Annotated in this window: 47 protein-coding genes and 1 riboswitch (1 of these 48 only partly in view); of the genes, 18 read left to right on the top strand and 29 right to left on the bottom strand. The window is 68.2% G+C overall.

The window, feature by feature from the left end; translation table 11 throughout:
- Together ACGTNF_RS14755 and uxuA are read left to right on the top strand one after the other, a co-directional pair.
- On the top strand, window positions 1–1,457 hold the 3' portion of the coding sequence (locus ACGTNF_RS14755) for a mannitol dehydrogenase family protein (protein ID WP_394602325.1). It extends 16 nt beyond the left edge of the window; the window shows 1,457 of its 1,473 coding nt (coding positions 17–1,473); the start codon falls outside the window, past its left edge; its stop codon occupies window positions 1,455–1,457.
- 16 nt (window positions 1,458–1,473) lie between these two features.
- Complete coding sequence (gene uxuA / locus ACGTNF_RS14750; RefSeq protein ID WP_394602324.1) at window positions 1,474–2,652, top strand: mannonate dehydratase; 1,179 nt, start codon at window positions 1,474–1,476, stop codon at window positions 2,650–2,652.
- Between the two features lie 95 nt (window positions 2,653–2,747).
- Here the strand turns inward: uxuA and ACGTNF_RS14745 are convergent, their stop codons facing one another.
- The 11 genes from ACGTNF_RS14745 to ACGTNF_RS14695 all read right to left on the bottom strand — a co-directional run bounded on the left by ACGTNF_RS14745 (window position 2,748) and on the right by ACGTNF_RS14695 (window position 13,573).
- Window positions 2,748–3,407: an HAD family hydrolase gene (locus tag ACGTNF_RS14745; protein ID WP_394602323.1), complete on the bottom strand. Its 660-nt coding sequence runs from the start codon at window positions 3,405–3,407 to the stop codon at window positions 2,748–2,750.
- 85 nt (window positions 3,408–3,492) lie between these two features.
- Window positions 3,493–4,800: a TRAP transporter large permease gene (locus ACGTNF_RS14740; protein WP_394602322.1), complete on the bottom strand. Its 1,308-nt coding sequence runs from the start codon at window positions 4,798–4,800 to the stop codon at window positions 3,493–3,495.
- Window positions 4,797–5,408 carry a TRAP transporter small permease gene (locus ACGTNF_RS14735; protein ID WP_394602321.1) on the bottom strand — a complete coding sequence of 204 codons (612 nt, stop codon included), beginning with the start codon at window positions 5,406–5,408 and terminating at the stop codon, window positions 4,797–4,799. Before ACGTNF_RS14735 ends, ACGTNF_RS14740 begins: the two co-directional genes overlap by 4 nt.
- 54 nt (window positions 5,409–5,462) lie before the next feature.
- On the bottom strand, window positions 5,463–6,473 hold the full coding sequence (locus ACGTNF_RS14730; RefSeq protein WP_394602320.1) for a TRAP transporter substrate-binding protein: 1,011 nt from the start codon (window positions 6,471–6,473) through the stop codon (window positions 5,463–5,465).
- 57 nt (window positions 6,474–6,530) lie between these two features.
- Window positions 6,531–7,616 (bottom strand): LacI family DNA-binding transcriptional regulator, encoded by a 1,086-nt coding sequence (locus ACGTNF_RS14725; RefSeq protein WP_394602319.1) that lies wholly within the window; start codon window positions 7,614–7,616, stop codon window positions 6,531–6,533.
- Between the two features lie 107 nt (window positions 7,617–7,723).
- Complete coding sequence (locus tag ACGTNF_RS14720; RefSeq protein ID WP_394602318.1) at window positions 7,724–8,701, bottom strand: 2-hydroxyacid dehydrogenase; 978 nt, start codon at window positions 8,699–8,701, stop codon at window positions 7,724–7,726.
- Between the two features lie 10 nt (window positions 8,702–8,711).
- Window positions 8,712–9,695: a sugar kinase gene (locus ACGTNF_RS14715; protein ID WP_394602317.1), complete on the bottom strand. Its 984-nt coding sequence runs from the start codon at window positions 9,693–9,695 to the stop codon at window positions 8,712–8,714.
- A gap of 42 nt (window positions 9,696–9,737) precedes the next feature.
- On the bottom strand, window positions 9,738–10,490 hold the full coding sequence (locus tag ACGTNF_RS14710) for a sugar phosphate isomerase/epimerase family protein (protein ID WP_394602316.1): 753 nt from the start codon (window positions 10,488–10,490) through the stop codon (window positions 9,738–9,740).
- 94 nt (window positions 10,491–10,584) lie between these two features.
- A complete protein-coding gene (locus ACGTNF_RS14705; protein WP_394602315.1) occupies window positions 10,585–11,604 on the bottom strand; it encodes a LacI family DNA-binding transcriptional regulator in 1,020 nt (339 codons plus the stop codon).
- Between the two features lie 99 nt (window positions 11,605–11,703).
- Window positions 11,704–12,390 carry an HAD family hydrolase gene (locus ACGTNF_RS14700; RefSeq protein WP_394602314.1) on the bottom strand — a complete coding sequence of 229 codons (687 nt, stop codon included), beginning with the start codon at window positions 12,388–12,390 and terminating at the stop codon, window positions 11,704–11,706.
- Window positions 12,391–12,541: 151 nt separating this feature from the next.
- Window positions 12,542–13,573 (bottom strand): sodium:calcium antiporter, encoded by a 1,032-nt coding sequence (locus ACGTNF_RS14695; RefSeq protein ID WP_394602313.1) that lies wholly within the window; start codon window positions 13,571–13,573, stop codon window positions 12,542–12,544.
- Window positions 13,574–13,775: 202 nt separating this feature from the next.
- Between ACGTNF_RS14695 and ACGTNF_RS14690 the strand changes: the two genes are divergently transcribed.
- Window positions 13,776–14,063, top strand: a complete 288-nt coding sequence (locus ACGTNF_RS14690; RefSeq protein ID WP_394602312.1) for a DUF4235 domain-containing protein — start codon at window positions 13,776–13,778, stop codon at window positions 14,061–14,063.
- A gap of 253 nt (window positions 14,064–14,316) precedes the next feature.
- Here the strand turns inward: ACGTNF_RS14690 and ACGTNF_RS14685 are convergent, their stop codons facing one another.
- Entirely contained in the window at window positions 14,317–15,789 is a 1,473-nt protein-coding gene (locus ACGTNF_RS14685) for an alanine/glycine:cation symporter family protein (RefSeq protein ID WP_394602311.1), read from the bottom strand.
- Between the two features lie 162 nt (window positions 15,790–15,951).
- On the opposite strand from ACGTNF_RS14685, the gene ACGTNF_RS14680 reads away from it, so the two are divergent.
- The gene (locus ACGTNF_RS14680) at window positions 15,952–16,767 is read left to right on the top strand and encodes a helix-turn-helix transcriptional regulator (RefSeq protein WP_394602310.1); all 816 of its coding nucleotides are present in this window, start codon (window positions 15,952–15,954) and stop codon (window positions 16,765–16,767) included.
- 311 nt (window positions 16,768–17,078) lie between these two features.
- On the opposite strand, the gene ACGTNF_RS14675 is transcribed toward ACGTNF_RS14680, so the two are convergent.
- Entirely contained in the window at window positions 17,079–17,390 is a 312-nt protein-coding gene (locus ACGTNF_RS14675; RefSeq protein WP_152477865.1) for a hypothetical protein, read from the bottom strand.
- 266 nt (window positions 17,391–17,656) lie between these two features.
- Between ACGTNF_RS14675 and ACGTNF_RS14670 the strand changes: the two genes are divergently transcribed.
- Window positions 17,657–18,652 carry a ParA family protein gene (locus ACGTNF_RS14670; RefSeq protein WP_394602309.1) on the top strand — a complete coding sequence of 332 codons (996 nt, stop codon included), beginning with the start codon at window positions 17,657–17,659 and terminating at the stop codon, window positions 18,650–18,652.
- Window positions 18,649–19,515 carry an SIR2 family protein gene (locus tag ACGTNF_RS14665; RefSeq protein WP_394602308.1) on the top strand — a complete coding sequence of 289 codons (867 nt, stop codon included), beginning with the start codon at window positions 18,649–18,651 and terminating at the stop codon, window positions 19,513–19,515. Before ACGTNF_RS14670 ends, ACGTNF_RS14665 begins: the two co-directional genes overlap by 4 nt.
- Before the next feature lie 134 nt (window positions 19,516–19,649).
- Here the strand turns inward: ACGTNF_RS14665 and fba are convergent, their stop codons facing one another.
- The 6 genes from fba to ACGTNF_RS14635 form a co-directional block, all read right to left on the bottom strand.
- Window positions 19,650–20,714, bottom strand: a complete 1,065-nt coding sequence (gene fba / locus ACGTNF_RS14660) for a class II fructose-bisphosphate aldolase (protein ID WP_016856269.1) — start codon at window positions 20,712–20,714, stop codon at window positions 19,650–19,652.
- A gap of 60 nt (window positions 20,715–20,774) precedes the next feature.
- Window positions 20,775–21,938 carry a phosphoglycerate kinase gene (locus ACGTNF_RS14655; protein ID WP_394602307.1) on the bottom strand — a complete coding sequence of 388 codons (1,164 nt, stop codon included), beginning with the start codon at window positions 21,936–21,938 and terminating at the stop codon, window positions 20,775–20,777.
- 37 nt (window positions 21,939–21,975) lie between these two features.
- Window positions 21,976–23,010, bottom strand: a complete 1,035-nt coding sequence (locus tag ACGTNF_RS14650; protein WP_394602306.1) for a type I glyceraldehyde-3-phosphate dehydrogenase — start codon at window positions 23,008–23,010, stop codon at window positions 21,976–21,978.
- A gap of 152 nt (window positions 23,011–23,162) precedes the next feature.
- Window positions 23,163–23,885, bottom strand: a complete 723-nt coding sequence (locus ACGTNF_RS14645) for an LrgB family protein (protein ID WP_394602305.1) — start codon at window positions 23,883–23,885, stop codon at window positions 23,163–23,165.
- Complete coding sequence (locus ACGTNF_RS14640) at window positions 23,882–24,259, bottom strand: CidA/LrgA family protein (RefSeq protein WP_172977739.1); 378 nt, start codon at window positions 24,257–24,259, stop codon at window positions 23,882–23,884. The genes ACGTNF_RS14645 and ACGTNF_RS14640 overlap by 4 nt, the downstream gene beginning before the upstream one ends.
- 30 nt (window positions 24,260–24,289) lie before the next feature.
- The gene (locus ACGTNF_RS14635; RefSeq protein ID WP_394602304.1) at window positions 24,290–25,249 is read right to left on the bottom strand and encodes a LysR family transcriptional regulator; all 960 of its coding nucleotides are present in this window, start codon (window positions 25,247–25,249) and stop codon (window positions 24,290–24,292) included.
- A 96-nt stretch (window positions 25,250–25,345) separates the two neighbouring features.
- Between ACGTNF_RS14635 and ACGTNF_RS14630 the strand changes: the two genes are divergently transcribed.
- The gene (locus ACGTNF_RS14630) at window positions 25,346–26,491 is read left to right on the top strand and encodes an alkene reductase (RefSeq protein ID WP_394602303.1); all 1,146 of its coding nucleotides are present in this window, start codon (window positions 25,346–25,348) and stop codon (window positions 26,489–26,491) included.
- Window positions 26,492–26,670: 179 nt separating this feature from the next.
- A complete protein-coding gene (locus tag ACGTNF_RS14625; protein ID WP_394602302.1) occupies window positions 26,671–27,723 on the top strand; it encodes a class I fructose-bisphosphate aldolase in 1,053 nt (350 codons plus the stop codon).
- Between the two features lie 87 nt (window positions 27,724–27,810).
- On the opposite strand, the gene ACGTNF_RS14620 is transcribed toward ACGTNF_RS14625, so the two are convergent.
- Window positions 27,811–28,293: a 6,7-dimethyl-8-ribityllumazine synthase gene (locus ACGTNF_RS14620; protein ID WP_394602301.1), complete on the bottom strand. Its 483-nt coding sequence runs from the start codon at window positions 28,291–28,293 to the stop codon at window positions 27,811–27,813.
- Between the two features lie 102 nt (window positions 28,294–28,395).
- Window positions 28,396–28,578: riboswitch (FMN riboswitch) on the bottom strand.
- A 136-nt stretch (window positions 28,579–28,714) separates the two neighbouring features.
- Window positions 28,715–30,721 (bottom strand): transketolase, encoded by a 2,007-nt coding sequence (tkt, locus tag ACGTNF_RS14615; protein ID WP_394602300.1) that lies wholly within the window; start codon window positions 30,719–30,721, stop codon window positions 28,715–28,717.
- Between the two features lie 328 nt (window positions 30,722–31,049).
- Between tkt and metK the strand changes: the two genes are divergently transcribed.
- From metK to ACGTNF_RS14595, 4 genes are all read left to right on the top strand, one after another.
- Window positions 31,050–32,270: a methionine adenosyltransferase gene (metK, locus tag ACGTNF_RS14610; RefSeq protein ID WP_016856279.1), complete on the top strand. Its 1,221-nt coding sequence runs from the start codon at window positions 31,050–31,052 to the stop codon at window positions 32,268–32,270.
- Between the two features lie 133 nt (window positions 32,271–32,403).
- The gene (gene ligB / locus ACGTNF_RS14605) at window positions 32,404–34,113 is read left to right on the top strand and encodes an NAD-dependent DNA ligase LigB (protein WP_394602299.1); all 1,710 of its coding nucleotides are present in this window, start codon (window positions 32,404–32,406) and stop codon (window positions 34,111–34,113) included.
- A 64-nt stretch (window positions 34,114–34,177) separates the two neighbouring features.
- A complete protein-coding gene (gene ahcY, locus ACGTNF_RS14600; RefSeq protein ID WP_152477874.1) occupies window positions 34,178–35,587 on the top strand; it encodes an adenosylhomocysteinase in 1,410 nt (469 codons plus the stop codon).
- A gap of 231 nt (window positions 35,588–35,818) precedes the next feature.
- Window positions 35,819–36,640 (top strand): UDP-2,3-diacylglucosamine diphosphatase, encoded by an 822-nt coding sequence (locus tag ACGTNF_RS14595; RefSeq protein ID WP_394602298.1) that lies wholly within the window; start codon window positions 35,819–35,821, stop codon window positions 36,638–36,640.
- A gap of 22 nt (window positions 36,641–36,662) precedes the next feature.
- On the opposite strand, the gene ACGTNF_RS14590 is transcribed toward ACGTNF_RS14595, so the two are convergent.
- On the bottom strand, window positions 36,663–37,595 hold the full coding sequence (locus ACGTNF_RS14590; RefSeq protein ID WP_394602297.1) for an AEC family transporter: 933 nt from the start codon (window positions 37,593–37,595) through the stop codon (window positions 36,663–36,665).
- 246 nt (window positions 37,596–37,841) lie between these two features.
- Here ACGTNF_RS14590 and metF point away from each other — a divergent pair, with 246 nt between their 5' ends.
- The gene (metF, locus tag ACGTNF_RS14585; RefSeq protein WP_152477877.1) at window positions 37,842–38,684 is read left to right on the top strand and encodes a methylenetetrahydrofolate reductase [NAD(P)H]; all 843 of its coding nucleotides are present in this window, start codon (window positions 37,842–37,844) and stop codon (window positions 38,682–38,684) included.
- Window positions 38,685–39,191: 507 nt separating this feature from the next.
- On the opposite strand, the gene ACGTNF_RS14580 is transcribed toward metF, so the two are convergent.
- From ACGTNF_RS14580 to prlC, 4 genes are all read right to left on the bottom strand, one after another.
- Entirely contained in the window at window positions 39,192–41,381 is a 2,190-nt protein-coding gene (locus tag ACGTNF_RS14580) for a TRAP transporter permease (protein WP_394602296.1), read from the bottom strand.
- Between the two features lie 68 nt (window positions 41,382–41,449).
- Window positions 41,450–42,427, bottom strand: a complete 978-nt coding sequence (locus ACGTNF_RS14575) for a TAXI family TRAP transporter solute-binding subunit (protein ID WP_152477879.1) — start codon at window positions 42,425–42,427, stop codon at window positions 41,450–41,452.
- 425 nt (window positions 42,428–42,852) lie between these two features.
- Complete coding sequence (locus tag ACGTNF_RS14570) at window positions 42,853–43,095, bottom strand: YheV family putative zinc ribbon protein (RefSeq protein ID WP_035597144.1); 243 nt, start codon at window positions 43,093–43,095, stop codon at window positions 42,853–42,855.
- A 135-nt stretch (window positions 43,096–43,230) separates the two neighbouring features.
- Window positions 43,231–45,279 (bottom strand): oligopeptidase A, encoded by a 2,049-nt coding sequence (gene prlC, locus ACGTNF_RS14565; protein WP_394602295.1) that lies wholly within the window; start codon window positions 45,277–45,279, stop codon window positions 43,231–43,233.
- A 108-nt stretch (window positions 45,280–45,387) separates the two neighbouring features.
- Between prlC and ACGTNF_RS14560 the strand changes: the two genes are divergently transcribed.
- The 3 genes from ACGTNF_RS14560 (at window position 45,388) to ACGTNF_RS14550 (ending at window position 48,353) form a co-directional block, all read left to right on the top strand.
- The gene (locus ACGTNF_RS14560; RefSeq protein WP_394602294.1) at window positions 45,388–46,728 is read left to right on the top strand and encodes a sodium-dependent transporter; all 1,341 of its coding nucleotides are present in this window, start codon (window positions 45,388–45,390) and stop codon (window positions 46,726–46,728) included.
- A 16-nt stretch (window positions 46,729–46,744) separates the two neighbouring features.
- Window positions 46,745–47,290, top strand: a complete 546-nt coding sequence (locus tag ACGTNF_RS14555; protein ID WP_394602293.1) for a gamma carbonic anhydrase family protein — start codon at window positions 46,745–46,747, stop codon at window positions 47,288–47,290.
- A 391-nt stretch (window positions 47,291–47,681) separates the two neighbouring features.
- Window positions 47,682–48,353 carry a metal-dependent hydrolase gene (locus tag ACGTNF_RS14550; RefSeq protein WP_152477883.1) on the top strand — a complete coding sequence of 224 codons (672 nt, stop codon included), beginning with the start codon at window positions 47,682–47,684 and terminating at the stop codon, window positions 48,351–48,353.
- On the opposite strand, the gene ACGTNF_RS14545 is transcribed toward ACGTNF_RS14550, so the two are convergent.
- The 3 genes from ACGTNF_RS14545 to ACGTNF_RS14535 are packed head-to-tail and all read right to left on the bottom strand — an operon-like array spanning window position 48,329 to window position 52,401.
- Complete coding sequence (locus tag ACGTNF_RS14545) at window positions 48,329–49,711, bottom strand: sigma-54-dependent transcriptional regulator (protein ID WP_394602292.1); 1,383 nt, start codon at window positions 49,709–49,711, stop codon at window positions 48,329–48,331. The genes ACGTNF_RS14550 and ACGTNF_RS14545 overlap by 25 nt on opposite strands.
- Window positions 49,704–51,620 (bottom strand): sensor histidine kinase, encoded by a 1,917-nt coding sequence (locus ACGTNF_RS14540; RefSeq protein ID WP_394602291.1) that lies wholly within the window; start codon window positions 51,618–51,620, stop codon window positions 49,704–49,706. The genes ACGTNF_RS14545 and ACGTNF_RS14540 overlap by 8 nt, the downstream gene beginning before the upstream one ends.
- Window positions 51,621–51,627: 7 nt before the next feature.
- On the bottom strand, window positions 51,628–52,401 hold the full coding sequence (locus tag ACGTNF_RS14535) for a GntR family transcriptional regulator (RefSeq protein ID WP_152477886.1): 774 nt from the start codon (window positions 52,399–52,401) through the stop codon (window positions 51,628–51,630).
- 395 nt (window positions 52,402–52,796) lie between these two features.
- On the opposite strand from ACGTNF_RS14535, the gene lldD reads away from it, so the two are divergent.
- Window positions 52,797–53,957 (top strand): FMN-dependent L-lactate dehydrogenase LldD, encoded by a 1,161-nt coding sequence (gene lldD / locus ACGTNF_RS14530; RefSeq protein WP_394602290.1) that lies wholly within the window; start codon window positions 52,797–52,799, stop codon window positions 53,955–53,957.
- 83 nt (window positions 53,958–54,040) lie between these two features.
- Window positions 54,041–55,771 carry a PPC domain-containing protein gene (locus ACGTNF_RS14525; RefSeq protein ID WP_394602289.1) on the top strand — a complete coding sequence of 577 codons (1,731 nt, stop codon included), beginning with the start codon at window positions 54,041–54,043 and terminating at the stop codon, window positions 55,769–55,771.
- Window positions 55,772–56,289 lie beyond the last annotated feature (518 nt).

Genomic DNA, 56,289 nt, shown 5'->3' with positions numbered 1-56,289 from the left:
GGCTGCCGGCCAGCGCCGGCGGCGGTCGAATCGGCATGGTCCATCTGGGGCTGGGTGCCTTCCATCGAGCTCATCAGGCGGTCTACCTGGAGCGCTATCGACAGCGTACCGGCGATAAAGCGTGGGGCGTGAGCAGTGCCAACCTGCGCGCCAGCGTGGCGCTGGTCGATGCCCTGTGTGACGCCGGTTACCGCTATCACGTGGCCGAATACGCCGACAGCGAGCATGTCACTGTGCGCGAGATCGGCGTGATCGAGGAAACCCTGTTTTCCGGGAAGGGTGAGGACGGTGGCTGGGGGCGCGACGTTCAGTCACTGCTCGAGCGCATGGCGTCACCCGACACTCGCATCGTCACCCTGACAGTGACCGAGAAGGGCTATTTTCTGAGCCCGGCCAGCGGCGAGCTGCTGGCCGATGATCCGCTGGTAGCCGCCGATATCGCCCATCCCGAGACGCCGCGTACCGCAGTGGGACTGCTGGTCGAAGCGCTGGCTCGGTGTCATGCGGCAGGGCAGGCACCGTTCACGGTGCTCAGCTGTGACAACATGCCCGACAACGGCAAGCGCACCCAGGCCGCCGTGATGGCGCTGGCGGCGCGGCGCGATGCCGAGTTGGCCGCCTGGATCGCGGATGAGGTTGCCTTTCCGTGCAGCATGGTCGACCGCATCGTGCCGGCCATGACCGAGGCCGATTTCGCGCGCTTGGTTGAGCTCGGCATCGAGGATCCTAATGCCGTGATCGGTGAGTCGTTCAGTCAGTGGGTGGTGGAGGACGACTTCCCGCAGGGGCGCCCCGATTGGACTGCGGACGGCGTAGAGATGGTGGCCGACGTTGGGCCCTTCGAGACCATGAAGCTGCGTATGCTCAACGGCAGCCACTCGCTGCTCGCCTACCTGGGCGCCCTGGGCGGCATCGAGACGGTGGCCGATGCCGTGGACCGCGAGGATCTGACGGCGCTGCTGCGACGGTACATGCTCGACGAGGCCGCCCCGACCCTCGCCATGCCCAAAGGTACGGACCTCGAGGCCTACGCCGAGCAGCTGCTGGCCCGCTTCGCCAATGACAGCCTGCATCACCGTCTGCAGCAGATCGCCATGGACGGTTCCCAGAAACTGCCGCAGCGCTGGTTGAACGGCGCCGAGATCAATCTTGCCGCCGGGCGAGACGTGGCCTGCACGGCCCTAGGCGTGGCCGCCTGGATCCGCTATGCCGGTGGCACCGACCTGGCCGGAAGGCCCCACGTCGTGGACGATCCGCTGGCCGACCGGCTGGGCACACTGCACGCACGCCACGGTGAGGATGTCGCTGGTCTCGTTTCCGCCTTCATGACCATGGAGGACGTTTTTCCGCCGGCGCTGGCGGCCGAGCCGCGCTTCGTCGCCGCGGTCACCGCTGCCTACATCGATCTGACGCAACTGGGGCTTGCCGGGGCACTGGACGCTCTCGGACGGGCCTGATCAAGAGGACAACCCCATGGAACATACCTGGCGCTGGTTCGGCCCAGCCGATCCCATCACCTTGGACGAGATCCGGCAGACCGGAGCCACGGGCATCGTGACTGCCCTGCACGAGATTCCCAACGGCGAGGTCTGGCCGGCCGAGGCCATTGCCGAGCGCAAGCGGATGATCGAGGCCGCCGGCCTTTCCTGGTCGGTGGTCGAGAGTGTGCCGGTGCACGAGGACATCAAGAAAGGGCTGCCGCAGCGTGACGCCCATATCGCCGCCTACCAGCAGACGCTGCGCAACCTGGCAGCCTGTGGTATCGACACCGTCTGCTACAACTTCATGCCGGTGCTCGACTGGACGCGCACCGACCTGAGCTGGCGCCTGCCGGACGGTGGACTGGCGCTGCGCTTCGACCAGGTTGCCTTCGCCGCCTTCGATCTCTACCTGTTGGCGCGCCCTGGCGCCGAGGACGAATACTCCGATGCCGAGAAGGACGAGGCGTGGGCGTATTTCGACGTTCTCGACGAGGCCGGGCGGGCGAGCCTGAAGGACACCATCATCGCCGGGCTGCCCGGTGCCGAGGAACACTACACGCTCGAGCAGTTCCGCGGCGTGCTGGCGGAGTATGCCGAGATTGATGCCGGCCGGCTGCGCGAGCATCTGGGGGACTTCCTGGCGGCCGTTGTGCCGGTAGCCGAGGAAGTTGGCTTGCGACTGGCGATCCATCCCGACGACCCGCCCCGGCCGCTGTTCGGCCTCCCTCGGGTGGTGTCCGGTCCCGAGGACGCCCAATGGCTGCTCGAGCGGGTGCCGAGTCCGGCCAATGGGCTGACGCTTTGCACCGGTTCCTACGGTGTCAGCGCCGATATCGATCTGGTGGCCATGGCCGAACGCTTCGCGCCGAATATCTACTTCGCTCACCTGCGCTCCACGCAGCGCGAGGCAGCGGATGCTCGCTCCTTCCACGAGGCCCAGCACCTGGGCGGCGACGTGGACATGGTCGGGGTGGTCCAGGCGCTCGTCGCCGAGGAGCGTCGTCGCGAACGCGAAGGCGGGCCACGCCTGCCGCTGCGTCCCGATCACGGCCATCACCTGCTCGATGATCAGCACCGGGATACCGCGCCGGGCTACCCGCTCTACGGGCGCCTGAAGGGGCTGGCCGAACTGCGCGGAGTGGAACTGGCAGTGCGTTCGTTGACCATCTGAGGGAGGTTGGCTCGATAGGTGACGCCCTCACCGGTGTGCCGGTGGGGGCGTCGTCGTCTTACGTATAGTGGGCGTCTCAGGGCGCTCGCATGGTGTCAGCGGCTCAGCCGGGCGATTGCCGCCGGCAGCTCGCTGGCATGGCCGATGGACACGGCGCCTTCGGGCGTCGTTTCCCCCTCGGGAAAGCGGTTCAGGTGCACCACCCGCATGCCGGCTTCCAGGCCGGCCGCCACGCCCACCGCCGCATCATCGATCACCACGCAGTGCTCGGGCGCATGGCCCATGGCCTCGGCGGCCTTGAGGTAGAGAGCCGGGTCGGGCTTCCACACGCCCAGGGTGTAGGCGCTGAACAGGCGGTCGCCGAAATGGTGGCCGAGCCCGGTGCTTTCCATGGCGCAGCGGATCTTGCGCTCCGGGCCGTTGGAGACCACCGCGCGGGGATGGTCGGCGAGGGCCTCAAGCGCCGCGGGCATGCCGTCGATCGCGGTCAGCTCCGCGCGCATGCGTGCCTCCATGCGTGCGCGCATCTCGTCCTCCACCGCCTGTCGGCGAGCGTCATCGAGGGCGCCGTGGCGGGCCTCCATCGCCTGCACGATGGACAGGAAGCGCACGCCGCGGAAGTCGTCCATGTACTGGCGGGCGGTGAAGGGCAGGCCATGGCGGGACAGGATCTCCGCCATCACCTCGGCCAGCAGGATCTCGCTGTCGACCAGGGTGCCATCGGAGTCGAAGAGCAGGCAGAGCGGAGCGGTCATGGTGTCCTCATGGTGGCGTCGGAGCGTGGAAGACTGGGAGTCTATCAGGGACAGGGAAGCGGCTCCTCGGGGAGCCGCGACGTGCTCATACGAAGTCCGGCGTGATCAGGCGGGGAATCGCCAGGATCAGCTCGGGGTAGAGGATCAGCAGGACGATCACCCCGAGCATGATGGCCAGATAGAGCAGGGTGGTGGCCAGGGCCTTGAGCAGCGGGATGCCACCGATCTTGGCCGAGATCATCAGGCACAGGCCGTAGGGCGGTGTGATCAGTCCCAGCCCCAGGGCCATGACACCGATCACGCCGAACTGCACCGGATGTACGCCGGCCTGCATGGCCAGGGGCTGGAAGATCGGTGCCATGATGGCCATCGCCGGCAGTGAGTCCATGAAGGTGCCGATGATCAGCATCACGGCGGTCATGATCAGCAGCAGGGTCACCGGATCGGTGATCTCGACCCCGGCCATCAGCTTGGGAGGGATCTGATAGAAGCTGATCAGATAGCCGAAGATGGCCGCGCCGACCAGGCTGAACAGCGATAGCGAGCACAGCCGTACGGTGTCGGTCGAGGCATTGATCACCTGGCGCAGATCGAGCTCACGGTACACCAGGACGCCCAGCGCCAGGGCGTAGAGCACGGCAATGACGGCGGCTTCGGTCGGCGTCACCAGGCCCAGGGTGATGCCGCCGATGATCACCACCGGAATGCCGGCCGCCAGCAGGCCGTCCTTGCCGGAGCTCATCAGTTCCGACAGCGAGGCGCGTTTCCTGACCGGCACCTTGTAGCGGCGCACGTAGCCCATGTTGAGGGCCAGCTGGGCCACGCCGATGATCACCCCGGGCAGGATGCCGCCGAGGAACAGGCCGGCGATGGAGGTGTTGGTCAGGGCGCCCCAGACGATCATGTTGATCGACGGCGGGATGATGATGCCCATCACCGAAGAGGCGGCGGTCACCGCCACGGCGAAGTTGACCGGATAGCCCTCGCGCTTCATCGCTGGAATCAGCACGGTGCCGACGCCGGCGCTGTCGGCGGTGGATGAGCCGGAGACGCCGGCGAACAGCATGCTGACCATCACGTTGACGTGTGCCAGGGCACCCTGCACATGGCCGACGAGGCGCATGCACAGGGTGATCAGTCGGTCGGTGATGCGGGCGGCATTCATCAGGTTGCCGGCCAGCAGGAACAGCGGCACGGCCAGCAGCACGAAGGAATCCATGCCGTTGTACATGCGCTGGAACATCACCCAGTAGGTGAGGCGTGGGTCGAGCAGGATCATGCCGACCGCCGTCAGCACCAGGGCCATGGCGATGGGCACTCCGGCCACGATCAGGACCCCGAGCAGCGTAAACAGCAGCCAGGGAAGGAGATCGATCCATTCCATGGGCATCATGAGGTGGTCCTCCTGTCGGCCGGTTGGGCGGGCGACAGCTCGCCCAGGGAAACGTCCTGGTGGTCGCCGGCCTGCAGGGCTTCCTCCACTTCGTTGGGCGTGTTGAGCGCGGCCTCCATGCGGGGCATGCCATGCAGGATGGCGTGCAGCAGGCGCTGGGCGCTGAACAGCACGATCAGGGCGCCGCAGACGGTGAATGCCGAATAGACGTAGATCATCGACAGCCCCGAGGCGGTGGCGCTGCGACGCAGCCCGGAGAGGGCGAAGTCCTTGCCGTGAACGACGAAGATCACGCCGACGGTGAGGCAGGCCAAGTCGCGGAGCCAGCGCGTCACCCGGTCGAGTCTGGAGCCGCGCGGGAAGGCCTCGAGCACGAAGTGGTCGGCGTGCAGGACGCCGATGGCAGTTCCCAGCATGATCATCCACTGGAAGGCGAAGCGGCTGAATTCCTCTGTCCAGTAGAGGCGCGGCAGCAGGGGCAGGTTGCGGCTGACGATCTGATAGATGATCAGCGTGATGAAGCCGAACAGCAGGGCCAGCAACACCAGGTGTAACAGGCGTTCCAGCAGACGGTTCATCCGAGAGAGGCCGTGCAGGAGAGTCGTCATGAGGCTGTCCTCGAGGTCCCGGAGAGACGGGGACCCGTCGGGTCCCCGAGCGGCTTAGCTGGCGTCGATGATCTTCCGATACAGGTCCGTCAGGCCCATGTCGTCGATCACGTCTTCCAGCGGCTCCTTGACGATGGCCTGCATGTGCTCGCGATCGAGCTCGTGCAGGGTAGCGCCTTCCTCGACCAGCTGGTCCAGCGCTTCGGCGTCCTGGTCCAGCTGGATCTGTCGGGCGTAGCCGGCGGCCTCATGGGCGGCGGCCATCACGGCCTGCTGCTGGTCGTCATCCAGGCGTTCCCAGGTCATCTCGGACATGGTGAGCAGGCGCACGGTGATGTCGTGCTGCGAGAGGCCGATATGCGGTGCGACCTCGTGGAAGTTCATGCGGTGGATCCATTCGGCCTCGTTGAGCAGGCCGTCGATCGCGCCCAGCTGGAGGCCGGTGTAGATTTCCTTCCAGGCCATCACCGTGGGTTCTGCGCCCAGGGCCGACCAGGCGGCGATCAGCGGCTTGGTCGGATTGGTGCGCAGCTTCATGCCTTCCAGGTCGTCGAGGCTCTCGAGGGGGCGGCTGCTGACGATCTGGCGCTTGCCGCCGCCGAAGAAGGCCAGCACCTTCACGCCGGTCTCGTCGGTGATGCGGTCGGCGATCTCGCGACCCACCTCGCCGTCGAGCACCGTTTGCCAGTGCTGCACGTCGCGATACAGGAAGGGGATCGAGAACACGTTGGCGGTGGAGGAAAAGTCGGTGATCAGGCCGGGGTTGATGATCGACATGTCCAGCGCGCCGGCCATCTGCTGCTCGAACATCTCGGTCTCGTGACCGAGGACCGAGTTCCCCATGATCTGCACGCCGAGATCGCCGTCGCTCTTCTCGGCGAGCAGCTCCTGAAACTTCTCTGCGCCCCGCTGGTAGGCAGTGTCCTCGGTGCCCCCATGGCCGAAGCGCAGGTCATAGGCCTGGGCGGTGCTCGCCAGCCCCATCGTGGCCGCCAGCGCGACGCCGGTCATCAGGTGGCGAGTCGTGCGGCAGAGTGCTTTTGGATCGATCCATTTTTGACGCATGTGAAGACCTCATTGTTGTTGTCGCCGCCTGAGTGCGGCAGAAATGAGTGGCGTGGGTTATGGCATCTGGCCTGAAGCGGCCGGTGCCGAGGCGGTGTGAGGCTGTGGCCGGGCGCCACAGGATCCTCGCACCTGAAGCCGCGGCGACAGGACCGCCTGTTCCGGGGCTCCCTTGGGATCGTGGATGCGGCGAAGCGCGAGTCGCGTGGCTTGCTCGCCGATGGCATAGGGATGGGTCGCTACACTTGTCAGCGCCGGGTCGACCAGTTCGGCTTCCTCGACGTCGTCGATGCCGATCACGGCACAGTCGGCGCCCGGCGTCAGGCCGAGACGCTTGAGGCCCAGCATGGCGCCGAAGGCCACCAGGTCGTTGTGGCAGATCACGGCCGTCGGCGGTGTCGGCTCGCTCATCAACTGCTGGATCAGCTCGAAGCCGTCGCGGCGAGTGACCTTGGACCGCAGCAGGCGCTGATAGTCGAGGCGGTGGCGGTCGAGCGCCTCCCGGTAGCCCTGCCAGCGCTCCCGCGTTGCGGAATGCTCGGCATGGCCGCCGAGGAAGGCAATGCGTTCATGGCCCAGTGCCGCGAGATGGTCCACGGCCTGGCAGACCCCTTCGCGGAAGTCGGTGCCGGCATAGTCGAACGGCGGGTTGCCGATGTGCCTCAGGACCTGGATACAGGGCATGCCCCACGCGTTCAGAGTGTCGATCAGCGAAGGATCGGTTCCCTCGGCCGGGCACAGCAGGATGCCGTCGACGGCATGCTCCCGCATGCGTTCGAGGAAGCGTTCCTGACGCCTCGGCGAATCCTCGCTGTTGGCCAGGAAGGAGACGTATCCCTCGCGGCTGAGCGCGTTGTCGATGCCGGCGACCATGGCGCCGAAGAAGGGGTTGGCGATGTCATAGACCACGACGCCCAGCGTGGAGGTGCGGCGGCCGCGCAGCGCCGCGGCGCCGCGGTTGTAGACGTATCCCAGCCCCTTGATCGAGGCCTGCACCTTGAGCCGGGTCGGCTCGGCCACCAGCGAGCTGCCGCGCAGCACCAGCGACACCGTGGAGCGCGACACGCCGGCGTGGGCGGCAATGTCCTGCAGCGTCACGCTGGATTCACGGTGAGTGGCGGATGAGCGGCGCTTCGATGTCATGGTGACCCTGGAGTGCTGTTTTTGGATTGGTCTAAATCTAGAGGATGAAGCGTCCGTCACCAACTCGTCTTTCGTCGAAGAGCGGCCGGCGACGGAGCTATGACGCGTCAGACTGGCCGGGCGTCTTCATTGACGGGGCTGAGGGGGCGCTCGCCGGAGAGGGCCAGGCGGATGTTGTCCACCGCGCGCCGGGCCATGGCGTGGCGCGTCTCATGGGTGGCCGAGCCGATGTGCGGCAGCGCCACCACATTGGCCATATGGGGCAACGGCGAGTCCGCCGGCAGCGGCTCCCGTTCGAAGACGTCCAGCCCGGCGGCGCGGATCTGGCCGGCGTCCAGCGCCTCGATCAGGGCCGTCTCGTCGACCACCCCGCCGCGGGCGATGTTGACGAAGATGGCCGAATCGCGCATCAGACCGAGCTCGCGCTGGCCGATCAGCCGCTCGGTCTCGGGGCTAAGGGGGACGGTGACGCAGACGAAATCGGCCTCGCCGAGCAGCTCGTCCAGCTCGCGGCGCCGGGCCCCCAGTTCTTCTTCCAGCGCCGGCTTCGGTGAGGCGTTGGAATAGAGGATACGCATGCCGAAGCCCAGGGCGCCGCGCCGGGCGATGGCGGCGCCGATACGGCCCATGCCGACCATGCCCAGCGTCTTGCCGTGAACGTCGCTGCCGAAGTGCGATGCGCCGAGGCTGGCCTGCCACTCGCCGCGGCGCACGAAGTCGGCCAGCTCCACGGCGCGGCGTGCCGTCGCCATGATCAGCAGGAAACCGGTGTCGGCGGTGGTCTCGGTCAGCACGTCCGGCGTGTTGCACAGCAGGATGCCCCGCCGGGTCAGCTCGTCCACCGGATACTTGTCGACGCCCACCGAAACGCTGGCGATGGCCTCTAGGTGAGGCGCGGCGTCGAGGATCTCGGGGGTGATCTTCTGGCTGGCGCCGACCAGGCCGTGCGCTTCCTTCAGGGCGGCGCGAAAGGCCGGATCCTCGAAGTTCTCGAGATGGCCGAAGTCATCCACCTGGAAGTCGCGCTTCAGTTCGGCCAGCAGCGCCTCGGGCAGGCGGCGGTAGACGACGATACGTTTCTGCATGGGAATCTCCTCAGGTCGTGGTAAGCGATGCGGTTTCGAGCGTGGACAGGCGCTCGCGATGGGGAAGCCCCTCCATGTCGCCGGGCACCTGTACGGCGAGGGCGCCGATCAGGTTGCCGCGCTGCAGTGCCTCGCGGGGGGAACGTCCATCGAGAAGGGCGCTGATCACCCCGACGGCGAAACCATCGCCGGCGCCCACGGTGTCGATGACCTCGCGCACGTCGACGCCGGGGACGCTGAACTGTTCGTCGGCGCCGTCCAAGCTGCCGCGATAGTAGCTGCCTTCAGGCCCCAGCTTGATGATGACCGCCCGGGCGCCGCGATCGAGGTAGAAGCCGGCGATGTCGTGGGGCGTCTCCAGTCCGGTCAGCCGCTGCCCCTCGGCCAGGCCGGGCAGCACCCAGTCGGCCTGGCCGGCCATGGCGTTCAGGGTGTCGCGCATCTCGGCCTCGCTGGCCCACAGCGAGGGGCGCAGGTTGGGGTCGAAGGAGATGCTGGCACCGGCCTGTCGCGCCTGTTCGAGCATGTGCCAAGACAGCTCGCGACAGCTCGACGAGAGGGCGGGCGGTATGCCGGTGGCGTGCAGGTGGCGGGCGGCGGCGAAGTCGACTGCGTTTGCGTCGTCCGGGCCCAGGCGGCTGGCGGCGCTGCCGCGGCGGAAGTACTCGACGTGGGGATCCGCGCCGCCTTCGGCGCGTTCCTTGAACACCAGGCCGGTGGCGGCGTCCGGCGTGGGTGTCAGGTGGCGGCAGTCCAGGCCTTCGGCCTCCAGGGTGCGGCGGATGTAGTGGCCGAAGGCGTCGTCGCCGACCCGGCTCAGCCAGCCGACGTGAAACCCGAGGCGGGCGAGGCCGATGGCGACGTTGGTGTCCGCGCCGGCGATGCGGCGCTGGAAGCGTTCGATCTCGGCCAGCTCGCCGGCGGCCTCGGCGACGAAGAGTGTCATGGCCTCGCCGAAGGCGAGGATCTCGGGAGCGGCTTGGGGTGTCGGCATGCGAGGCTCTCCAGTCATGTGGCAGGAAATGTCCAGTGAAGGTCAGAGGGCGCGCAGGCGTTCCAGCTGCTCGCGCACGAAGCCCGTGAGCTCGGGGGCTTGCAGTGGGTACTCGATGGCCCGGGGCACGCCACGAGGGAAATGCGACATCAGCTGCTGCCAGGTCTGCATCTCGGCAAGATCCGGCACGCTGGCATGGGGACGTCCCTGCCCGAAGATGATGCCCTTGCAGTGGACGTAGGCGACGAAGCGTCCCAGCCGGTCGGCGGCCAGGACAGGGTCGTCGCCGGTCCAGTGCCAGTTGCCGATGTCGAAGGTCATGTGGAGCGGGCAGCCGGCGCCTGTGGCATCTTCCAGGCAGGCCAGCAGCGGGGCGACGGTGCCGCCATCGCGGGTCTGGTCGTTCTCCACCATGACCCAGGCAACCGGGCTGGCGGCGATCAGCGCCGACAGGCGCTGCCAGGTGTCGGTGCTGGTGCCGGTATAGCGGCCCAGCGATAGCTTGATCGCCACGGCGCCAAGGGCCGCGGCCTCGTCCAGCCGTGCCGGCAGGCTCGGCGAGAGCATATCGCCCGACCAGAGCTCGTCGGCGGCGGAATAGACCACGGTCAGCCCATGTTCGTCGCAGGCGCGCCCCAGCGCGTCGAAGTCATCGAAGTCTTCCGGAAGCAGCTCTCGCCGGATCTCGACGCCGTCGGCACCGGCGTTACTCAGGCAGGGCAGCATGGCGGCCTGCCCCTGTTCGGCGATCATGCGATGGCCGAAGGCCGAGGTGGCTACCAGCACGGATGGCATGTCGGGAGATGCCCGAAAGGCGGATGGTAACGTTCCCATTCTCGGGTGAGCAGTGGGCGTGGGGGAGTCGGTCACGTGGAAGGTCTCCTTGGTGTCAGCGGCGGGTCGAGCCGCGGGCGATCAGGGTCGGCGAGAAACGCACCTGCCGAGGCGGGCGCCGGGTATCGGTCAGGCGCTCCAGCAGGCTGTCCATGGCGGCCCGGCCGATCGCCTCGGTGGGCTGGGCGAGGGTGGTGATGCCGGGGCCGACCAGGCCGCACCAGTCGAGTTCGTCGATGCCCATCAGGCCGGTGGTGCCGAGGGCGTCGCCACGGGCCTGCAGCACGCGCGTGACCGCCAGGGTGACGTTGCCGTTGGCGCACAGCAGGGCCCTGGGGGCGGCGGCCGGGCGGTCGAGGAAGTCGGCGATGGCGCGCTCCAGGGCCGGGGTGTCGTCGAGCGGCAGGCAGCAGGCATCACCCGCCAGCCCCTCGGCGTCGAGCCGCGCGCGGAAGCGCTCCAGGCGGCGCTGGCGCGAGCTGGCCCGTTCCGGCGGCTCGCTGACGTACAGCAGCTCGCCGTAGCCCTGGCCGTGCAGGTGGTCCAGGGCCGCGTCGATGGCACGGTCGTTGTCGAGCCCGACCATGTCGGCCTCGAGGTCGCCCAGCGAGCGGTCGAGCAGCACCAGCGGCGTGTCCCGATCGGCCAGGGCCGCGAGCTCCTCGCCGGGGTGGCCGGCGACGTTGAGCACCAGCCCTTCGACGCGGTATGACGCCAGCAGCGCCAGATGATCGCGCTCCTGAACGGGGTCGTTGTCGGTATTGCAGACCATCAGCGAGAAGCCGTGGGCGCGACAGGCCTGCTCGACGCCGTGCATCACCGCCACCGAGAAGGGGTTGCGGATGTCGGCGACCAGCATGCCGATCAGCCCCGACTGCCCGCCCTTGAGCCCGCGCGCGATCCGGTTGGGCCGGTAGCCGAGCCGGCCGGCGCTGGCGGCGATGCGCTGCTGCAGGTCGGGCGACAGCCGGCTGCGCTCATCGCCGAAATAGCGGGAGACGCTGGTCTTGGAGACGCCGGCGTCGCGGGCGACTTCCAGGATGGTGGCGCCGGCTCGGCGAGTTGGAGCGGTCATGAAGAGGCATCACGAAAAATGGGAACGTTCCCAACGTTAGTGGCAGGCCCCATGACATGACAAGTCCGACGCGGTTAGACCATGGTAGAGAGGCGCGTCTCAGGCCCGCGACAGCGAGCGCAGGCGGTCGTGTTCCAGGCGGGCGATCACGGTGGGCAGCTGGAACATGCTGGTGATCATGATGGCGCCCTCCGGCGTCTCTTCGGCGTCGGGGAAGCGGTTGAGATGGATCACCGTCATGCCGGCGTTCAGCGCCGCCTGGACGCCGACCAGGGCGTCATCGATGGCCACGCAGTCCTCGGGGGCGTAGCCCAGCATGGCCCCGGCGTGGCGATACAGGCAGGGGTCGGGCTTCCAGCACTGCGCCTCGTAGGCGCTGAACAGGTGATCGCCGAACACCGGCTCGAGATTGGTGGCCAGCAGCGAGGTGCGGATCTTGTTGATCGGCCCGTTGGAGACGACGCCCATGGGGTGGCCGGATAGGGCGACCAGCGCCTCGGCGGCGCCGGTGATCGGCACCAGGTCGGTGGCCAGGCGGCGGTTGAGGTTGGCGCGCATGTCGCGCTCCAGCACCTCGAGGCGGTCCGGGTCGACGGCGCCGTGGCGGCTCTCCAGCTCGGCGACGATATGACGGAAGCGGGCGCCGCGGAACTCGCCGACGTAGTCGCTGGCCTGGAAGGGCAGGCCGGCGGCGGTCAGGCTGGTTTCCATCTCGGCAGCGAGCAGGGGCTCGCTGTCGACCAGGGTGCCATCGCAATCGAAGAGTAGGCAGAGGGGGCGGGCCATCACCGGTAACCTCGCGGGCGTGTCATTCGGCTTTAACGCTATTGTGTCATATCGGCAGCGTACACCTTTAGTTTAAGACCATTTCCGCGATTTTGTGAACAGTGTTTTTCAATTCAATCTTTGCTGCACATTCGTCCTGTGGCGGGCGGGCTCAGCCCGGCGCCATCACCAGCATCGCCGCCCCGGCCAGATAGCAGCCGGCGATGGCCAGGCTCTCGAAGCCGATGCGGCCGGGCCCCAGGCGCTCGCGATGGATCATGCCGACCATCAGGATGGCGGTCATCAGCAGCGAGATCGCCACCCACAGCGCCACGCCGTCGGGCATGGCGTGATAGATCGAGCCGCCGCGATAGGCCACGTCCGAGGCGGCCACGAACAGGGTGTCGAAGGCGTTGCCGCCGATGATGCCGGCCACAGCCAGGGTCAGCGCGCCGCGGCGCACCGCCGCCACCGAGGTGACCAGTTCGGGCAGCGAGGTGACCACCGCGGTCATCAACACGCCCACCACCGACTGGCCGAGGCCGGTGCCCTCGGCGATCACCGAGGCCACGCCCTCCAGCAGCCAGCCGCTGGCGCCGAGCACCAGCGCCAGCCCCGCGAAGCTCAGCCATAGCCGCCGCGCCGAGCGGGTCTGCGCCTGATCGTCCGGCACGTCCGGCGTGGTCTCCCGGGTCTGGGCCGGCTGCCACATGGGGCGAGTCCGGGTGCGATCGGCCAGCCGCAGCCCGAACAGGTAGCCGATCACGATCAGCGGCGTGATCGGATGCACCTGCCACAGCGTCCACTCCGGGGCGAAGCGGCCCACCAGTACCAGCGCCAGCAGGCACAGCAGCAGGCCGCCCTGCATCAGGTTGCCGATGGAGGCGGCGGCATGCTCCAGGTTGGCGCGGCGGTGGGTCAGGTCGGCGATGGTCAGGAACAGCGTCTGCACGGCGATGCCGCCCAGGGCGTTGCTCATCGCCAGGGTGGGGCGGTCGGCCAGCGCCGCCGAGACCGACAGCACCAGCCCCGACAGCGAGGTGGCCATGCCCAGCAGCACGGCGCCGGCGATGGCCTCGCCGAGGCCGGTACGGTCGGCCAGGTCGTCGACGATGTGCGTCAGCCGCGTGCCGGCCACGCCGATCACCAGGGTGCAGCCGAGAAACAGGGCGGCGGCGCTGCCGAGGGTCAGATCTGCCAGCAAGGAAAGGCCCTCGTCGTGGGGGATGGTGTCCGGGGCCGTCGCGACGCCAGTCGCCGAGTGCCTGGCGGCGGGCTGAGGATGTCGGGCATGTCGGCTCCTGCCGAGAAGGGGGTAGGCTATGCTGGCGGCGCCCTGCCGTGATACTCAGGAGGGGCGGCACGGGACCGCTAGTCCACAGCGTACCACCGGAGGCAGTCAAGTCATGAAACGGAAAATGTTCTGGTCGATGGCCGGCTACACGGCCGTCATCGGCGCCAGCCTGTTGACCCGGCACACCGCCAGGGAGGCCTACCGCAAGACGGCCGGGTCCGCCCCGCCGGAGAACCCCGGGCGTCGCGACACGCGCTGGCGGGAGGCCCTGGCCTGGGGCATGGCGAGCGGCGCCCTGGTCGGGATGGCCCGGGTGGTCGGCAAACGCCTGGGCGATGAGGCGCACCGCCGTGGCGAGCGTCGTCGTCCCCGGCGCGCCCTGGAGCACCTGAAGGACTAGCCTTCGGGGGCCCCGGTGAGTCGGGGCCCGGCGACGGGCAGGCGCGACGCCGTTGATCTCGACGTTGTCCTCGCCCCGCTGGGCCGGGATGCCGGCTCCGGCCTCGCCGGGCAGCGCCCTGTCGGCGAGCCGCGTGTCGAAGGATGTCGCTCGCTCGAGCCGCGCCGTTCACGGGGCGGAAACGAGCCGGCCCCGCCTGGTCGGGCGGGGCCGGAGGGCTACCGGGAGGCCGGCAGGCGGGTGCCGCGGGGCATTACTCCCTGGCGCCGGCCGGGGTATTGCCGAGCGCCCGGTGGGCGCGCTCGAGGTCTTCGGGTTCGAGCTCCCAGGACTTGGGATCCAGGTCCATTTCCGGGTGATCCTTGGCGTTGAACACCGGCTGCTCGATGCCATTGCGCATCTGGCCGTCGAAGTCGCGCAGGATGCGCAGGCCCGGCTTGAACAGCATGATCAGGGCGATCAGGTTGGCCACCGCCAGCAGGCCCATGGTCACGTCGGCGAAGCCGAACGCGGTGCCCAGGTCGGTGGTGGCGCCCCAGCAGACCAGCAGCACGATGGTCACGCGGAAGGCATTGAACAGGCCCTGATTGCGGCGGCTGAAGAAGTTCAGGCTGTTCTCGCCCAGATAGTAGTTGTAGAGGATGGTGCTGAAGGCGAACAGCAGCAGCGCGATGCTGACGAAGGTGCGGCCCCATTCGCCGACGTGATCGGCCAGGGCGGCCTGGGTCAGGGCGATGCCCGCCACGTCGACGCCGGCGCCCGTTTCATAGACGCCGCTCAGCAGGATCACGAAGGCGGTGGCGGAGCAGATGATCACGGTGTCGATGAACACCGAGAAGGCCTGCACGATGCCCTGGTTGGCCGGGTGCGGCACGTAGGCCACGGCCGCCACGTTGGGGGCGCTGCCGAGGCCGGCCTCATTGGAGAACAGGCCGCGCTTCAGGCCCATCATGATGGCCGCGCCGATGCCGCCGCCGACGGCCGGTTCGAGGCCGAAGGCGCTCTTCATGATCAGCGCGATGACGTCGGGGATCTGGGTGACGTTCAGGGCCAGCACCACCAGCGCGATCAGCAGATAGCCGCCGGCCATGATCGGCACCAGAAATTCCGAGATGCGGGCGATGCGCTTGATGCCGCCGAAGATGATCAAACCCACCAGCAGCGCCAGGCCGAGGCCGCTGTAGAGCACCGGCACGCCGAAGGCATCGCCGAAGGAGGTGGCCACGGAATAGGACTGCAGGGCGGTGAAGGCGAAGCCGAAGGTCAACAGCAGCAGCACCGAGTAGACGCCGGCCAGCCAGTTCCACCGGCGGCCGAGGCCGCGGGAGATGTAGTAGGCCGGGCCGCCGCGATAGGTGCCGTCGCCCTCGGCGGTCTTGTAGGTCTGCGCCAGGGTGCACTCGAGGAAGCTGGTGGCCATCCCCATCAGGCCGACGACCCACATCCAGAAGACGGCGCCGGGGCCGCCCAGGGTGATGGCCACGGCGACGCCGGCGATGTTACCGCCGCCGACCCGGCCGGCCACCGACAGCACCAGCGCCTGGAAGGAGCTCAGGTGCCCGTGCTTGTCGCGCTTGAAGGCCTGGCTGGCGCCCAGGATGCGGAACATGCGGCCGAAGTAGCGGAACTGCACGAAGCGCGAGGCCACGGTGAAGCCGATGCCCACGGCGATCAGCAGCACGATCAGGACCTTGCCCCAGAGCAGGTCATTGAGGAAAGCCAACATCGAGAAGTCTCCTTTTTGGCATTATTCGCGGTGCGTGGGATTTAAGCAGGCTCAAAGCGCGATGGGATTTGACGCTATGGTGCGCCCTGGCGCACCATCCGCCGCACCCAGTGCACCAGGCTGCACCATTTCGGCGCGAGCGCCTCAGAGGAACCCACCGACATGCATGACGACTTCGCGGCCAACCTCCGGCTGCTGTGCAGCTACTACCGCTCCATCGCCGAAGTGTGCCGTCGGCTCGACATCAACCGGGCGCAGTTCAACCGTTACCTCAGCGGCCGCTACAAGCCCGCCAACAACACCATGCGCCGCATCTGCGACTTCTTCGGCGTCGAGGTGCACGAGATCCTGCTGCCCCACGACGAGTTCCGCTCGCTGGTACGGCTGCAGTCGACGCCGGACGGCGAGGCGCCCGAGCGAGCGCCGTCGCTGGGGCTGCCCGCTGCGCTGCTCGAGCAGGGGCGTCAGGGCATGTCGCGCTATCTCGGCTGCTACCACGAGTATTACCTGGCCATGTCGCGGCCCGGACAGGTGCTGTGCACCCTGGTCTGCCTCGAGCGGCGTGGCGAGGACGTGCTCTACCAGCGCACCGAACGCATGCCGCCCCGTGCCGGCGGTCGCCACTGGCACAACCGCTACCAGGGCGTGGCGCTGCTGCTGACCGATCGCCTGTTCCTGGCCGACCACGAGTCGCTCAACGGCCACGAGATGACCCAGACCATCCTCTTCCCCAGCTTCAAGAGTCACGTCTCGCGTCTCAGCGGGCTCAAGCTGGGCGTGGCCGACAGCAGCGAGCGCATGCCCTGCGGCGTGCGGGTGGTCTACGAGCGCATCGCCGACACGGTCAGCCCGCGCCAGGCGCTGGCGCAGTGCGGCCTCTATGACCTGGACGACCCGGCCCTCGATCCCGATATCGTGGCGGCGATCCACAACGATATCGGCCCCGGAGAGTGGCACTTCCGGGCGCGCTACCTCTAGGCGAAGTCGGAAAAGTGTCTGCGCTCGGCTATACGGCGTTAAAAATCCGCTCGTGCGCGAGCCCGGTCAAAGTCCTCATTTACAGCTCGTAAACTCCGGCTTTTGACTCGTGACATCCTGTCACTCGCGCTTCGAGCAGCAGAACTGCCTAAATCGGCAATCCCTGCCGATTTGTCGCTGATTTTTGCCTTGCGACCCACAGGGATGTGGGAAGTGCGTTGGCCCGTCGGGAACGGGTCTAGCCCTAGCCTTCGCTCGCCGACTTTTCATACCTTGCCTAAGCCAACTGGAGCACAGGAAGGCTGCGCGTCTCAGGGCGCGGCGTGGCGGCCGCAGTTCTCGCGGTAGGCCGGGGCGTCGGCGCCCAGTGCCAGCTGCTCGGTGACGGTGTGGTAGTAGAACGGCAGGGCGGGGCGCTCGGCGCGCACGGCGTCGCCACACAGGCCGTAGCCCTTGTTCACCTCGAGCAGGCGCTCGATCCCGACGTCGTCCTGGGCCTCGAGGCGCTCGGCGATACGCTCGGCGATCCGGTCGTCGCGGTCGTTGTCGGCCATCCACTGGCCGCCGAAGATCAGGCCGGCGACGAGCAGGATGGCGGCCACGGGAATCCACAGGTTGTGCATGGCGGGGCTCGCATGGTAGCGCCGGCTTTAAGGCTCGGCACTTGTTTTCCAATAATAGTGCTAGTCACTACAGTTTTAGCCGAGCATATAGGTCGTTAAATGCTAGGCTTTACTAGCCTGCTCGGACCAAGGTTTACACTCTGACATGTTCTATTGTAAGGCTTTTTTTTACGTTTCGGCAATGATGGGAAGCTGAAAGCAGTGGGGGTTGTGTAGTTTTTTTGGAAAGTGTAGTTTTAGTGACGTTTATTGGTGGAGGTGGATGTATGAAAAGTGTCGGATTTTTTAATAACAAGGGCGGCGTTGGGAAGACAACCCTTATCTGTAACCTGGCTGCTTTTCTTTCTATAAAAAGAGACAAGAGGGTGCTCGTGATAGATTGTGACCCTCAGTGCAATGCGTCTGCATACTTGCTTCCTGATGATCAGCTTGAAGAAGAGCTTCTGCGTGATGGGCGGCGTAGTATCGACTCGATATTTGAGCCTGTGAGAAGAGGTCAAGGGTATTCTAGGAAGCTTCCAAGGATAACTAGAAGTGAGCGGTTTTCTGTAGATTTGATTGTTGGGGATCCCAAGCTTTCACTCAGAGAAGATCTGCTGGCGACAGATTGGGCTGATACTAGAAATGGCGAGCCCAGAGGGTTTCAGACGACTTTTACTATAAAGGATCTTGTGGGGAGATTTGAGGGTGAGTACGATTACGTGCTTGTGGATATGGGGCCTTCTCTAGGCGCTCTAAATCGTTCTATTTTGTTGGGGGTTGACTGTTTTGTAATGCCTCTTTCAGTAGACATCTTTAGTTTGATGGCTATTAAGAATGTTATTGGTTCGTTTGAGAGGTGGAAGTCTGATCTTGAGCAAGCAATTGGTAAGTACTACGAGGAAGAAGGCGAAGGATTTGAAGTAGGTGATGAAGAGGTCTCTTGGAGCTTGACCTTTTCTGGCTATGTTATGCAGCAATATACTGCAAAAAGAAAGCAGGGGGAGCGGCAGCCCGTCAAGGCGTTTGAGAGGATAAGAGACAAACAGCAAGAAGAAATGGTTTCTCTTTGTGAGTTTTTTGATGTTGATCCGTCGAGTGCCTCTTTGGGTGAGATACCTATTCTTCACAGTATTATCCCTTTGTCGCAGCAAGTGAAAGCGCCAGTTTTTGAGCTTGGTGCTAAAGATGGAATCGTTGGTTCGCACTACACTAAGGTTAATGATTCATTCTATATTTATGAAAAAATAGCGGATAACTTTGTTAGGCAGGTAGGCGCATGATTTCTTGGCCGGATGAATTGGTAGATGCCATTGCACGTAGGAGGTGCGTGGTGTTCTTTGGTTCAGGCGTCTCTCGTAATTCGGTGAATGGTGATGGCGAAAGGCCTTGTACATGGCAAGAGTTCTTAGAAAAAGCAGCTGAAACAGCTGGCTATTCGGAAGGAATCCGAAAATACTTGGATGTGTGTGACTATTTGACTGCTTGTGAAGTTTTAAAGAGGCGGCTCGGGGTTAATAGGTTTTCTCGGTTAGTGCTAAATGAATTTCAGCAAAAAGGGTTCTCTCCGGCGCCCATACATGAGCATATATACAATTTGGATTGCTCGGTAGTCGCTACTCCGAATTTCGATAATATTTACGAGCAGTATGCCAGCGGTGTTTCGTGTGGCACCGTGGTGGTAAAGGATCATACTAGCAATGACTTGGTCAATTATATTGGCGGCGGTGACTATAGGGTTGTTATTAAAACCCATGGTCAAGCAAGTAACCCTAATGACATTATATTTTCGAGATCTGACTATGCCAAGGCAAGAACAGAAAATAGATTTTTTTATGAGTTGCTGAAATCCTTGGCTCTTACTCACACTTTTCTTTTTGTTGGCTGTGGGTTGGATGACCCCGATATCAGGACTCTATTTGAAGATATTCAGTTTGCTCATGGGTATATGCCTCATCACTACATGACGATTCCAGATGAGGAGGCGGATAGTGATTTGTTGGATATCGCTAAAGAGTCTATGATGTTGGAGTTTTTGGTTTATGCCTCGGAAGGTGGTCATGTGGCCCTTACTAAGTCGCTGGAAGAGCTGGTTGAAACTGTGGTGGCAGTAAGGGAGGGTATTTCCGAAAATCAAAAATGGTGAAGAGGCTTGTGAGAATGAATCTTTTTGACGCTGGGTGTCGGTAGGTTTTGCAGGTTTTATTTTAGCCCTTTTATGCTTGTTTAAGGGTGGCTGTGAGGCCACCCTTAAAGCATTTTTCATCGGGACTTTTCTGCTTACTTGACGCGCGGGTCCAGTTCGCCGCGCTCGTAGCGCAGGAACATCTCTTCCAGGTTGATCGGCTTGATCTTGCTGGCCTGGCCGGCGGTGCCGAAGGCCTCGTAGCGGGCCTTGCAGACCTCCTTCATGGCCGCGGTGCTGACCTTGAGGAACTTGCGCGGGTCGAACTCGGCCGGGTTCTCGGCCAGGAAGCGACGCACCGCGCCGGTGGAGGCCAGGCGCAGGTCGGTGTCGATGTTGACCTTGCGCACGCCGTGCTTGATGCCCTCGACGATCTCCTCGACCGGCACGCCGTAGGTCTCGGGGATGGCGCCGCCGAACTCGTTGATCACCTCGAGCCATTCCTGCGGCACGGAGGAGGAGCCGTGCATCACCAGATGGGTCTCGGGGATGCGGGCATGGATCTCCTTGATGCGCTGGATGGAGAGGGTGTCGCCGGTGGGCGGCTGGGTGAACTTGTAGGCGCCGTGGCTGGTGCCGATGGCGATCGCCAGGGCGTCCACCTGGGTCGCCTTGACGAAGGCGGCGGCCTCTTCCGGATCGGTCAGCAGCTGGTCGTGATCGAGCTTGCCCTCGGCGCCGACGCCGTCTTCCTCGCCGGCCATGCCGGTTTCCAGGCTACCCAGGCAGCCCAGCTCGCCCTCGACGGAGACGCCGCAGGCGTGGGCCATCTCGACGGTGCGACGGGTGACGTCGACGTTGTAGTCGTAGCTGGTCGGGGTCTTGCCGTCGGTGCCGAGCGAGCCGTCCATCATCACCGAGGAGAAGCCCAGCTGGATGGAGCGCTGGCACACCGCGGGGCTGGTGCCGTGGTCCTGGTGCATGACCACCGGGATGTGCGGGAATTCCTCGACGGCGGCCAGGATCAGGTGGCGCAGGAAGGGCGCACCGGCGTACTTGCGGGCGCCGGCGGAGGCCTGGACGATCACCGGGGAATCGGTCTCGTCGGCGGCTTCCATGATGGCGCGCATCTGCTCGAGGTTGTTGACGTTGAAGGCCGGGATGCCGTAGCCGTGCTCGGCGGCGTGGTCCAGCATCTGGCGCATGCTGATCAGTGCCATGAAGTCACCCTTTGTTGTGTGAGGCGGCGCGCCGCGCCGCCTGCGTCCCAGTGTTCGTGATTATTCGGCGGCGGCTTCGAGGGCCGCGACCGCCGGCAGCACCTTGCCCTCGACGTACTCGAGGAAGGCGCCGCCGCCGGTGGAGATGTAGGAGACCCGCTCGGCGATGCCGTACTTGTCGATGGCCGCCAGGGTGTCGCCGCCGCCGGCGATGGAGAAGCCGTCGCTCTCGGCGATGGCGTAGGACAGCGCCTCGGTGCCATGGCCGAACTGGTCGATCTCGAACACGCCGACCGGGCCGTTCCACAGGATGGTGCCGGCGGCCTTGAGCTGCTCGCCGAGCCGGGCGGCGGTCTCCGGGCCGATGTCGAGGATCATCTCATCATCGCCCACCTGGTCGACCGGCTTGGTCACCGCGGAGGCATGCTCGGAGAACTCGGTGGCCACCACCACGTCGCTGGGCAGCGGGATCTCGACCTTGTCCATCAGCGCCTTGGCGGCCTCGACCAGGTCGGCCTCGTGCAGCGACTTGCCGACGTTGTAGCCGGCCGCGGCGATGAAGGTGTTGGCGATGCCGCCGCCGACGATGATGCGGTCGCACTTCTCGGACAGCGCGTTGAGCACCTCGAGCTTGGTGGAGACCTTGGAGCCGCCGACGATGGCGGTCATCGGGCGCTTCGGGGTGGCCAGGGCCTTCTCGAGTGCCTCGAGCTCCCGGGCCAGCAGCGGGCCGGCGCAGGCGGCGGGGGCGAAGCGCGCCACGCCGTGGGTCGAGGCCTGGGCGCGGTGGGCGGTGCCGAAGGCGTCCATCACGTAGACGTCGCACAGCGCGGCATAGGCCCGGGACAGGGCCTCGTCGTCCTTCTTCTCGCCCTTGTTGAAGCGCACGTTCTCCAGCAGCACGACCTCGCCGGCCTCGAAGGCGGGCGCCGTCTCCAGATAGTCCTCGACCAGGCGCACCGGGCGCCCGAGCAGGCCGGCCAGATGCTCGGCCACCGGCGCCAACGAGAATTCCTCGGCCGGCTCGCCCTCGGTGGGACGGCCCAGGTGGCTCATCAGCATCACCTTGCCGCCGGCCTCGAGCGCCGCCTGGATGGTCGGCAGGGCGGCCCGCAGGCGGGCGTCGCTGGTCACCTGGCCGTTCTTGACGGGCACGTTCAGGTCCTCGCGGATCAGCACTCGCTGGCCGTCGAGGTCGAGGTCGGTCATCTTGCGCACGTTCATGGAAGCAGATTCCTCGTCTGGGAAAGCCGAAGGGGTCTCAGGCATCGGAGGGTGGCACCGGGCCCAGTCGGGCGATGCGGCCGGCAACGTCGAGCATGCGATTGGCGAAGCCCCACTCGTTGTCGAACCAGCACAGCATCTTGATCAGGCGGCCGCCGGCCACCCGGGTCTGGGTGGCGTCCACGATACCGGAGCGCGGATCGTGGTTGAAGTCGACCGAGGCCATGGGCGTTTCGGTGTAGCCGAGCAGCCCGGCGAGCCGACGGGCGCTGGCCTCGCGCAGCAGGGCGTTGACCGTCTCGGCGTCGGTATCGGTGCGCACCGAGAGCGCCAGGTCCATGGCCGAGACGTTGATGGTCGGCACCCGCACGTGCAGGCACTCGAAGCGGTCGGCCAGATGCGGCATCAGGCGGTTGATGCCGCGCGAAAGGCCGGTGTCCACCGGCACGATGGAGTGCATCGCCGAGCGCGTCAGGCGCAGGTCGGTCTGGTGATAGGCGTCGATCACCGGCTGGTCGTTCATCGCCGAGTGAATGGTGGTGGTCACGCCGTGGTCGAGGCCCAGCGCCTCGTCGAGCACCGTCAGCACCGGCACCAGGCAGTTGGTGGTGCAGGAGGCGGCGGAGATCACCCGACATGCAGGCGTCAGGTCGGCGTCGTTGATGCCGCTGACGATGGTGGCGTCGACGTCGCTCTCGGCGGGCTGGGAAAACAGCAGGCGCGCGGCGCCGGCGGCCAGGTGGGCCTCGGCGATGTCGCGTTCCTTGAAGCTGCCGGAGCATTCCAGCACCAGGTCGATCTCGAGCTCGGCCCAGGGCAGGGCGGCCGGATCGGCCTCGGAGAGTACCCGGATCGGGTGGCCGTCGATCACCAGCTGCTCGCCGTCGACCTCCACGCTGCCGGGGAAGCGGCCGTGAGTGGTGTCGAAGCGGGTCAGATAGGCGATGGTGTCGAGCCCGGACAGCTCGTTGAGGGCCACGACCTCGAGCTCCGGCATGTCACGCTCGACGAGCGCGCGCAGCACGCACTGGCCGATGCGGCCGTAACCGTTGATGGCGATGCGTAGGGCCATGGCCTGTCCGAGGCTCCCGAGTCCGGTGGGCGAGAGGCGGCGATTCTAGCCTATTTCGCGATCGTCGTCGCCGGTCGGGGCGCCCGGGAGATGCGCACCAGCGCCGGCCTCGCGCGCGTATGCGACGAAAGTCGCCCACTGGCGAAGGGGGGCTAGAGGCCCAGCAGTCGCCAGGCCAGCGGCAGGCACAGGGCGGTGAGGATGCCGGTCAGGCTCATGCCCAGAGACGCGAAGGCGCCGGCGGCGGGGCTCAGCTCGAAGGCGCGCACGGTGCCGATGGCATGGCCGTTGACCCCCAGGGCGAAGCCGAGGATGCGGTGGTCGCGAATGCCCAGCGCCGGGGCCAGCAGACTGACCGCCAGGGTCGCCATCACCCCGGTGAGCAGCAGCCCGCCCATCAGCAGTGGCACCGAGCCGCCGAGCCCCTCGACGATGCCGAGCGCGATCGGCGCGGTCACCGACTTGGGCGCCAGCGAGGCCAGCACCTCGGGACTGGCACCTAGCGCCCAGGCCAGCGCCAGCGAATAGCACGAGGCCAGGGCCGCCGCCGGGGGCAGGCTCAGCGCCAGCGGCTTCCACAGCGCGCGGATGTGAGGCAGCTGCTGGTAGAGGGGCACCCCGAGCGCCACCGTGGCCGGTCCGAGCAGCAGCATCAGCCAGTCGGCGCCGCGCCGGTAGTCGGCGACGTCGATGGACAGCCCCCACAGCGTGGCGGCGACCAGCAGCGCGGCCAGCAGCACCGCCGGGCACCAGCTGGGGCGTCCCAGGCGCTCGACGGCCCACAGGGCGGCGAGATAGGCGGCTAGCGTCAGGGCGATGGCCGACAGTGGAGTGGCCAGCAGTGCCTCGCGCACCGCCATCAGGGCGTCGCTCATGAGCGGGACCCCGGCGTCGCGTCCGTCTCGGGCTCGGCGGGCATGCAGCGGCGCATCAGCAGCAGGGTGGTCAGCACGCTGGCCAAGGTGCCGACCACCAGCGACACCGCGACGGCCAGCCACTGGCCGGCGAAGTCGTCGGCGACGAAGAACACCCCCACCACGCCGGGCATGATCAGCATCGCCAGCAGGCCGATCAGCGGCTGGCCGGCGGCGGCGATGTCATCGAACCGGCCGATGCGCAACATCAGCAGGGCGGTCATCAGCAGCATGCCCACCACCCCGGCCGAGACCGGCAGGTCGAGCAGCACGACCAGCGTCTCGCCGGCCAGCCATACCCCCGTGAGCCACAGGAACCCGCGCAGCACTGCGATCACCTCGTTCTCCCTGACTGATGTTCTTCCTCAGGCGTCATCATGCCAGAGCGGCGGGGGGAAATCCGCCGAACGTTCGCCGGAGGCCTGTGTGTCGGCATCGGGCGACGGGCGGCTCAACAGCTCGATCATCCAGCGGTGGATGGCGCTGTTCTGGGTGCGCGGATGCCAGGCCACCGCCGCTTCGAAGGTCGGCGTGGCGAAGTCGACCTCGAGCGGCGCCACCTTGGGATTGGGCAGCAGCCTGGCCGGATAGAAGGCGATCAGGTCAGTGGTGTAGAGGACGTCCGGCGCCGCCTTGAAGCTCGGCACCGATATCACGATGTGGCGCTCGAGCCCCTGGCGGGCGAACCACTGATCGTGGGAGCCCTTGAGGTCCGCCCGCGAGGGCGAGATCACCAGCTGCGGCAGCGACGCGATCTCGGCGATGTCGAGGGTCCGCCCGTGCAGTGGCGAGCAGGGGCTGGCCACGCAGATGTGGCGATCCTCGAACAGCGTGAGATAGGGCAGGCCGGGGGGCAGGAAGTCCGGGAACGACAGCGCCAGGTCCAGCTCGCCGGTCATCAGCTGGCGCTCGACCTGGTCGGCGCGGACGTTCTTCACGATCAGTCTCAGCGAGGGCGCCTGGTGCCGCACCCGGCGCAGGAAGTCGGGCAGGATCGCCTGGCTGGCGTAGTCGGTGGCGCTGATCGTCACCACGCCCTCGTAGGTCGCCGGGGTGAAGTCGGCGGGCGTCAGCAGGGCATCGATGTCGCGCAGGATCCGGCTGACCTTCTCGCCCAGCTCGAGGGCCAGCGGCGTGGCGGTCATGGCGTTGCCCTGGCGCAGGAACAGCCGGTCGTCGAACAGCGCTCGCAGCTTGCGCAGCTGTTCGCTGATGGCCTGCTGGGTCAGCCCCATGTCGGCGGCGACCCGGGACAGGTTGCGCTCGCGCAGTAGCGCCTCGAGCACCCGCATCTGCTTCACGTCGAGCCGGTTGATACCATTCATGTTGGTAGCCTTTACAAGAAACACTTGTTTCTAATGGTATCCGTGCGTCCCTAAGCTCCCAACCCGAATCGAGTCGCCAGACGCCAGGAGGTTGGAATGAGTACGCAGCACGCACCACTGTTCGAGACGGTCCGCCTGGGCCCCTTTACCCTGCCGAACCGCATCGTGATGCCGCCGCTGACGCGCTCGCGCAGCAGCCAGCCCGGCAACGTGCCGAACGACTGGATGGCGCGCTACTACGCCCAGCGTGCCGGTGCCGGCTTCATGATCACCGAGGGCACCCAGATCGAAGCCCGGGGCCAGGGCTACGCCTGGACGCCGGGCATTCACTCGCAGGCACAGATCGAGGGCTGGAAGGCGGTGACCGACGCCGTGCACGCCGAGGGCGGCGTGATCTTCTGCCAGCTGTGGCACGTCGGGCGGGTGTCGCATTGCTCGCTGCAGCCGGGAGGCGAGGCCCCGATCGCGCCCTCGGCGATCCGCGCCGAAGCGGTCAAGGTGTTCGTCGAGACCGGGCCGGGCGAGGGCGAGCTGACCGAGCCGAGCGAGCCCCGGGCGCTCACCACGGCGGAGGTGGAGGAGCTCGTCGAGCTCTACGCCCAGGCGGCGCGCAACGCCATGGCGGCCGGCTTCGACGGCGTCGAGCTGCACTGCGCCAACGGCTATCTGGTGAACCAGTTCATCTCCGAGCATACCAATGTCCGCACCGACCGCTACGGCGGCAGCCTGGCCAATCGCCTGCGCTTCCTGGAAGAGATCGTCGCGGCGGTGGCCGGCGTGGTCGGCGCCGAGCGCCTGGGTGTGCGCTTCTCGCCGCTGTTCGAGAGCACCGACGAGGATCGCGTCTATCTGGGGCTGGTCGAGGGCGATCCGCAGGCCACCTATATCGCGGCCATCGAGCGGCTGGAGCAGGCCGGCGTGGCCTACGTCTCCATTGCCGAGGCGGACTGGGACAGGGCCCCGGATCTGCCGGACGCCTTCTACCGCGAGGCGCGTACCGCCTTTTCCGGGCGTCTGCTCTATGCCGGCCGCTACACGCCGGAGAAGGCGACATGGATGCGGGAGCAGGGTCATGGCGACCTGTTCGCCTTCGGCCGGCCCTTCATCGCCAATCCCGACCTGCCGGCACGCTTGCGCCGGGGATGGCCGCTGAACGAGGTCGATCCGGCCACCATGTATGGCGGCACGGACGTCGGCTACATCGACTATCCGGCCTACGGGGCATCGCCGATGGCGTCGTGAGACCCGTCGCCGTCTCGCGCCAGGCGCTGGCGGGAGGCGACGACAAGTCGGGTTCGGGGTCGCCGAGACGGCGGCCCTTTCGTGTCGTGGACGGGCTGTCGCCGCGCGTCGCTTGCTCTAGGCTAGGGAGGGACTCGCGAACTCCCCCGACAACCAGCCATCAAGGAGCGAAAGCGGCGATGACCAACATAGCCCAACATCTCGGCGACGAGGCGGACAGCCTGCTGACCCACCAGTGCCGTGGCATTCCGGCCGCGTCGATCCACGCACCGGGCCCGGACTTCATCGATCGGGTCATGGCCCACAGCGACCGCCGGCCCCACGTGCTGCGCAACATGCAGGCCCTGTTCGACCAGGGGCGGCTCGGCGGCACCGGTTACCTGAGCATCCTGCCGGTGGACCAGGGCATCGAGCACTCCGCCGGTGCCTCCTTCGCCCCCAACCCGCTCTACTTCGACCCGGCCAACATCGTCGAGCTGGCCATCGAAGGCGGCTGCAACGCCGTGGCCTCGACCCTGGGCGGGCTGTCCTCGGTGGCGCGCCAGTACGCGCACAAGATCCCGATGCTGCTCAAGCTCAACCACAACGAGACGCTGACCTATCCGGCGGTCTACGACCAGACGCTGTTTGCCCAGGTCGAGCAGGCCTTCGAGATGGGCTGTGCGGCGGTGGGGGCGACCATCTACTTCGGTTCGCCCGAGAGCCGCCGCCAGATCGGCGAGATCAGCCAGGCCTTCGAGCGCGCCCACGAGCTGGGCATGGTCACGGTGCTGTGGGCCTACCTGCGCAACCCGGCCTTCAAGCACGAGGGCCAGGACTACCACACCGCCGCCGACCTCACCGGCCAGGCCATCCACCTGGCGGCGACCCTCAAGGCCGACATCGTCAAGCAGAAGATGGCCGAGACCAACGCCGGCTATCGCGACATCGGCTTCGGCCACACCCACGCCAAGGTCTACGATGAGCTGACCTCCGAGCATCCCATCGACCTGGCCCGCTACCAGGTGGCCAGCAGCTACATGGGCCGCGCCGGGCTGATCAACTCCGGCGGCGCCGCGGGCGGCGAGAGCGACCTGGCCCAGGCGGTGCGTACCGCGGTGATCAACAAGCGCGCCGGGGGCATGGGCCTGATCTCCGGCCGCAAGGCGTTCCAGAAGTCGATGGACGAGGGCGTCGAGCTGCTCCACGCCATCCAGGACGTCTACCTGGACGACACCGTCACCCTGGCCTGATCCGGCAGAGGGCGAAACGCAAGAAGGCACGGCGCAAGCCGTGCCTTCTTGCGTTGCCGCCCCGTCGGGGCGGGCGTTAGAAATGCCTCAGGCGTCGATCAGCTTGCGCGCCTCGCGCAGGTTGGCGAGCGTCATGGCGCAGGAGTCGGCGGCCTCGCGGCCCTTGGTCACGAAGTGTTCGTGGTAGAAGGCCGTGTGGGTGGCATGCTCGTGGAAGTGGTGCGGGGTGAGCACCACCGAGAGCACCGGGACCTCGGTGTCCAGCTGGACGCGCATCATGCCATCGATCACCGCGTGGGCGACGAAGTCGTGGCGGTAGATGCCGCCATCGACCACGAAGCCGGCGCCGACGATGGCGTCGTAGCGGCCGCTTTTCGCCAGCAGCTTGGCCTGCAGCGGGATCTCGTAGGCGCCGGCGACGCGGACGACGTCGATGCGGTCGGCCTCGATGCCGTGCTGCTCGGCGAGGGTGGCGGTGAAGGCCTCGCGGGCCTGGCCGACGATGTCGCTGTGCCAGCTGGCCTGGATGAAGGCGATGCGGGGGGCGTGTTCGAACTTCGACTGATTCATGGTCTTCCTCGAAAAAGTTACCAGAATCAGGGCATGCGGAACCGTCGACGGATAAACGAGGCGTGCGGCATCGGCCGCGCGCCCGCGCCTTCCCGGCTGGGGTGCCGTTCTCTTCCATCCGGACTATGACCGTCGGCTTCGGGATCTCACCGAATCTGCTGACCCCGGGGCCGTGATGGCCGGGCCGGGCGCTCGCGGGCTCGTGTCGCTGGCAGGCTCGTATCGAACGAGGCGCGCGGGACCATCACCGCCGGTGGGGACTTTCACCCCGCCCTGAGAACAGTGGCCATGGACAATGACAGAGGCGCCATGGCCGAGGCCTCATCATAGGGGCTCGCTCGGGGCGGGCCAAGGCATCGGCGGCACAAAAAAAGGGTGCGGCCGCGGCCGCACCCTCCCGATGTCGCAGACGGTGTCGCGATCAGTCGTCGTCGGCATCGTCCAGCAGCTGCTCGGCCTCGCCCACCACGTTGTCCACGGTGAAGCCAAAGTGCTTGAATAGGTCGCCGGCCGGGGCGGACTCGCCGAAGCTGTCCATGCCCACGATGCGGCCCTCGAGGCCTACGTACTTGTACCAGTAGTCGCGGTGACCGGCCTCGACGGCGATGCGGTTGCCCACTTCCGCCGGCAGCACGGCCTGGCGGTAGGCGGCATCCTGGGCGTCGAACACGTCGGTGGACGGCATCGATACCACGCGCACCGCGCGGCCCTGCTCGGCGAGCACGGCCGCGGCGTCCATGGCCAGGCCGACCTCGGAGCCGGTGGCGATCAGGATCAGCTCCGGCGTGCCTTCGCAGTCCTTCAGCACGTAGCCGCCGCGCTGGATGTCGGCCAGCTGCTGGGCGTCGCGCTGCTGGTGCGGCAGCCCCTGGCGGGACAGCACCAGCGCGGTCGGGCCGGCCTGGCGCTTGATGGCCGCGTTCCAGGCCGCGGCGGTCTCCACGGCGTCGCAGGGGCGCCAGGTGGAGAGGTTCGGCGTGGTGCGCAGGCTGGTCAGCTGCTCGACCGGCTGGTGGGTCGGGCCGTCCTCGCCCAGGCCGATGGAGTCGTGGGTAAAGACATAGGCCGCGCGCTGGCCCATCAGCGCCGCCATGCGCACGGCGTTGCGCATGTACTCCATGAAGATCAGGAAGGTGGCGCCGTAGGGCACGAAGCCGCCGTGCAGGGCCAGGCCGTTCATGATCGCGCCCATGCCGAACTCGCGCACGCCGTAGTGCAGGTAGTTGCCGCCCGGCACCTCGGCGGAGATCGCCTCGGCGCCCTTCCAGAAGGTCAGGTTGGACGGCGCCAGGTCGGCGCTGCCGCCGAGCAGTTCGGGCAGCTGCGGGCCGAGCTCGTTGAGGCAGGCCAGCGAGGCCTTGCGGCTGGCAACGGAGTCGCCCTTTTCCTGGGCCTGCTGGATCATCACCTCGCTGGTCAGCTCGGCGGGCAGCTCGCCCTTCTGGCGGCGCAGGAACTCGCGGGCCAGCTCGGGATGGGCCTCGGCGTAGCGCTCGAAGCGCGCCTGCCACTCGGCCTGGCGGCTGGCGCCGGCCTCGTGGGCGTCCCAGCCCTGGTAGATGTCTTCCGGCACATGGAAGGGCGCGTGGGACCAGCCCAGCTGCTGACGGGCGGCGGCGACCTCGTCCTCGCCCAAAGCGGCGCCGTGGCACTCTTCCTTGCCCTGCTTGTTGGGCGCGCCGAAGCCGATGATGGTCTTGCAGATGATCAGGCTCGGCTTGTCGTCGTGCTGGCGGGCCAGCTCGATGGCGGCCTTGACCTCCTCGGGCTTGTGGCCGTCGACGGCGGGCACCACGTGCCAGCCGTAGGCCTCGAAGCGCTTGGCGGTGTCGTCGGTGAACCAGCCCTCGACCTCGCCGTCGATGGAGATGCCGTTGTCGTCGTAGAAGGCGATCAGCTTGCCCAGCCGCTGGGTGCCGGCCAGCGAGCCGACCTCGTGGGAGACGCCTTCCATCAGGCAGCCGTCACCCAGGAAGCAGTAGGTGTAGTGGTCGACGATCTCGTGGCCCGGGCGGTTGAACTGGGCCGCCAGGGTGCGCTCGGCGAGCGCCATGCCCACGGCGTTGGCCAGGCCCTGGCCCAGCGGGCCGGTGGTGGTCTCGATGCCCGGCGCGTAGCCGTATTCCGGGTGACCGGCGGTCTTGGCGTGCAGCTGGCGGAAGTTCTGCAGCTGTTCCAGGCCGAGTTCGTAGCCGGAGAGGTGCAGCAGGGAATAGAGCAGCATGGAGCCGTGGCCGTTGGACAGCACGAAGCGGTCGCGGTCCGGCCAGTGCGGGTCGGCCGGGTTGTGCTGGAGGTAGTCGTTCCACAGCACCTCGGCGATGTCGGCCATGCCCATGGGGGCGCCGGGGTGGCCGGAATTGGCCTTCTGGACGGCGTCCATGGACAGGGCGCGAATGGCATTGGCCAGTTCGAAACGGGACGGCATGGGGGTCAGCTCCTCGCCTGCGGCAGATAAGTAGCAATGACGCAGCCCGGTCGGGGGTGGCCGGGCATGGATCTCGGCTGGAATGTGCCGCGAAATGGGGCGGCACGCACGAATCAGGGCGGACATTGTCGCCGAATGGGCCGCGGCCTTCAAATCGCCGCGTCGGCGGGCGCGCCAGGCGGCCTCGGCGTCCGAGCGGCGCTAGGAAGCCCCGCGGCGAGCGTGTAAAATCCGCTGCCAGCCGGTCCGCCCGGGCCTCGGCGCCATGCCACCGCCCGAGCCTTGGGGCCAGATGCCTTCCTCCCATTTCCTGAGGGCCGAGGACGCCATGAGCGAATACTCCCTGTTTACCTCCGAATCCGTCTCCGAGGGGCACCCGGACAAGATCGCCGATCAGATCTCCGACGCGGTGCTCGACGCCATCATCGCCCGCGACCGCAACGCCCGCGTGGCCTGCGAGACCATGGTCAAGACCGGCGTGGCCATCGTCGCCGGCGAGATCACCACCTCGGCCTGGGTCGACCTGGAGGACCTGGTGCGCCGGGTGATCCTCGACATCGGCTACACCTCCTCCGACGTCGGCTTCGACGGCGAGACCTGCGGCGTGCTCAACCTGATCGGCAAGCAGAGCGTCGATATTGCCCAGGGCGTCGATCGCAGCAAGCCCGAGGATCAGGGCGCCGGTGACCAGGGCCTGATGTTCGGCTACGCCAGCGACGAGACCGACTCCTACATGCCGGCGCCGATCCACTACTCGCACCGCCTGGTGGAGCGCCAGGCCGAGCTGCGCCGCAACGGCATGCTGCCGTGGCTGCGCCCGGACGCCAAGAGCCAGCTGACCTTCCGCTACGACGAGCACGGCAAGCCCTGTGCCGTCGACGCCGTGGTGCTCTCCACCCAGCACGACCCGGAGATCGACCAGGAAGACCTGCGCAAGATGGTCAAGCGCGAGATCATCGAGCAGGTGATCCCGGCCGAGTGGCTGACCGAGACCACCGAGTACCACATCAACCCGACCGGCAAGTTCGTGATCGGCGGCCCGGTGGGCGACTGCGGCCTGACCGGGCGCAAGATCATCGTCGACACCTACGGTGGCATGGCCCGCCACGGCGGCGGCGCCTTCTCGGGCAAGGACCCGTCCAAGGTCGACCGCAGCGCCGCCTACGCCGGCCGCTACGTGGCCAAGAACATCGTCGCCGCCGGCCTCGCCGAGCGCTGCGAGATCCAGGTCTCCTACGCCATCGGCGTGGCCGAGCCGACCTCGGTGTCGGTCAACACCTTCGGCACCGGCCGCATCAGCGACGAGCGCATCATCGAGCTGGTCCGCGAGCACTTCGACCTGCGGCCCAACGCCATCACCACGATGCTCGACCTGCTGCACCCGATGTATCGCCTGACCGCGGCCTACGGTCACTTCGGCCGCGAGCCGTTCGAGACCTCCTATACCTGGACCGACACCCAGGGCGAGGAGCACACCGAGACCTTCACCGCCTTCCCCTGGGAGAAGACGGACCGCGCCCAGGCGCTGCGCGACGCCGCCGGCCTGTAAGCGCTCGGCGACCGCCGCAGGCGTCGCCGATCTCGTGCGTCGCCGATCTCGTACGAAAGAAGAGGGCCCCGTCCGGCATCGCCGGGCGGGGCCTTTGCATAGGCTCGGGGCAGGCCCCTCCGACGGTGTCGCCATGTCTCGCCATCTCGCCCTGCTGGTCTGGCTGTTCGCCGCGCCGCTCGCGGCCGATGACTGCCCGAGCTGGCCGGCTCCTCGCGCCGAGCGCGAGTTCGCCGCCCTGCACGAACGCCTGAGCGACTGGAACGCCGCCTATCGCCGCGACGGTAGCTCGCCGGTCTCCGATGCCGTCTATGACCAGGCGCGCGCGCGCCTCGAGGCCTGGCGCCGCTGCTTTCCCGAACGGGCATTTGATGCGCCGCCCTCGAGCGGCCCGGCCGGTGACGTTCTCCATCCCATCGCCCAGACCGGGCTCGCCAAGCTCGATGGCGAAGACGCCGTGCGCGCCTGGCTGGCGCGGCGCGGCGACGCCTGGCTGCAGCCCAAGGTGGACGGCGTGGCGGTGACGCTGCTCTACGAGCAGGGGCGGCTCACGCGAGCCATCAGCCGCGGCGACGGCGAACGCGGCCAGGACTGGACGCAAACCATGCGCCGGCTGCCCGCGGTGCCCGAGCGACTGACGGGCGCGCCGCCCGAGCGCGTGGTGCTGCAGGGCGAGCTCTATCGTCGCCTCGACGGCCACGTCCAGGCCGAGGCGGGAAGCGCGGGGGCACGCAGCGCGGTGGCGGGCTGGCTGGCCCGGGAGCGGCTCGATGCGGCCACGGCCCGGGAGATCGGCCTGTTCGTCTGGGCCTGGCCCGACGGGCCGGCGGCCATGGACGATCGCCTCGAGGGCCTCGCCGCCATGGGCTTCCCCGACACCCGGCGCTGGAGCCGCCCCGTGGCGGCGTTCGAGGAGGCGTCGCGCCTGCGCGAACGCTGGTATCGCGGCCCGCTGCCCTTCGCCACCGACGGCGTGGTGCTCAAGCAGGGGCGGCGGCCGGACGGCGAGCGCTGGCGGGCCGAGCCGCCGGACTGGGCCGCGGCCTGGAAGCATCCGCCCCGGGAGGCGCTGGCCGAGGTGCGTGGCGTCGAGTTCCGCGTCGGCCGCACCGGGCGCATCACGCCGCTGCTGCACCTGGTGCCGGTGACCCTCGACGGGCGCCGCCTGAGCCGGGTCTCGGCGGGCTCGCTCGAACGCTGGCAGGCGCTCGATATCCGCCCCGGCGACCGCGTGATCGTGGCCCTGGCCGGGCTGACGATCCCGCGGCTGGACGGCGTGGCCTGGCGGGCGGTGGAGCGGCCCGAGCTCTCGCCGCCGTCCGCCGAGGACTATGGCCCGCTGACCTGCTGGCATCCGACGCCGGGCTGCGAGGGCCAGTTCCTCGAGCGGATGGCCTGGCTCTCCGGCGACTCGGCGCTGGCCATCCCGGGCCTCGGGCCGGGCACCTGGCGCGCCCTGGTCGAGGCCGGCCTGGTGCGGGGCCTGCTCGACTGGCTGGTGCTGTCGCCCGCCACCCTCGAGGGCGCCTCCGGCATCGGCGAGATCCGGGCCCGGCGGCTGGCCGAGCGCTTCGCCGCGGCCCGGTCGCGGCCGTTCGTCGCCTGGCTCGAGGCCCTGGGGCCGCCGCCCGGCTGGGATGCCGGTGCCGCGCCGGACTGGCCCGCCCTGGCGTCTCGACGCGTGGCGGACTGGCGGACGCTGCCCGGCCTGGGGCCGCTGCGGGCCGAGGCGCTCGCGGCCTTCTTTAGTCATTCGCAGGTGCGGGCGCTGGCCGCCCGGCTCGAGGCGGCCGGCATCGACGGCTTCGCGGGCGCCGCGAGTATCCTCCCCGCCCAGCGTTGATTGTCCGCCGCTCGGCGGGCTGCCTATAGTGAGGGTCACGCTTTTCGTCGAGAAGAGGTGAGCCATGAACCAGCCCGTCGTATCCGCCCCGCCGACCACGGACCACAAGGTGGCCGACCTCGAACTGGCCGACTGGGGCCGGCGCGAGATCCGCATCGCCGAGACCGAGATGCCGGCGCTGATGGCGATCCGCGACCAGTACCGCGAGCGCCAGCCCCTGGCCGGGGCGCGCATCGCCGGCTGCATCCACATGACCATCCAGACCGCGGTGCTGATCGAGACCCTGATCGACCTCGGCGCCACGGTGCGCTGGTCCTCCTGCAACATCTTCTCCACCCAGGACCACGCCGCCGCGGCCATCGCCGCCGCCGGCATCCCGGTGTTCGCCTGGAAGGGCGAGACGGAAGAGGAATTCTGGTGGTGCATCGAGCAGACCGTGGAGGGTCCCGACGGCTGGACGCCCAACCTGGTGCTCGACGACGGCGGCGATCTCACCGCGCTGCTGCACGACAAGCGCCCCGAGCTGCTCGACGCGGTCCACGGCATCAGCGAGGAGACCACCACCGGCGTGCACCGGCTGCTGGAGATGGCCCGGGACGGCTCGCTGCGGGTGCCGGCGATCAACGTCAACGACGCGGTGACCAAGTCCAAGAACGACAACAAGTACGGCTGCCGCCACTCGCTGAGCGATGCCATCAAGCGCGCCACCGATCATCTGCTGGCCGGCAAGCAGGCGCTGGTGGTGGGCTACGGCGACGTGGGCAAGGGCTCGGCGGCCTCGCTGCGCCAGGAAGGCATGATCGTGAAGGTCAGCGAGATCGACCCGCTGTGTGCCATGCAGGCCTGCATGGACGGCTTCGAGGTGGTCTCGCCCTACTCGGGTGGCGTCAACGAGGGCATGCCGAGCATCGATCGGGCGCTGCTGTCGCGCATCGACCTGGTGGTGACCGCCACCGGCAACATCGACGCCTGCGACGCGGCCATGCTCAAGACGCTCAAGCCCGGCGCGGTGGTGTGCAACATCGGCCACTTCGACAGCGAGATCGACACCGCCTACATGCGCCGCCAGTGGCACTGGGAGGAGGTCAAGCCGCAGGTGCACAAGGTCTACCGCGACAGCGATCCCGGCGAATACGACCCGGACAGCCGCGACTACCTGATCCTGCTCTCGGAGGGGCGGCTGGTGAACCTCGGCAACGCCACCGGACACCCGTCGCGGGTGATGGACGGCTCCTTCGCCAACCAGGTGCTGGCGCAGATCCACCTCTATGAGGGGCGCTTCGCCGAGCGCGACGAGGCCGAGCGGCGTGCGGCGCTCACCGTCTCGGTGCTGCCGCGCCACCTGGACGAGGAGGTCGCGCGCTACATGGTGGAAGGCTTCGGCGGCGTGGTCACCCGCCTGAGCGAGGCCCAGGCCGAGTACACCGGCGTCGCGCCCGAGGGCCCGTTCAAGCCCGACGGCTACCGCTACTAGGCCGGGCTTCGCCCGGAGCCGGAAGAACGCCGCGCTTCGCGGGCTCAAGCTGCAAGAGCGGCGCTTCGCGCCTGGAAGAGGGAAGAAAAACCGCCCCCCCATACGCTTGCCATGGGGGCGGTGCTCCTTACGCTGTCTTCCAGCTTCCAGCGACACGGGATCGTCACCTCGTCGCCCGGGGACTGTCATGCGCGGCGGGCATCCTGACCGGGCCACGTCAGGAGAATGCCCATGTCGACGCCCCCTCGCGCGCGAACCCTCTTCGTGTCCGACATCCATCTCGGCACCCGGGACTGCCAGGCCGAGCTGCTGGCCAGCCTGCTGCGCCGGGTGCGGCCGGAGCGGCTCTATCTGGTCGGCGACATCGTCGACCTGATCGCCATGCAGAAGCGGGCGGTGCTGCCGCCGGCCCAGCAGCGGCTGGTGGCCAGGCTGCTGCGGCTGGCCCGCGGCGGCTGCGAGATCATCTATATCCCCGGCAACCACGATGCCGCCCTGCGCCGGCTGTGCGGGCTGCGCGTCCATCGGGTGCAGATCGAGCGCCGGGCGATCCACGTCACCGCCGACGGCCGGCGGCTGTTGGTCAGCCACGGCGACGAGTTCGATACCCATGTGCGCATCGCGCCCTGGATGCTGGCGCTGGGCGATGGCATGCACCAGTTCGTGCTGGCGCTCAATCGCTGGTGCAACCGCGCCCGGGGGGTGCTGGGGCTGCCGTACTGGTCGCTGGCCAGCGCGCTGAAGCGCCGGGTCGGCGCGGCTCAGCGCTACGTCGCCCAGTTCGAGCAGGCCGCCCTGCACCAGGCGGCCCGGGAGGGGCTCGACGGCTACGTCGGCGGCCACATCCACAAGGCCGGCTTCCGCGCCCGGGACGGCGTGCTCTACTGCAACGACGGCGACTGGGTCGAGCACTGCACGGCGCTGCTCGAGACCCCGGACGGCGCCCTGCGGCTGATCGACTGGCGCGGCGAGCTGATCGAGCGCGAACCGCTCGTCGACGCCCCGGCCGTGCCCGAGGGCGCGGGCCTGGCCGGCGCCGCCCGGGTGCCGTGAGGCGCCGCTGGCCCGCGCGTGCTCAGCCGCTGACCAGCGGCAGCATCCCGCCCAGGTAGAGCGGAATCAGCAGCGGGGCGGCGAGGGTGGTGAGCAGCACCGCCAGCGCGCCCTTCTCCGGCGCCATGCCGAGCTCCATGGCGACCACCACCACGTTGGCGGCCATCGGCACCACGCCGATCAGCAGCAGGGCCGTGGCCAGATCGGGCGACAGGCCGGTCGTGGCCTGCAGGGCCATTACCGCGCCCAGCGCCAGCAGCGGCCAGAAGACGCAGCGCACCGCCACGCAGGCGCCGATGAAGCGCCAGTCGAACTGGCGTATCGAGACCCGCCCCAGCGTCATGCCGATGATCATCATGCCGAGCAGGGTGTAGGCGGGCGGGAAGACCTCGAGCCCCTCCATCACCGCGCCCGGCATTTCCAGGCCGGCGCCCTCCACCAGCAGCGCCGCCAGGAAGGCGTAGATCAGCGGCAGGCGCAGGATCTTGGCCAGGCTGTCGCGCACCGAAAAGCGGCCCCGGGCGCTGAGGTAGAAGCCCAGGGTGAACTCGTAGAGGGTCACGCCCAGCACCCCGAACAGGTACAGCGTCACCCCCTCCGGCGGCAGCAGCGCCAGCGCCACCGGCAGGCCGAAGTAGCCGGTGTTGCCGGTGCCGGCGGAGAAGGCCAGCACCGCGCCTTCCTCGCCGGGCAGGGCGCGCCGGGCCACCGCGCTGACCAGCAGCGCCACCAGGCAGGCGGTGGCGAACAGCGCGGCGGTGATCAGCAGGTAGGCCGGGGTCGGCCCGCCGAGGATCAGGCCGCGGAAGAAGGTCAGCGGGGCGATCAGGTAGATCAGCAGGGTGGCGATGGGGCGCGGGTCGACGGCCAGCCGCCGGGCCGCCAGCCAGCCCAGGCCGACGAAGGCCAGCAGCGTCCACAGCGGACCCATCAGGGTATCGGGATCGAGGCTCATGCGTCGTCGTCTTCCTTGTCGAACGAGGCCTCATGATGCCCGCTCGGGCCGGGCCTGTCAGGCGGCCGAGGGTGGGCATCTGGAGTTTCAGTCATGAAGATTCCGGAATCTTCATGAAAGAAATCGATACAGGACCGCCGAAACTTTCATTGGTCGGCGCGCCGACGGCTGGCCACAATAGGCGCATTCATCAGCCGCCCGTCGTCGACGCGGCTCCTTCACCGCTCCACCAAGAGGACTGGATCGATGAGCGCACAAGAGCACCCGCTGGGTATCAGCTTCGAATTCTTCCCGCCGAACACCGAGGCCGGGCGCGACAAGCTGATGCAGACCCGCGATGCCCTGGCCTCCCGTGGCCCGCGCTTCTTCTCCGTCACCTACGGTGCCGGCGGCTCGACCCAGCATCGCACCACCGAGACCGTGCGCATGGTGCGCGAGTCGGGCTTCACCACCGCGCCGCACCTGTCCTGCATCGGCAGCGAGAAGGCCGCGCTGCGCGACCTGCTGGCCCAGTATCGCGAGGAAGGCATCGACAGCCTGGTGGCCCTGCGCGGCGACCTGCCCTCCGGCATGGGCGGCATCGGCGAGCTGCGCTACGCCAACGAGCTGGTCGAGTTCATCCGCGAGGAGACCGGCGACCACTTCAACATCGCCGTGGCCGCCTACCCGGAGACCCATCCCCAGGCGCCGAATTTCGACCGCGACATGGAGAACTTCGCGCGCAAGATGAAGGCCGGGGCGAACCTCGCCATCACCCAGTACTTCTTTACCGCCGACGCCTACTTCCACTTCGTCGAGCGGGCCCGCGCCCTGGGCGTCGAGGCACCGATCGTGCCCGGCATCATGCCGATCACCAACTACACCAAGCTGGCGCGTTTCTCCGACGCCTGCGGCGCCGAGATCCCGCGCTGGATCCGCAAGCAGCTCGAGGCCTACGGCGACGACAGCGAATCCATCGCCGCCTTCGGCGAGGACGTGATCTCGCGGCTGAGCCAGCGCCTGCTCGACGGCGGCGCGCCGGGGCTGCACTTCTACACGCTGAATCAGGCCGAGCCCACGCTGCGGGTGGTGGACAACATCTGCGGCTGAGCCCAAGGGCAGCCCCGGCTGCACTTCCCTTTCTATCGCGGCCTGAACCAGGCCGAGCCCATGCTGCGGGTGGTGGACAACATCTGCGGCTGAGCCCAAGGGCAGCCCCGGCTGCACTTCCCTTTCTATCGCGGCCTGAACCAGGCCGAGCCCACGCTGCGGGTGGTGGACAACATCTGCGGCTGAGCCCAAGGGCAGCTCCGGCTGCACTTCCCTTTCTATCTCGGCCTGAACCAGGCCGAGCCCACGCTGCGGGTGGTGGACAACATCTGCGGCTGAGCGATGGCGCAGCGTGACGAATAAGAAGGGCCCTGTCAGCGATGGCGGGGCCCTTCGTTTTCCGGCTCGTGGGAGGCCGGCGCATCGGCGGCCCGTCTCCTGAACCAGGCTGTCTCCTGAGGGGCCGCGCGCCGTGTCGGCGAGGCGCCCCCGGTGACGCGATCAACGTCAAAGGGCCCGCCAATGGCGGGCCCTTTCTACCTCTAAGCGTCGGCGATGGAAGTCGCGTCAGCTCGACGCCGCCGTGCGCGGCGTGCCGCCGCCGTGGCGGCCGCGCTGCATCAGCAGCAGCGCCGCGCCGATGGCGAGCCCCGCCACGTCGGTGACGATGCCGCCGTAGATCATGCACAGCGCGCCGACCAGCATCACCAGCCGCTGCCACGGCTTCACCGGGCCGAAGAACCAGGACTGCACGGTGGCCGACAGCAGCACGATGCCGAGGGTGGCGGTCACGCCGACCCGCAGGATCTGCAGCCAGGAGCCTTCCATCAGCATCGCCGGGCTGTAGAAGAACATGAACGGCACGATGAAGGCGGCCAGGCCGATCTTGAACGAGGCCACCGAGGTGCCCATGGCGTTGTCCCCGGAGATGCCCGCCGCCGCGTAGGAGGCCAGCGCCACCGGCGGGGTGATCGCCGAGACCACCGCGAAGTAGAACACGAAGAAGTGTGCCACCAGCGGCTGGATGCCGATCTCGATCAGGCCCGGTGCGACCACCGAGGCGGCCACCGCGTAGGCGGCCGTGGTCGGCATGCCCATGCCCAGCAGGATCGAGATGCACATGGCGAAGAACAGCGCCAGGAGCTGACTGACGCCGGCCAGGCCCAGCAGCAGCGAGGAGAAGCGCGCGCCGACGCCGGTCAGGGCGATGACGCCGACGATCAGGCCGGCGCAGGCGCACACGGCGATGATCTGGATGGCCATGGTGCCGGCCAGCTGCAGCGCCTTGAGGATGGCGCGGGGGCCCATCTTGTAGGGCGAGATCCAGCTCACCACGGCGGCCGAGGCGGTGGCCAGGGTGCCGGCGCGGATCACCGAGTAGCCCATGAACAGCGCGGCGATCAGGATGATGATCGGCGCGAACAGGTAGACCTGCTTGACCAGCTTCGAGAACAGCGGGATCTCTTCCTTGCGCATGCCGCGCATGCCCTTGCGGGCGGCCTCGAAGTCGACCATGCAGTAGATCGACAGGAAGTAGAGGATGGCCGGGATCAGCGCCGCCACGGCGATATCGGTGTACGGGATGCCGGTGACCTCGGCCATGATGAAGGCGCCGGCGCCCATGATCGGCGGCATGATCTGCCCGCCGGTGGAGGCGGCGGCCTCGATGGCGCCGGCGCTGCGGCCGGGGTAGCCCACCTTCTTCATCAGCGGGATGGTCAGCGAGCCGGTGGAGACCACGTTGCCGGCGCTGGTGCCGTTGATCATGCCCATCAGGCCGGAGGCGAAGATCGAGACCTTGGCCGGGCCGCCGCGGGCGCGGCCGGCGGCGGCGAAGGCGAAGTTGACGAAGTAGTCGCCGACCTTCGAGGCCTGCAGGAAGGCGGCGAAGATGATGAACAGGATGATGTAGGTCGAGGAGACCGCGGTGGTCGGCCCGAGCACGCCGGCGTCGGTGTAGACCTGGCTGAAGAAACGGCCCACCGACAGGCCCGGATAGCCGAGGAAGCCGGGCAGGTAGGGGCCGGCGAACACGTAGATCAGGAAGATGGAGGCGATGATCACCAGCGCCAGGCCGGCCACGCGGCGGGTCAGCTCGAGGATCAGCGCCGCGCCGGCGATGGCCGCGTAGGAGATGCCCATGGGCGCGAAGGGCGTGCCGGTGGCGGCGCGCAGCGGGCTGTTGAACATCACCAGCAGGTAGCCGGCGCTGGCCACGGCGCAGACCATCAGCACCAGGTCGGCCGGTGACAGGCGGTGACGATACTGGCGGAAGCTCCACGACAGCACGATGGCGGCGGCGGTGGCCAGCATCAGCGGGTAGCCGTAGTGGAAGGCCTCGATCTCGGGGGCGATGCGCATGGCGCCGTCGTTCATCGCGCTGTGCATCATGAACACCTGATACAGCGCGTAGCCGGCGGGGATCAGCAGGGCATAGCTCAGCCAACCCAGCCAGGCGGGCGAGCGGGCATGGCCTTCATCGGCGAAGCGGGTGCCGGCGTAGAGGCCGTAGCCGAGGATCAGCGCGCCGCAGATGTGCACGATGCGGAACGACCAGGTCTCCATCGGGTACAGGTTCAGCGAGATCAGATGGAAGCTGGAGTAGGCGATGGCAATGGCGGCGAACAGCAGCCACTGCCAGCCGGTGTAGAGGCGGCGGTTGGATTCCACCGCGTCGTCGTCGACGCCCTCGGCGACGACGGGAGTGACCGCCTCGTCGTCACGTGCGTCGTGACGGGGATCGGGATGCTGGGACATGGGAGTCACCCTCGGGGAACAGGCGACCCCGCGCCGGGGTGGCGCGGGGTCGCGGGACGGTCAATGGATCAGAGCTGCTGGTCTTCCGGGATCTCGTAGCCGTTTTCCTCGTACCAGCGCACGGCGCCGGGGTGGAACGGCAGCACGGTGTTGTACTGGATGTTCTCCGGCACGCTGAACTGGGCGCTGCGGTGGATGTCGCGCATGCGGTCGTTGTTTTCCAGGCTCAGCTTGGTGATCTCGTAGACGAAGTCCTCGGGCAGGTCACAGCCACCGATGGTGAAGTTCCACATGGAGACCGCCTGGGCGTCTTCCTCGAGGGTCTGGTAGGTACTGGCCGGGATCTGGAACGGCGAGACCGGGAAGGCGTCGACGATCTGCTGCTGCTCTTCCTCGGTGAACTCGATGATGTTGACGTCGGTCTGCACCTCGAGCTGGCTGACGGCTGGCACCGGGATGCCCGCGGCGAAGGCGATGACGTCGATCAGGCCGTCCTGCAGCTGGCCGCCGAGGTCGTTCCAGCCGCCGTTGCGGCGCTCGAAGTCCACGCCCAGCTCCTCGAGGATCTTGGGGAAGTAGGTGTCGGACGTGGAGGCCGCCGGGCCGAAGCCGATGGTGGCGCCGTCGGGAATGTCGGAGATCGACTCGATGCCGCTGTCGGCCAGGGTAGTGATGGAGAACGGGGTCTCGTACATCGGGAACAGCGCGCAGACGTTGTCCATCGGCACGCCGGGGGCCAGCGGGCTCTTGCCGGCCTTCGCCTCGGCGGCCGGCCCCATGGTGGTCAGGCCCAGGGCCAGGTCACCGGTGTGCACCAGCGCCAGGTTCTGGTTGGGGCCGCCGGTCACTTCGCCGCCGCCGGAGAGGCCCAGCTCGTCGGCGATCATGTTGGCCCAGCCGGAGCCGTAGACGAAGTAGGTGCCGCCCTGGCTGGCGGTGCCCACGGTGAAGCTCTCCGGCCATTCGCTGCGATCGGCCTGGGCGGCGCCGGCGACCAGCATGGCGCCGGCCAGGGAGCCGGTGAGGATCCGGGTGGTGGTGGACATGGCGTTTCTCCCGTCGGGATTGTTCATTGTGGTCGGTCCGAGCGGAGAGTGCTCGGGCCGGCTTGCGACGCCCAGATAACAGCAATGGCCGTTCCACAACGGGAAAACTTTCTTTAATTCATAAAGTTGAAAAATGATGCTTCGACCTTGGTCGAAAGCTCGAGGGCGGGGAAATTCCGGGAATCCGCACACGGCCGCGTCGTCTGCGTGCGGAATCCCGCACACGGCTCGGCCGTCGGCGCTCGGCGGGGTCAGGACCTCCCGCAGGCGGGGTGGAGCTCGGGCATCGGCGGTAAGGCCTGCCAGGCCTCGAGCCGCTCGGCCGGTACCCGCGGCGGCATGGCGCCGCCGGCCGGGTCGATCGGGAGGCCTGGTACAGGGCGGTCAGCCGCCGGCCAGGGGCGGGCCGCGGCGAACACGGGGGCTCAGCCCTTGGGGTCGAGGATCTTGACGGTCTGCAGGTCGTCGGCCTGGGGCTCGCTCGGCTCGCGGTTGACCCGGGTCTCGAGCTCGGGCATCGCCTGTTCCTCGATGGGCAGCTGTTCGAAGAAGTCGCAGCTCACGCACTCGCGGTAGCGGATGCCGTGCTGCTCCCAGCTGCGGATGCGATCCATCTCGGCGCAGCGCGGGCAGATGGCACCGGCGATAAAGCGTTTCTGGGTGGCCATGAGGCCTCCTGGGAATCGATGAGTGTGGCGTGTCACGGGCACGTCGTGCCGTCATTCTAACCGACACGGCGCGCCGGGGTGGGCCGGCGCGCCGTGTCGATGCCGTCGGTCAGGCGGCCGTCTCGGGCCGCTTGATCAGGCCGCCCGGATGCCGCTGTGGCGCAGCAGCGGCTCGACGCTGGGCTCGCGGCCGCGGAAGGCGCGGAACAGCGCCGCGGCGTCGCGGGAGCCGCCGCGTTCGAGGATCTCGGTGCGGAAGCGACGGCCGGTCTCGGGGTCGAAGATGCCGGCCTCCTCGAAGGCGCTCCAGGCATCGGCAGACAGCACCTCGGCCCACTTGTAGCTGTAGTAGCCCGCCGCATAGCCGCCGGCGAAGATGTGGCCGAAGCCGTTCTGGAAGCGGTTGAAGGGCGAGCGCGGCACCACCGAGACGTCGTCGCGCACGGCGTCGAGCAGCGCCTGGATATCGCCGGCGGAGGGCGCGGCGGCCTCGCGGTGCAGGCGGAAGTCGAACAGCGAGAACTCGAGCTGGCGCGCCATGCCCATCGCCGACTGGAAGTTCTTGGCCGCCAGCAGCTTGTCGAACAGTTCCGCCGGCAGCGGCTCGCCGGTGTCGACGTGGCCGGCGATCAGGTCGAGGCCCTCGCGCTCCCAGCAGTAGTTCTCCATGAACTGGCTGGGCAGTTCCACCGCGTCCCAGGCCACGCCGTTGATGCCGGAGATGTCGGCGACGGTCTGGCGGGTCAGCATGTGGTGCAGGCCGTGGCCGAACTCGTGGAACAGGGTGGTGACCTCGTCGTGGGTCAGCAGCGCCGGGGCGTCGCCCACCGGGCGGGTGAAGTTGCAGGTCAGGTAGGCCACCGGCAGCTGCAGCGCGTCGCCCTCCAGGCGCCGCACCCGGCACTCGTCCATCCAGGCGCCGCCGCGCTTGCCTTCGCGGGCGTAGAGGTCGAGGTAGAAGCCGGCGATCGGCGCACCGTCGTCGAGGATGCGGAAGTAGCGCACGTCGGGATGGTAGCGCGGGGCGTCCTCGTCTTCCTCGAAGGTCACGCCGTAGAGCCGCTCGACCACCTGGAACAGGCCGTCGACCACCCGCGGCGCGGGGAAGTAGGGGCGAAGCTGCTCCTGTGAGATGGCGAAGCGCGCCTCGCGCAGCTTCTCGCTGGCGTAGCCCACGTCCCAGGGCTCGAGGGCGGCCAGGCCCAGCTCGCCGCGGGCGAAGGCGGCCAGTTCGTCGAACTCCTCGCGGGCCTGGGGTACGGCGCGTTCGGCGAGGTCGTCGAGGAAGCCGATCACCTGTTCGGGGGTCTCGGCCATCTTGGTGGCCAGCGAGTAGTCGGCATAGGTGGCGAAGCCCAGCAGCTCGGCCAGCTCGCGGCGCAGCGCCAGGGTCTCCTCCATCACCGGGGCGTTGTCGAACTCGCCGGCGTTGGGGCCCTCGTCGGAGGCGCGGGTGACGAAGGCGGTGTAGACCTCGCGGCGCAGCTCGCGGTCGTCGGCGTGGGTCATCACCGGCAGGAAGCTGGGGAAGTCCAGGGTGATGCGGTAGCCCTCGCGGCCCTTGGCCTCGGCGTTGGCCGCCAGCGTGGCCAGCGCGCTCTCGGGCAGGCCGGCCAGCCGGGTGGCGTCCGGCAGGTCCAGGTGCCAGGCCTGGGTGGCGTCCAGCAGCTGGTTGGAGAAGGTGTTGGCGAGGCTCGACAGCCGCGACTGGATCTCGCCGTAGCGGCGCTTCTGCTCGGGGGGCAGGTCGACGCCGGCCAGGCGGAAGTCGCGCAGGGCGTTGTCCACGGTGCGGCGCTGGCCTTCGTCGAGTTCGGCCCAGGCCGGGCCGTCCTTGAGCGCCTGCCAGGCGCGGAACAGCCCCTCGTGCTGGCCGAGCCAGGTGCTGTAGTCGGAGAGCAGGCCGAGGCTGGTCTCGTAGGCCTGGCGCAGCGCCTCGTTGTTCATGGTGCCGTTGAGGTGCGAGACCGGCGACCAGGCCCGGGACAGGCGGTCGTTCAGCGCCTCCAGCGGCGCGGCCAGGGTCTCCCAGGTCGGCGTTTCCCGCTCGGCCCGGGCCACCAGGGCCTCGATGGCCTCGCGGTTCTCCGCCAGCAGCGTCTCGATGGCCGGCACCACGTGCTCGGGGCGGATCTCGGCGAAGGGCGGCAGGGTGTGGGCGTCGAGCAGGGGGTTCGTGGACATGCGCACCTCGGAAAGGATGGGATAACAGCGCTTAGATGCGGGCGGTCGGGCCGGGTTTCAATGTGCTAGGCTTGGCGCCCTTTGCAACTTCAGGCCGGAGACGAGGCGATGAACGAGACCCTGGAGCGCTGGAGCAGCCGCCGCGCCTTCATCCTGGCGGTGACCGGGGCCGCGGTGGGGCTGGGCAACATCTGGCGCTTTCCCTATATCACCGGCGAGAACGGCGGCGCCGCCTTCCTGCTGCTCTATGTGGTCTTCGTGGCGCTGCTGGGGCTGCCGGTGATGATGGCCGAGATCCTGATCGGCCGCGCCGGGCGCAGGAGCCCGATGCAGTCGCTCAGCCATCTGGCGGCCCAGGCCGGACACAGCCGCCACTGGCGCTGGCTGGGGCTGTTCGGCGCCTTCACGGTGTTCTGCATCCTGTCCTTCTACTCGGTGGTCTCGGGCTGGTCCATCGAGTTCCTCGTCTCGTCGATCAACGGCGACTTCGTCGGCCAGGACGCCGCCAGCATCGGCGCCGGCTTCGATGCCTTCCTCGCCGACCCCGCCCGCATGACCTTCAACCACACCCTGTTCCTGGTGATGACCATGCTGGTGGTGGCCGCCGGGGTGACCAAGGGCCTGGAGCGGCTCAACAACATGCTGATGCCGCTGCTCTACCTGCTGCTGCTGGTGCTGGCCGGCCACGCCGCCACCACCAGCGGCTTCGGCCCGGCGCTGGCCTGGCTGTTCACGCCGGACCTGTCGGCGATGACGCCGATGGTGATGATCCATGCCATGGGCCATGCCTTCTTCACCCTGGCGGTGGGCGCCTGCGCGCTGATGGCCTACGGCGCCTACATGCCGGACCACCAGAGCCTGCCGCGGGCGGCGGCCGGGGTCGCGGTGCTGGACGTGACCGTCGCCTTGCTGGCCGGCATCGCCATCTTCTCGGTGGTGTTCGCCCAGGGCATGGACCCGGCCGAGGGCCCGGGGCTGATGTTCGTGACCCTGCCAGTGGCCTTCGCCGACCTGCCGTTCGGCGCCTTCTGGCTGTCGCTGTTCTTCCTGCTGCTGCTGCTGGCCACCTGGACCTCGTCGATCAACCTCGCCGAGCCGATGGTCGCCACCCTGCAGGGCTGGGGGCTGAAGCGCGGCCAGGCCGCCGCCGCGGTGGGGGTGACGGTATGGCTGGTCGGCCTGCTGTCGGTGCTGTCGTTCTCGTCGCTGGCCGACGTCCATGTGCTGTTCGGCATGAACGTCTTCGAACTGGTGACCACGGTGCCGCCGGAGATCTTCCTGCCGGTCGGCGGCGCGCTGATCGCGGTGTTCGCCGCCTGGGTGCTGCCCGAGGTGGAAGCGCTGCGGGCCCTGGACGCCGGGCCCACCGGCTTTCGCGTGTGGCGCACCACGGTGCGCTGGGTGTCGATTCCGCTGACGCTGGTAGTATTGATCTCCGGACTGATCTGACGACGGGAGGCGTGTGATGAGCGAAGCCAAGACCCTGAGGCCCTGGAAGGGCACGAGCCCGCAGCTGGGCGAGCGCGTCTACATCGACCCGGCCTGCACGGTGCTGGGCGACGTGGTGCTGGGCGACGACTGCTCGGTGTGGCCGATGGCGGTGATCCGCGGCGACATGCACCGCATCCGCATCGGCCGGCGGGTGAGCATCCAGGACGGCAGCGTGCTGCACATCACCCACGCCAGCGACTTCAACCCGGACGGCTTCCCGCTGACCGTCGGCGACGACGTCACCGTCGGCCACAAGGCGATCCTTCACGGCTGCACCCTGGGCAGCCGCATCCTGGTGGGCATGGGCGCCATCGTGATGGACGGCGTGGTGGTCGAGGACGAGGTGATTATCGCCGCCGGCGCCGTGGTGCCGCCGGGCAAGCGCCTGGAGGGCGGCCACGTCTACGCCGGCAACCCGGCCAAGGCGCTGCGCCCGATCAAGGACAAGGAGCGCGCCTTCTTCCCCTATACCGCCGGCAACTACGTCAAGCTGAAGGACGAGTATCTGGCGCAGGACTGACGCTCTGTGTCGCTTTAAGCGTGCTGCGAATACCGAAGTGAGCCGAGGGCGGGCCGAAGAGAACCTCCTGCGCCAGGGGTGAGGAGGACGCCTCCGAACGGGCTGGCCATGGATGGCCAGCCCAGGGCCTGCAAGCGTAGCGGGACGCGATAGCGCCGCAGGGCGCCGGGAGCTACAGGGACGTATTCCTGCGTGTCCGGAAGGCCGGCCCCGCTCGCAGGCCCGCCCGCGGCGTTCAGGAACTGTTGAGCCGGTTCGATAGCTCGTCCCGGCCGGGCATCTCCGGGCAAGCCGGATGTGCAATAAAGGCGTAACCCGCCAACCGCTTGTTTTCTTTGGCCATGCCGAGCGCTAAACTGTTGTTTTATCCAGTCAGCGAGGCGCCGCGGGCATGGCCGACTTCCGAACCCACCTCGGCGTGGCCGCGACCCTGGGCGCGGTGGTCGCCCACGGCGGCTGGCAGGCCGGGCTGTGGGCGTTCTCCGAGGGGTTGCCCGTCCTCGCGCTGATCACCCTCGGCGGCATCCTTCCCGACATCGACGCCGACCGCTCCAAGGCGATCCGCCTGATCTTCAACCTGCTGGCGATCCCGGCCGTGGTGGCCGGGGCGCTGTGGCTGCAGGGCCGCATGGAACCGGGCCCGATGATGGTGGCCTGCGGCGGCATCTACCTGGCGGTGCGCTATCTGGGCGGGGCGCTGTTCTGCCGCTTTACCGTGCATCGCGGCATCTGGCACTCGCTGCTGGCCGCGGCGCTGTGCGGGCTGACCGCCACCGCGCTCAGCCATCGGCTGTTCGCGCTGCCCGACCGGCAGGCCTGGGTCTATGGCGCGGCGCTGGCGCTGGGCTTCGTGATCCACCTGCTGCTCGACGAGCTGTACAGCGTCGATCTTACCGGGGCGCGCCTCAAGCGCTCCTTCGGCACCGCGCTCAAGCCCTTCGACTGGCGCCAGCCCGGCAACTCGCTGGCCATGCTGGCGGTGATCGCGAGCCTCTCCCCCTGGCTGCCGCCCTGGCAGCCGCTGGTCGACCTAGTGGCTCAGGGCTCGGCGTTCTGGCGGTAGTCCTCGGCCCTCAGGCCATGCTTCTTCAGCTTGTCGTAGAGCGTCTTGCGCGGCACGTCCAGGGCGTCGCAGACCTCGCTGACGCGGCCCTGATGGCGGGCCAGGGCCTGGCTGATCAGGCTCTTCTCGAACAGCTCCACCTGCCGCGGCAGCGGCAGCTCGCCGCCCTCGTTGTCGCCGCCTTCCAGCAGCGCCTCCAGCCGGTAGTCGCAGGTCACGCCCAGCAGCACGTAGCGCTCGGCGAGGTTGCGCAGCTCGCGCACGTTGCCCGGCCAGTCGTGGGCCAGTAGCGCCGAGGTGCCGGCGGCGTCCAGCGGCGGCGCCTCCAGGCCGCTGCGGTTGGCGGCCACCACCGCGAAGTGCTGGAACAGCAGCGGGATGTCCTCGCGGCGCTCGCGCAGCGGCGGGATCGGCAGGGTCACCACGTTGAGCCGGTAGTAGAGGTCCTCGCGGAAGTCACCGGCCTCGGCGGCGGTCTTGAGGTCGACCTTGGTGGCGGCGATCACGCGGATGTCGAGGGGGACCGCCTGGTTGGAGCCCAGCCGCTCGATGCTGCGCTCCTGCAGCACCCGCAGCAGCTTGACCTGCAGCGACAGCGGCATGGACTCGATCTCGTCGAGGAACACGGTGCCGCCCTGGGCGTGCTCGAACTTGCCGATGCGCCGCTCCACGGCGCCGGTGAAGGCGCCCTTCTCGTGGCCGAACAGCTCCGACTCGATGGTGCTCTCCGGCACCGCGCCGCAGTTGATGGCGACGAAGGGGCGGCCGCCGCGGGCGCTGCGCTCATGGATGGCGCGGGCCACCAGGTCCTTGCCGGCGCCCGTCTCGCCGAACAACAGCACGTCGGCCTCGACCTGGCTGATGCGCTGGACCATCGAGGCCAGCCGCTGGATCGCCGGGGTGCGGCCGACCAGGCGCGGGCCGGGCGCCGACTGCTGGGCCTCGAGCTCGGCCTTGAGGGTGCGGTTCTCGAGGCTCAGTCGACGCTTGTCGATGCCGCGCCGCACCACTTCCACCAGATGCTCGCCGGCGAAGGGTTTCTCGAGGAAGTCCCAGGCGCCGTCGCGCATCGCCGCCACCGCGGTGGAGACGTCGCCGTGGCCGGTGATCAGCACCACCGGCAGGTCCGGGTCGTGGTGGCGGATCTCGCGCAGCAGCGCCATGCCGTCCATGCCGGGCATGCGGATGTCGCTGATCACCACGCCGGGGAAGTCCGGCGTCAGCGCCGCCAGGGCGTCCTCGGCGCGCTCGAAGGCCTGGGGCGCGTAGCCGGCCAGCTCCAGGGTCTGGCCGGCGGTGATGCGCAGGTGTGCCTCGTCGTCGATGATCATCACCGGGGTCGCCGGGGACTCATGCATGGGATTGCCGCTCCTCGCTGGATGCCGGGGTGTCGGTGCCCGCGTCGCGGGGCAGGGTGATGGTGAAGCGGGCACCGCCCTCGGCGCCGTTGGCGACCTCGAGGCGACCGCCCAGGTCGTCGATGATACGCGCCGAGATCGACAGGCCCAGCCCCAGGCCGCTGCCGGCGGCCTTGGTGGTGTAGAAGGGCTCGAAGATACGCGACAGCCGATCCTCGGCGATGCCGGGACCGTTATCGGCTACCGCCAGGCGCACCCGGTCGCCCTCGGCGGCGATCTCGAGGATCAGCCGCGGCGCCGGTGTCTCGGCCATGGCCTGCAGGGCGTTGCCGATCAGGTTGACCAGCACCTGCTCGAGGCGCACCGGGTCGGCGCGCACCCAGAGTTCGTCGTCGGGCCAGCGGCGCGCCACCGCCACGTCGCCCTCGCCGAGCCGGGCCTGGAACAGCCTCAGGGCGTAGTCGAAGCAGGATGTGACCGAGACGGCGGTCAGGCTGTCGCCGCTCTTGCGCGAGAACTGGCGCAGCTGGGCGCTGATCTCGGCCATGCGTTCGGTGAGCTCGACGATCTGGCCGAGGTTGGCGTCGGCGGCCTCGCTGCGGCTGCGGGCGATGAAGGCGCGGGCGTTCTCGGCGTAGGCGCGGATCGCCGCCAGCGGCTGGTTGAGTTCGTGATTGATGCCGGCGGCCAGCTGGCCGAGCACCGCCAGCTTGGCGGCCTGGACCAGCTCGTCGCGGGTCTCGCGCAGGCGCTGTTCGGCCAGGCGACGCTCCTCGATCTCGTCGGACAGCCGGCGATTGCTGGCCGTCAGGTCGCGGGTGCGCGCCTCGACGTGGCGCTCCAGTTCGTCGCGGGCCTGGGCCAGGGTGCGGCGTTCGCGCTCGGCGAAGCGTTCGCGCTCGCGACGCAGCCGCCGGCGTTGCCAGCCGATACCGCCGCCCAGCGCCACCAGGCCGTAGAGGCCTCCCGCCAGCGCCGCGGCCAGCCACTGGGCATCGACCACGGGGGTGAGCGGCTTGAGGATGTGCATGTCCCAGCCGAAGGTGGGCATGGCGCGGGTCAGGCTCAGATAGCGCTCGCCGGCCAGCGGGCCTTCGGTGAAGTCCACCACCCGGGTGCGCTCGCCGCGGCGTTCGCGTTCGCGCAGGCCGGTGGGCGGCAGGGGCGCGTCGCCGTAGCGCCGCGAGGCGTGCAGGTCCGCGAGCTTGGCCTCGTCGAGGGGCTCGATGGCGGTGAGGCGCAGCTCCTGCCGGCTGGCCATGAACACCACGCCGTCGTTGTCGGTGACCAGCAGTTCGGCGTCCTGTTCGGCCCAGCTCTCCTCCACGCGGTGCAGCAGCACCTTGAGCACCATGACCCCGTCGGGGCGGGCGTTCGGGGCGGTGTCGTCGAGCCAGATCGGTGCCGAGAAATAGTAGCCGCGCTCCTGGGACTGCACCCCGAGGCCGAAGAAGCGGCCGGCGCGCCCCTGCATGGCCTCCTGATAGTAGCGGCGGAAGCGGTAGTTCTGGCCGATGAAGGTGTCGGCGCGGTGCCAGTTGCTGGCCGCCAGGGTGTCGCCGAAGCGGTCGAGCAGGTAGATGTCGGAGACGTCGGCGGTGGCGCGGAAACGGTCGAACAGCCGATTGAGCGGCATCGGGTCCTGCCGGGTCGGCGTCGCCAGGAAGCGCTTCACGGCCTCCCGCGAGGCCAGCAGCTCGGGCAGGTAGTCGTGGCGCGACAGATGCCCGGTGAGCCCGGCCACCGACAGGCGTAGCTCGTTCTCGGCGTCGTCGTGCAGCGCCTGCAGCGCCTGTTCGCGGGCGACCTGGGCGGTCTGCCACAGGCACAGCGCCAGTCCGGCCAGCCCGATCACGGCCAGCAGCAGGCGCAGGTGGCGGCGACGAGGCGGCGGCGAGGCGGTCGTCATGCGTCTTTCAGGCATCGGCCGCCGGCATCGACTGGGCGCGACGCAGCGAGCGCTGGGCTCGGGTCTCGGCGCGGGCCGCGGCCAGCAGGTTCTCCTCCACGTAGACCAGGTGGTCGTGGGCGCAGGCGCGGGCTTCCTCGGCGCGGCCCTGGAGGATGGCATCGAGCAGCGCGCGGTGCTGGGCCATCAGCCGCTCGCGGGCGTCGGGCTTGGCGAACAGCTGTGCGAGGTTGTCGACGATGCTCTTCTCGAGCAGGTGGAAGATGCCGCGGATGGTGTGCAGCAGCATCACGTTGTGGGCGGCCTCGGCGATGGCCAGGTGGAAGGCGGCGTCGGCCTTGGCCTCCTCGGCCGGGTCCTGGGCGAGGAAGCGGGCCTCGAGCTCCTCGAAGCGCTGCAGCAGCACCGCCTTGTCGGTGGGCGTGGCGCGCAGCGCGGCGTAGTAGGCGGAGAGCCCTTCCATGGCGTCGCGGAACTCGAGCAGGTCGAGGTGGAACTCGCCGTGGCGCGAGAGCATCTCCAGCAGCGGGTCGCTGTAGCCGCTGTGCAGGTCCTCGGTGATGAAGGTGCCGCCGCCCTGGCGGCTGTGCAGCAGGCCGCGGGCGGCGAGCTTCTGGATCGCCTCGCGCAGCGAGGGGCGCGAGACGCCGAAGCGTTCGGCCAGCTCGCGCTCCGGTGGCAGGCGCTGGCCGGGCTTGAGGCTGCCCTCGAGGATCAGTGCCTCGAGGCGTTCGGTGATCACGTCGGCGAGGCGCGGCTGGCGCAGGGGGTGGTAGGACATGGCGGCGTTCCTGGGCGCGAGGGCTTTCGGCGCATGGTAGCGTCATTCAATTGGTATTACCAATATGGCGCGTTTTCTGCCGCCTGCCATTATGCTGGTTTTTCAAGGGCTTGCGGGGCGTCTTTCATGGTTTAATACCAAGGTATAAGCGCATTCGTCGGCCAGGGTTTTGACACCCTCGTGGTCGGGCCATAGGGTGCGGTAACCAGTCGATGTCAATTGGTTTGACCAATCATGACTCATGAGGCGTCGATCGACCCGCGCTGTGCCGAAGTGCCGCCCGACTGGAGAGATTTCCTTGCGCCCGCGTGCGCCCGCGCCGATGACCTTCCAGGCCTCGTCGCGGAGCCCGCGCCGGCCTTCATCGATCGCTCATCCATTGTACAGGGCCCGCCATGATCATCTCCGCCGCCACGGACTATCGCCAGGCCGCCAAGCGTCGCATTCCGCCCTTCCTCTTTCACTACGCCGACGGGGGCGCCTATGCCGAGCATACGCTCCGGCGCAACGTCGAGGACCTCGGCGAGGTCGGCCTGCGCCAGCGCGTGCTGAAGGACATGTCCTCGCTGTCGCTCGAGACCGAGCTGTTCGGCGAGTCCATGGCCATGCCGGTCGCCCTGGCGCCCGTGGGGCTGGCCGGCATGTACGCCCGGCGGGGCGAGGTGCAGGCGGCCCGGGCCGCGGCGGGGAAGGGCATCCCGTTCACGCTGTCCACGGTATCGGTCTGCCCCATCGATGAGGTCGCCTCGGCCCTGGATCGTCCCCTCTGGTTCCAGCTCTACGTGCTGAAGGACCGCGGCTTCATGAAGCATGTGCTGGAGCGGGCCAAGGCCGCCGGCGTGAAGACGCTGGTCTTCACCGTCGACATGCCGGTGCCCGGGGCGCGCTATCGCGATGCCCATTCCGGCATGAGCGGCAAGCACGGCGGCATCCGGCGCATGCTGCAGGCCATGACCCGCCCTGCCTGGGCCTGGGACGTGGGTATTCACGGTCGTCCTCACGATCTGGGCAACGTCTCGGACTACCGCGGCCAGCCGACGGAGCTCGAGGACTATATCGCCTGGCTCGGCAACAACTTCGATCCCTCCATCTCGTGGAAGGACCTGGAGTGGATTCGCGAGTTCTGGGACGGCCCGATGATCATCAAGGGCATCCTCGACCCCGAGGACGCCCGCGACGCGGTGCGCTTCGGTGCCGACGGCATCGTGGTCTCCAACCACGGCGGCCGCCAGCTGGATGGCGTGCCGTCCTCCGCCCGCGCGCTGCCGGCCATCGCAGACGCGGTGAAGGGCGACCTGGCGATCCTGGCCGACTCCGGCATCCGCAGCGGGCTGGATGTGGTGCGCATGGTCGCCATGGGCGCCGACAGCGTGCTGCTGGGGCGCGCCTTCATCTATGCGCTGGCCACCGCCGGCGAGGCGGGCGTGGCCCACCTGCTCGAGCTGATCGACAAGGAGATGCGCGTGGCCATGACGCTCACCGGCGCACGCACCATCGCCGATCTCGGGCCGGAGTCGCTGGTGACCGAGGCGCGCCTGCGTGGCGGCGATGCCTGAGACCCCTCGATAGGCCGCGTTTTCCGCTATAGTGCGGCTGTCCCGCCCCTGCGGGACATCGTCACTACGTAGGGAGACATGACGTGGACATTCAAGGAACTCGGCGCCTCGGCGTCTCATCGGGCCGCCTGCTGGCGGGCCTGGTCGGGCTCACTCTGCTGGCAGGCTGCGGCGACGACGAGGCGCGCTTCGTCTCGGCGCCTGAGATGCAGGCCGGCGACAGCATCGAAGGCGAGCTGACCTCGACCAGCCCGGTCAATCTCAACAACGGCACGCGCCATTCGGCACACTGGATGTGCGGCAGCGGCGAGGCGGAGCGCTATCGCTACACGCTGGACGCGCCCTTCGCCGCCTCGCTGGCGGCCTTCGACGACGAGGGGCACTGGATCGGCTCGGCCGAGAGCGGCCCCGATGGCGAGCCGGCGATCCTGCTGAGCGCGCCCGAGGCGCAGCGCTGCACCCTGGTCGTGATCAACGGGCAGGATGGCGCCGCCTTCGGCCCCTACACGCTCGCGGCCGAGGCGGCCGAGGCGGCCGAGGCGGAAGAAGGGCTGGTGGCCGATCGGCCGCTGATCGGCCGGCTGGAAGACGGCGGCGGGGCCGAATACTCGCTCAGCCTGGACGCGCCCGCGCACCTCAACCTGGCGCTGTCCGGCGAGCAGGGGCTCGACATGCATCTCGCCGGCGAGGACGTGAATCAGCGGGCCGAGTCCTGCGCCCCCGGCGAGCTGCGCCTCGATGCCTACCTGGAGCCCGGCGACTACCGCGTCCGGCTGGGGCGGGCGGCCAAGCCCAACGTCGCGGCGACGGAGTGCGCCAGTCAGGTGCTGAGCACCGGCGGCGCCTATCAGCTGGTCGCCGAGCGGCGTGATCTCTCCGACGGGCGCCGCAACGGCGGGCCGCTGCGCGACGGGGATCGCATCAATGGCAGCCTCGAGGGTGGCGTGTCGAACACCTATACCCTGCATCTCGACGAGGCGGCCGAGGTGACCCTGGACCTCGGTTCCTCGGCCTTCGATGCCCTGCTGAACGTGACCGGCAGCGGCACCAATATCAGTAACGACGACGGCGGCATGGGCACCGATTCGCGGGTACAGACGGTGCTGATGGCCGGCGATTACCGCGTCGAGGTGACCAGCTACGACGGCACCGGCGGCGACTACGAGCTGTCCATGCGGCGCGGCGAGTTCGACGGTGAGCTTCGCAACGACGGGCCGATCGCCAGCGGCGAGGAAGTGCGCGGGCAGTACGTCGGCGTCGGCGAGAACCGCTATCGCTTCACCGTCGAGGAAACCGCCGAGGTGAACCTGGCGCTCGATTCGCTGGACTTCGACCCGGTGCTGTCTCTGCAGGGCGAGGGCGTCGAACTCCGCGACGACGACAGCGGCGGCGACCGCAACTCGCTGATCAACACCGTGCTGGAGCCCGGCACCTACACCCTGGAGGTGCAGAGCTACAGCGGCAGCGGCATCTATACCCTGAGCGCCGATGCCTCTCCCTTCGAGGGGCGCATGAGCGACGGTGGGGAAGTCGCGCCGGGCGAGACCGTCTACGGCCAGATGGCGCTCGGCGGGCGACTCTCCTACCGGCTGGTGGTGGAAGAGGCGCGCGACGTGGTGCTCGAAAGCACGTCCAGCGCCGTGGATACCGTCATGCGGCTGACCGGCAACGGCGTCGACGAGCAGAACGACGATGCCACCGGCCTCGGGTTCGGTTCGCGGATCTCTGAGCGCCTGCAGCCCGGCACCTACGAGGTGGAGATCAGCGCCTTCGGCAGCAACCGCGGCACGGTCCGTCTGTCCATCGGCGAATGATGCCGGCATCGGGGTGCCGTTCGGGCGGCACCCCGATGGTGCATGTTGATGGTGGCGAGAAAGTCCTTGCACCATCCCGGGGAAATCCGTAAAGTACGCATCCGCTGCCGGCGACGGGCAACGTTGCAGGCGGTGATGGGTGGAAGAAGCGCTTGTTTTTCTTGAGGTTTTTCGGCGGTTGTCGGAAAAGCTCGATTGACAAGGCCAGCGGAATCGGTAGAATGCCTGCCACTCGCTACGGTAGCCCGCTGAGGGCTCGATCGGAGGCCGCTTCAGTCGCTGAAGCCGCACGCTCGGTCATCCGCTTCGCTCTCTCGAGAGCTTGAAGATCACCGGTTGACACGACGCGTCGATCACGTAGAATACGCCTTCCTTGCGAGGCACTGGCCAGGCGGCCGGGAACGCAAGATGCTCTTCTCCAACACGAGTCGAGCTGCTCTTTAACAATCGATCAGATAATTCATGTGGGCGCTTGTCGGGATGTCGGTGACCAGTCACTAGATATCAAGACAAGCGAC

The sequence above is a fragment of the Halomonas sp. B23F22_10 genome, assembly GCF_043496975.1.
GTDB classification, from domain to species: domain Bacteria; phylum Pseudomonadota; class Gammaproteobacteria; order Pseudomonadales; family Halomonadaceae; genus Halomonas; species Halomonas smyrnensis.
The sequence above is the reverse complement of the archived record's forward strand: the minus strand, read 5'-3'. Positions and strand labels throughout refer to the sequence as shown.

Excerpts from the sequence above, each read along its gene's own strand:
- ACGTNF_RS14665 (WP_394602308.1), top strand. The coding sequence starts at position 18,649 with ATGATTTCTTGGCCGGATGAATTGGTAGATGCCATTGCACGTAGGAGG.
- ACGTNF_RS14590 (WP_394602297.1), bottom strand. The coding sequence starts at position 37,595 with ATGAGCCTCGATCCCGATACCCTGATGGGTCCGCTGTGGACGCTGCTG.
- ACGTNF_RS14650 (WP_394602306.1), bottom strand. The coding sequence starts at position 23,010 with ATGGCCCTACGCATCGCCATCAACGGTTACGGCCGCATCGGCCAGTGC.
- prlC (WP_394602295.1), bottom strand. The coding sequence starts at position 45,279 with ATGTCCACGAACCCCCTGCTCGACGCCCACACCCTGCCGCCCTTCGCC.
- ACGTNF_RS14725 (WP_394602319.1), bottom strand. The coding sequence starts at position 7,616 with ATGACATCGAAGCGCCGCTCATCCGCCACTCACCGTGAATCCAGCGTG.
- ACGTNF_RS14630 (WP_394602303.1), top strand. The coding sequence starts at position 25,346 with ATGAGTACGCAGCACGCACCACTGTTCGAGACGGTCCGCCTGGGCCCC.
- ahcY (WP_152477874.1), top strand. The coding sequence starts at position 34,178 with ATGAACCAGCCCGTCGTATCCGCCCCGCCGACCACGGACCACAAGGTG.
- ACGTNF_RS14595 (WP_394602298.1), top strand. The coding sequence starts at position 35,819 with ATGTCGACGCCCCCTCGCGCGCGAACCCTCTTCGTGTCCGACATCCAT.
- ligB (WP_394602299.1), top strand. The coding sequence starts at position 32,404 with ATGTCTCGCCATCTCGCCCTGCTGGTCTGGCTGTTCGCCGCGCCGCTC.
- ACGTNF_RS14575 (WP_152477879.1), bottom strand. The coding sequence starts at position 42,427 with ATGTCCACCACCACCCGGATCCTCACCGGCTCCCTGGCCGGCGCCATG.
- lldD (WP_394602290.1), top strand. The coding sequence starts at position 52,797 with ATGATCATCTCCGCCGCCACGGACTATCGCCAGGCCGCCAAGCGTCGC.
- ACGTNF_RS14730 (WP_394602320.1), bottom strand. The coding sequence starts at position 6,473 with ATGCGTCAAAAATGGATCGATCCAAAAGCACTCTGCCGCACGACTCGC.
- ACGTNF_RS14705 (WP_394602315.1), bottom strand. The coding sequence starts at position 11,604 with ATGACCGCTCCAACTCGCCGAGCCGGCGCCACCATCCTGGAAGTCGCC.
- ACGTNF_RS14700 (WP_394602314.1), bottom strand. The coding sequence starts at position 12,390 with ATGGCCCGCCCCCTCTGCCTACTCTTCGATTGCGATGGCACCCTGGTC.
- ACGTNF_RS14540 (WP_394602291.1), bottom strand. The coding sequence starts at position 51,620 with ATGACGACCGCCTCGCCGCCGCCTCGTCGCCGCCACCTGCGCCTGCTG.
- fba (WP_016856269.1), bottom strand. The coding sequence starts at position 20,714 with ATGGCACTGATCAGCATGCGCCAGATGCTGGACCACGCCGCCGAGCAC.
- ACGTNF_RS14740 (WP_394602322.1), bottom strand. The coding sequence starts at position 4,800 with ATGATGCCCATGGAATGGATCGATCTCCTTCCCTGGCTGCTGTTTACG.
- ACGTNF_RS14680 (WP_394602310.1), top strand. The coding sequence starts at position 15,952 with ATGCATGACGACTTCGCGGCCAACCTCCGGCTGCTGTGCAGCTACTAC.
- ACGTNF_RS14715 (WP_394602317.1), bottom strand. The coding sequence starts at position 9,695 with ATGCCGACACCCCAAGCCGCTCCCGAGATCCTCGCCTTCGGCGAGGCC.
- ACGTNF_RS14535 (WP_152477886.1), bottom strand. The coding sequence starts at position 52,401 with ATGTCCTACCACCCCCTGCGCCAGCCGCGCCTCGCCGACGTGATCACC.
- ACGTNF_RS14720 (WP_394602318.1), bottom strand. The coding sequence starts at position 8,701 with ATGCAGAAACGTATCGTCGTCTACCGCCGCCTGCCCGAGGCGCTGCTG.
- metF (WP_152477877.1), top strand. The coding sequence starts at position 37,842 with ATGAGCGCACAAGAGCACCCGCTGGGTATCAGCTTCGAATTCTTCCCG.
- ACGTNF_RS14635 (WP_394602304.1), bottom strand. The coding sequence starts at position 25,249 with ATGAATGGTATCAACCGGCTCGACGTGAAGCAGATGCGGGTGCTCGAG.
- ACGTNF_RS14560 (WP_394602294.1), top strand. The coding sequence starts at position 45,388 with ATGAACGAGACCCTGGAGCGCTGGAGCAGCCGCCGCGCCTTCATCCTG.
- ACGTNF_RS14745 (WP_394602323.1), bottom strand. The coding sequence starts at position 3,407 with ATGACCGCTCCGCTCTGCCTGCTCTTCGACTCCGATGGCACCCTGGTC.
- ACGTNF_RS14620 (WP_394602301.1), bottom strand. The coding sequence starts at position 28,293 with ATGAATCAGTCGAAGTTCGAACACGCCCCCCGCATCGCCTTCATCCAG.
- ACGTNF_RS14580 (WP_394602296.1), bottom strand. The coding sequence starts at position 41,381 with ATGTCCCAGCATCCCGATCCCCGTCACGACGCACGTGACGACGAGGCG.
- uxuA (WP_394602324.1), top strand. The coding sequence starts at position 1,474 with ATGGAACATACCTGGCGCTGGTTCGGCCCAGCCGATCCCATCACCTTG.
- tkt (WP_394602300.1), bottom strand. The coding sequence starts at position 30,721 with ATGCCGTCCCGTTTCGAACTGGCCAATGCCATTCGCGCCCTGTCCATG.
- ACGTNF_RS14685 (WP_394602311.1), bottom strand. The coding sequence starts at position 15,789 with ATGTTGGCTTTCCTCAATGACCTGCTCTGGGGCAAGGTCCTGATCGTG.
- ACGTNF_RS14555 (WP_394602293.1), top strand. The coding sequence starts at position 46,745 with ATGAGCGAAGCCAAGACCCTGAGGCCCTGGAAGGGCACGAGCCCGCAG.
- ACGTNF_RS14670 (WP_394602309.1), top strand. The coding sequence starts at position 17,657 with ATGAAAAGTGTCGGATTTTTTAATAACAAGGGCGGCGTTGGGAAGACA.
- metK (WP_016856279.1), top strand. The coding sequence starts at position 31,050 with ATGAGCGAATACTCCCTGTTTACCTCCGAATCCGTCTCCGAGGGGCAC.
- ACGTNF_RS14710 (WP_394602316.1), bottom strand. The coding sequence starts at position 10,490 with ATGCCATCCGTGCTGGTAGCCACCTCGGCCTTCGGCCATCGCATGATC.
- ACGTNF_RS14550 (WP_152477883.1), top strand. The coding sequence starts at position 47,682 with ATGGCCGACTTCCGAACCCACCTCGGCGTGGCCGCGACCCTGGGCGCG.
- ACGTNF_RS14690 (WP_394602312.1), top strand. The coding sequence starts at position 13,776 with ATGAAACGGAAAATGTTCTGGTCGATGGCCGGCTACACGGCCGTCATC.
- ACGTNF_RS14570 (WP_035597144.1), bottom strand. The coding sequence starts at position 43,095 with ATGGCCACCCAGAAACGCTTTATCGCCGGTGCCATCTGCCCGCGCTGC.
- ACGTNF_RS14655 (WP_394602307.1), bottom strand. The coding sequence starts at position 21,938 with ATGAACGTGCGCAAGATGACCGACCTCGACCTCGACGGCCAGCGAGTG.
- ACGTNF_RS14735 (WP_394602321.1), bottom strand. The coding sequence starts at position 5,408 with ATGACGACTCTCCTGCACGGCCTCTCTCGGATGAACCGTCTGCTGGAA.
- ACGTNF_RS14545 (WP_394602292.1), bottom strand. The coding sequence starts at position 49,711 with ATGCATGAGTCCCCGGCGACCCCGGTGATGATCATCGACGACGAGGCA.
- ACGTNF_RS14625 (WP_394602302.1), top strand. The coding sequence starts at position 26,671 with ATGACCAACATAGCCCAACATCTCGGCGACGAGGCGGACAGCCTGCTG.
- ACGTNF_RS14675 (WP_152477865.1), bottom strand. The coding sequence starts at position 17,390 with ATGCACAACCTGTGGATTCCCGTGGCCGCCATCCTGCTCGTCGCCGGC.
- ACGTNF_RS14645 (WP_394602305.1), bottom strand. The coding sequence starts at position 23,885 with ATGAGCGACGCCCTGATGGCGGTGCGCGAGGCACTGCTGGCCACTCCA.